Origin of the sequence: Bacteroides sp. ET489 (genome assembly GCF_030518095.1) — a bacterium.
GTDB lineage: Bacteria > Bacteroidota > Bacteroidia > Bacteroidales > Bacteroidaceae > Bacteroides > Bacteroides ndongoniae.
Genome location: NZ_JAULLJ010000001.1, coordinates 288,358 through 346,028, shown reverse-complemented (window position 1 = coordinate 346,028; position 57,671 = coordinate 288,358). Strand labels below are relative to the sequence as shown.

At 51.4% G+C, this 57,671-nt stretch carries 47 protein-coding genes (2 of these 47 only partly in view); 37 read left to right on the top strand and 10 right to left on the bottom strand.

Features of this window, described 5'->3' with window-relative positions:
- Positions 1 to 999, bottom strand: partial view of a BamA/TamA family outer membrane protein gene (locus Q3C19_RS01455; protein ID WP_302726699.1) — the 5' portion only. It extends 207 nt beyond the left edge of the window; the window shows 999 of its 1,206 coding nt (coding positions 1-999); it begins with the start codon at positions 997 to 999; its stop codon lies beyond the left edge, outside the window.
- 56 nt (positions 1,000 to 1,055) lie between these two features.
- Here Q3C19_RS01455 and Q3C19_RS01450 point away from each other — a divergent pair, with 56 nt between their 5' ends.
- The 33 genes from Q3C19_RS01450 to Q3C19_RS01290 all read left to right on the top strand — a co-directional run bounded on the left by Q3C19_RS01450 (position 1,056) and on the right by Q3C19_RS01290 (position 44,193).
- Entirely contained in the window at positions 1,056 to 1,193 is a 138-nt protein-coding gene (locus tag Q3C19_RS01450) for a hypothetical protein (RefSeq protein WP_302726697.1), read from the top strand.
- Between the two features lie 151 nt (positions 1,194 to 1,344).
- Positions 1,345 to 2,751, top strand: coding sequence for a C1 family peptidase (locus Q3C19_RS01445; protein ID WP_302726695.1), 1,407 nt, complete (start codon positions 1,345 to 1,347; stop codon positions 2,749 to 2,751).
- 585 nt (positions 2,752 to 3,336) lie between these two features.
- Positions 3,337 to 3,639 (top strand): hypothetical protein, encoded by a 303-nt coding sequence (locus Q3C19_RS01440; protein ID WP_302726693.1) that lies wholly within the window; start codon positions 3,337 to 3,339, stop codon positions 3,637 to 3,639.
- A 353-nt stretch (positions 3,640 to 3,992) separates the two neighbouring features.
- Positions 3,993 to 5,078 carry an efflux RND transporter periplasmic adaptor subunit gene (locus tag Q3C19_RS01435; protein WP_302726691.1) on the top strand — a complete coding sequence of 362 codons (1,086 nt, stop codon included), beginning with the start codon at positions 3,993 to 3,995 and terminating at the stop codon, positions 5,076 to 5,078.
- Positions 5,079 to 5,102: 24 nt separating this feature from the next.
- On the top strand, positions 5,103 to 8,201 hold the full coding sequence (locus tag Q3C19_RS01430; RefSeq protein WP_302726689.1) for an efflux RND transporter permease subunit: 3,099 nt from the start codon (positions 5,103 to 5,105) through the stop codon (positions 8,199 to 8,201).
- A 33-nt stretch (positions 8,202 to 8,234) separates the two neighbouring features.
- Positions 8,235 to 9,719, top strand: coding sequence for a TolC family protein (locus Q3C19_RS01425; protein WP_302726687.1), 1,485 nt, complete (start codon positions 8,235 to 8,237; stop codon positions 9,717 to 9,719).
- Between the two features lie 200 nt (positions 9,720 to 9,919).
- On the top strand, positions 9,920 to 13,141 hold the full coding sequence (locus tag Q3C19_RS01420) for an efflux RND transporter permease subunit (protein WP_302726685.1): 3,222 nt from the start codon (positions 9,920 to 9,922) through the stop codon (positions 13,139 to 13,141).
- A 198-nt stretch (positions 13,142 to 13,339) separates the two neighbouring features.
- A complete protein-coding gene (locus Q3C19_RS01415) occupies positions 13,340 to 14,689 on the top strand; it encodes a Na(+)-translocating NADH-quinone reductase subunit A (RefSeq protein ID WP_302726683.1) in 1,350 nt (449 codons plus the stop codon).
- 39 nt (positions 14,690 to 14,728) lie between these two features.
- On the top strand, positions 14,729 to 15,898 hold the full coding sequence (locus tag Q3C19_RS01410) for an NADH:ubiquinone reductase (Na(+)-transporting) subunit B (protein ID WP_302726681.1): 1,170 nt from the start codon (positions 14,729 to 14,731) through the stop codon (positions 15,896 to 15,898).
- A gap of 15 nt (positions 15,899 to 15,913) precedes the next feature.
- Positions 15,914 to 16,603 carry a Na(+)-translocating NADH-quinone reductase subunit C gene (locus Q3C19_RS01405; RefSeq protein ID WP_302726679.1) on the top strand — a complete coding sequence of 230 codons (690 nt, stop codon included), beginning with the start codon at positions 15,914 to 15,916 and terminating at the stop codon, positions 16,601 to 16,603.
- A gap of 4 nt (positions 16,604 to 16,607) precedes the next feature.
- Positions 16,608 to 17,243, top strand: a complete 636-nt coding sequence (locus Q3C19_RS01400) for an NADH:ubiquinone reductase (Na(+)-transporting) subunit D (RefSeq protein ID WP_071149868.1) — start codon at positions 16,608 to 16,610, stop codon at positions 17,241 to 17,243.
- Positions 17,244 to 17,333: 90 nt separating this feature from the next.
- Positions 17,334 to 17,960, top strand: coding sequence for an NADH:ubiquinone reductase (Na(+)-transporting) subunit E (nqrE, locus tag Q3C19_RS01395; protein WP_071149867.1), 627 nt, complete (start codon positions 17,334 to 17,336; stop codon positions 17,958 to 17,960).
- A gap of 19 nt (positions 17,961 to 17,979) precedes the next feature.
- Positions 17,980 to 19,248 carry an NADH:ubiquinone reductase (Na(+)-transporting) subunit F gene (gene nqrF, locus Q3C19_RS01390; protein WP_302726676.1) on the top strand — a complete coding sequence of 423 codons (1,269 nt, stop codon included), beginning with the start codon at positions 17,980 to 17,982 and terminating at the stop codon, positions 19,246 to 19,248.
- A 164-nt stretch (positions 19,249 to 19,412) separates the two neighbouring features.
- Positions 19,413 to 21,998, top strand: a complete 2,586-nt coding sequence (locus Q3C19_RS01385) for a DUF5686 and carboxypeptidase-like regulatory domain-containing protein (RefSeq protein WP_071150741.1) — start codon at positions 19,413 to 19,415, stop codon at positions 21,996 to 21,998.
- Between the two features lie 20 nt (positions 21,999 to 22,018).
- A complete protein-coding gene (locus Q3C19_RS01380) occupies positions 22,019 to 23,293 on the top strand; it encodes a replication-associated recombination protein A (protein WP_022163798.1) in 1,275 nt (424 codons plus the stop codon).
- A 42-nt stretch (positions 23,294 to 23,335) separates the two neighbouring features.
- Entirely contained in the window at positions 23,336 to 24,292 is a 957-nt protein-coding gene (locus Q3C19_RS01375) for a D-2-hydroxyacid dehydrogenase (RefSeq protein ID WP_302726674.1), read from the top strand.
- A 10-nt stretch (positions 24,293 to 24,302) separates the two neighbouring features.
- A complete protein-coding gene (locus tag Q3C19_RS01370) occupies positions 24,303 to 24,902 on the top strand; it encodes a YigZ family protein (RefSeq protein ID WP_302726672.1) in 600 nt (199 codons plus the stop codon).
- A 38-nt stretch (positions 24,903 to 24,940) separates the two neighbouring features.
- On the top strand, positions 24,941 to 26,059 hold the full coding sequence (locus Q3C19_RS01365) for an HpaII family restriction endonuclease (protein ID WP_302726670.1): 1,119 nt from the start codon (positions 24,941 to 24,943) through the stop codon (positions 26,057 to 26,059).
- 244 nt (positions 26,060 to 26,303) lie between these two features.
- Complete coding sequence (locus tag Q3C19_RS01360; protein WP_302726668.1) at positions 26,304 to 26,870, top strand: nitroreductase; 567 nt, start codon at positions 26,304 to 26,306, stop codon at positions 26,868 to 26,870.
- 340 nt (positions 26,871 to 27,210) lie between these two features.
- The gene (glmS, locus tag Q3C19_RS01355; protein WP_277121442.1) at positions 27,211 to 29,055 is read left to right on the top strand and encodes a glutamine--fructose-6-phosphate transaminase (isomerizing); all 1,845 of its coding nucleotides are present in this window, start codon (positions 27,211 to 27,213) and stop codon (positions 29,053 to 29,055) included.
- A 21-nt stretch (positions 29,056 to 29,076) separates the two neighbouring features.
- On the top strand, positions 29,077 to 30,960 hold the full coding sequence (locus Q3C19_RS01350) for an amidophosphoribosyltransferase (protein ID WP_071149861.1): 1,884 nt from the start codon (positions 29,077 to 29,079) through the stop codon (positions 30,958 to 30,960).
- A 4-nt stretch (positions 30,961 to 30,964) separates the two neighbouring features.
- Positions 30,965 to 31,174 carry a hypothetical protein gene (locus tag Q3C19_RS01345; protein ID WP_071149860.1) on the top strand — a complete coding sequence of 70 codons (210 nt, stop codon included), beginning with the start codon at positions 30,965 to 30,967 and terminating at the stop codon, positions 31,172 to 31,174.
- Positions 31,171 to 32,481 carry a glutamine-hydrolyzing carbamoyl-phosphate synthase small subunit gene (gene carA / locus Q3C19_RS01340; RefSeq protein WP_302726665.1) on the top strand — a complete coding sequence of 437 codons (1,311 nt, stop codon included), beginning with the start codon at positions 31,171 to 31,173 and terminating at the stop codon, positions 32,479 to 32,481. The genes Q3C19_RS01345 and carA overlap by 4 nt, the downstream gene beginning before the upstream one ends.
- A gap of 173 nt (positions 32,482 to 32,654) precedes the next feature.
- On the top strand, positions 32,655 to 35,885 hold the full coding sequence (gene carB, locus Q3C19_RS01335) for a carbamoyl-phosphate synthase (glutamine-hydrolyzing) large subunit (protein ID WP_302726663.1): 3,231 nt from the start codon (positions 32,655 to 32,657) through the stop codon (positions 35,883 to 35,885).
- A 215-nt stretch (positions 35,886 to 36,100) separates the two neighbouring features.
- Positions 36,101 to 36,616 (top strand): RNA polymerase sigma factor, encoded by a 516-nt coding sequence (locus Q3C19_RS01330; protein WP_071149857.1) that lies wholly within the window; start codon positions 36,101 to 36,103, stop codon positions 36,614 to 36,616.
- Positions 36,603 to 37,130, top strand: a complete 528-nt coding sequence (locus Q3C19_RS01325) for a hypothetical protein (protein WP_022162281.1) — start codon at positions 36,603 to 36,605, stop codon at positions 37,128 to 37,130. Before Q3C19_RS01330 ends, Q3C19_RS01325 begins: the two co-directional genes overlap by 14 nt.
- 15 nt (positions 37,131 to 37,145) lie before the next feature.
- The gene (locus tag Q3C19_RS01320) at positions 37,146 to 37,784 is read left to right on the top strand and encodes a DUF4252 domain-containing protein (protein ID WP_071149856.1); all 639 of its coding nucleotides are present in this window, start codon (positions 37,146 to 37,148) and stop codon (positions 37,782 to 37,784) included.
- Positions 37,785 to 37,905: 121 nt separating this feature from the next.
- Positions 37,906 to 39,165 carry a TolC family protein gene (locus Q3C19_RS01315; RefSeq protein ID WP_302726657.1) on the top strand — a complete coding sequence of 420 codons (1,260 nt, stop codon included), beginning with the start codon at positions 37,906 to 37,908 and terminating at the stop codon, positions 39,163 to 39,165.
- Between the two features lie 74 nt (positions 39,166 to 39,239).
- Positions 39,240 to 40,130 carry an HlyD family secretion protein gene (locus Q3C19_RS01310; protein ID WP_302726655.1) on the top strand — a complete coding sequence of 297 codons (891 nt, stop codon included), beginning with the start codon at positions 39,240 to 39,242 and terminating at the stop codon, positions 40,128 to 40,130.
- A gap of 16 nt (positions 40,131 to 40,146) precedes the next feature.
- Entirely contained in the window at positions 40,147 to 41,607 is a 1,461-nt protein-coding gene (locus Q3C19_RS01305) for an ATP-binding cassette domain-containing protein (RefSeq protein ID WP_302726743.1), read from the top strand.
- 47 nt (positions 41,608 to 41,654) lie between these two features.
- The gene (locus tag Q3C19_RS01300; protein WP_302726653.1) at positions 41,655 to 42,758 is read left to right on the top strand and encodes an ABC transporter permease; all 1,104 of its coding nucleotides are present in this window, start codon (positions 41,655 to 41,657) and stop codon (positions 42,756 to 42,758) included.
- 5 nt (positions 42,759 to 42,763) lie between these two features.
- Positions 42,764 to 43,879 (top strand): ABC transporter permease, encoded by a 1,116-nt coding sequence (locus Q3C19_RS01295; protein WP_302726651.1) that lies wholly within the window; start codon positions 42,764 to 42,766, stop codon positions 43,877 to 43,879.
- 71 nt (positions 43,880 to 43,950) lie between these two features.
- Positions 43,951 to 44,193: a hypothetical protein gene (locus tag Q3C19_RS01290; RefSeq protein ID WP_022162273.1), complete on the top strand. Its 243-nt coding sequence runs from the start codon at positions 43,951 to 43,953 to the stop codon at positions 44,191 to 44,193.
- Between the two features lie 22 nt (positions 44,194 to 44,215).
- On the opposite strand, the gene nudC is transcribed toward Q3C19_RS01290, so the two are convergent.
- The 5 genes from nudC to Q3C19_RS01265 all read right to left on the bottom strand — a co-directional run bounded on the left by nudC (position 44,216) and on the right by Q3C19_RS01265 (position 50,316).
- On the bottom strand, positions 44,216 to 45,019 hold the full coding sequence (gene nudC, locus Q3C19_RS01285; protein ID WP_277121433.1) for an NAD(+) diphosphatase: 804 nt from the start codon (positions 45,017 to 45,019) through the stop codon (positions 44,216 to 44,218).
- Positions 45,020 to 45,041: 22 nt separating this feature from the next.
- Entirely contained in the window at positions 45,042 to 46,898 is a 1,857-nt protein-coding gene (locus Q3C19_RS01280) for a TonB-dependent receptor (RefSeq protein ID WP_302726741.1), read from the bottom strand.
- Between the two features lie 23 nt (positions 46,899 to 46,921).
- Positions 46,922 to 47,341, bottom strand: a complete 420-nt coding sequence (locus tag Q3C19_RS01275) for a DUF1893 domain-containing protein (protein ID WP_071149850.1) — start codon at positions 47,339 to 47,341, stop codon at positions 46,922 to 46,924.
- Between the two features lie 11 nt (positions 47,342 to 47,352).
- Positions 47,353 to 48,741, bottom strand: coding sequence for an aldo/keto reductase (locus Q3C19_RS01270; protein WP_302726646.1), 1,389 nt, complete (start codon positions 48,739 to 48,741; stop codon positions 47,353 to 47,355).
- A 90-nt stretch (positions 48,742 to 48,831) separates the two neighbouring features.
- Complete coding sequence (locus tag Q3C19_RS01265) at positions 48,832 to 50,316, bottom strand: 4Fe-4S binding protein (RefSeq protein WP_302726644.1); 1,485 nt, start codon at positions 50,314 to 50,316, stop codon at positions 48,832 to 48,834.
- 269 nt (positions 50,317 to 50,585) lie between these two features.
- Between Q3C19_RS01265 and Q3C19_RS01260 the strand changes: the two genes are divergently transcribed.
- From Q3C19_RS01260 to Q3C19_RS01250, 3 genes are read left to right on the top strand one after another with little or no spacing between them, the layout of a single operon-like run.
- Entirely contained in the window at positions 50,586 to 50,807 is a 222-nt protein-coding gene (locus tag Q3C19_RS01260) for a DUF4492 domain-containing protein (protein WP_022163969.1), read from the top strand.
- Between the two features lie 54 nt (positions 50,808 to 50,861).
- Positions 50,862 to 52,403 carry a cytochrome ubiquinol oxidase subunit I gene (locus tag Q3C19_RS01255; RefSeq protein ID WP_287641869.1) on the top strand — a complete coding sequence of 514 codons (1,542 nt, stop codon included), beginning with the start codon at positions 50,862 to 50,864 and terminating at the stop codon, positions 52,401 to 52,403.
- 46 nt (positions 52,404 to 52,449) lie between these two features.
- Positions 52,450 to 53,595, top strand: coding sequence for a cytochrome d ubiquinol oxidase subunit II (locus tag Q3C19_RS01250; protein WP_302726640.1), 1,146 nt, complete (start codon positions 52,450 to 52,452; stop codon positions 53,593 to 53,595).
- Positions 53,596 to 53,613: 18 nt separating this feature from the next.
- Here Q3C19_RS01250 and cdd read toward each other — a convergent pair whose 3' ends face one another.
- A complete protein-coding gene (cdd, locus tag Q3C19_RS01245; protein WP_022163972.1) occupies positions 53,614 to 54,102 on the bottom strand; it encodes a cytidine deaminase in 489 nt (162 codons plus the stop codon).
- 62 nt (positions 54,103 to 54,164) lie between these two features.
- Entirely contained in the window at positions 54,165 to 54,830 is a 666-nt protein-coding gene (locus Q3C19_RS01240) for a DUF4476 domain-containing protein (protein ID WP_302726638.1), read from the bottom strand.
- Positions 54,831 to 54,976: 146 nt separating this feature from the next.
- Here Q3C19_RS01240 and Q3C19_RS01235 point away from each other — a divergent pair, with 146 nt between their 5' ends.
- Positions 54,977 to 55,900: a glucosaminidase domain-containing protein gene (locus Q3C19_RS01235; RefSeq protein WP_022163974.1), complete on the top strand. Its 924-nt coding sequence runs from the start codon at positions 54,977 to 54,979 to the stop codon at positions 55,898 to 55,900.
- Between the two features lie 47 nt (positions 55,901 to 55,947).
- On the opposite strand, the gene Q3C19_RS01230 is transcribed toward Q3C19_RS01235, so the two are convergent.
- A complete protein-coding gene (locus tag Q3C19_RS01230; RefSeq protein ID WP_071149845.1) occupies positions 55,948 to 56,499 on the bottom strand; it encodes a ParB/RepB/Spo0J family partition protein in 552 nt (183 codons plus the stop codon).
- Positions 56,496 to 57,671 carry the 3' portion of a DUF3440 domain-containing protein gene (locus Q3C19_RS01225; RefSeq protein WP_302726636.1) on the bottom strand. It continues 114 nt past the right edge of the window, so only the last 1,176 of its 1,290 coding nucleotides appear in the window; its start codon lies beyond the right edge, outside the window — the gene reads right to left on this strand; its stop codon occupies positions 56,496 to 56,498. The genes Q3C19_RS01230 and Q3C19_RS01225 overlap by 4 nt, the downstream gene beginning before the upstream one ends.

Below are 57,671 nucleotides of genomic sequence, written 5' to 3'. Positions count from 1 at the left end.
TTTGAACCAGTTGCTTTGGTCGGTGTTGATCATCTGGCGGTATTCGGCCAGTACGACGTGCGATGAATAGTCGCGGTATTGTCCCATGTAGTAGCCGCGCAGGTCGAAAGGAGTACCTGTGAGGGCATATTGCGTAAGGGGCACGTTGCCGAATACGTTTTTGGTCTGTACGGTCCAGGCCAGCACTTTCCGGTTGCCCAGAGGCTTGTACTGGCGGTAGTCTATCTCCAGCCGGTAGAAGTTCTGGTCGCTTCCGATGATTTTCGAGTAGGCCATGCCACGTACGTCCAGATAAAGGCCGGTGTAGGCATTGGCAGGTACGTCGCGGCTGTCGTAGGTCAGCAGGAAGCCGATACCCGAGCTGAGCTGTTTATAGCCCTTGTCGGTTCCGCCGGCTGCCCGGTAGGTAGGCTCGTTGACGAGGTGTTTGGCTGGATCGGTCAGGTGGTCGTAATTGATGTCGATCTGCGGTCCGGCAAAGAAGTTGCTTTCACCCAGACGGAAGAGGAACCACGGATTCACCTGTATGCCGCTGTAACGGTACTGGCTGGTGGTGTCGCTACGCACATAGTCGCGGTTGGTGGTATAGCCTAAGCCGTAGAAATTCTCCTGCGTATTCTTGTACGAGAACTTACCGAAGATGCGGAAACGGTCGCCCTTGAAGAAGAGCTGTGGCTTGGAAAAGAGGTTGATGCCGCCGTTGAACATGAAGGCAAGTGCCATGGGGACTACTGAACGTTGCTGGGTGGTGTCGCTGGGGTTCATGCGGAAAGTCAGCAATGCGCTTCCTCCCAATACGGCTCCAAAGTCGGGGGTATAGCTGGGACCGCCCAGAATGTTGTAGTGTAGGTTACGCCGCGCCACTTTTTGCTTGTGCAGTTCTTTACGGGTCAGTGCGTGGCTGTTTTCGGTCTTTACAGAGTCTGTCTGCACTTCTTGTGCAGGCAAAAGGCTGGTCAGTGCCAGCAGGGCTATCAAGCTCAGGATAAATTTCTTCATATCGTACGAATGAGGGTGCAAAGAAAACTATTTTATTTGAATCAGTTTCCTTATAAATGGACAATTATTCTAAAGACAATACTAAATTTTTCAAAAAAGGTGTTATATTTGTCAGCTTGGGAGGGATTTTGATAAATGAAGAATGGAGAAAAATGAAGAATGAAGAATTAAGAATGAAGAAAAATGAAGAATGAAGAATTAAGAATGAAGAATTAAGAATGAAGAATGAAGAATGAAGAATTTCTTAGGCTATTCACCATTGACCATTAACCATTCACCATTAATCATTGACCATTTACCATTAATCATCATATTTTATAAACAATAAAAACTGTTTCGATCGTTATGAAAAAACATTTGTTATCTGTATTTGTTCTCGCCACGACGGCTTTTCTTTCGGCCAGTGCGCAGGGAGGCGGTGAAGGAGGAATCAGTCCTTCTATGCTCGAACAGATTCGTCAAAGTTATCAGGGGACACCTGCCGACAAGGCACTACGCAATGCCATCGGCAACAACGATATCCGTCGTCTGGCCCTGAACCAGGAGAATATGAAAGGTATGGACACACACTTCTCGGTTCGTGTCAAGTCCAGCGGCATCACCGACCAGAAGTCGTCCGGTCGTTGCTGGCTGTTTACGGGGCTGAACGTGATGCGTGCCAAGACGATGGCACGTTTCGGCTTCCCGTCGTTCGAGTTTTCCGAAGTCTATCCTTTCTTCTGGGATCAGTTAGAGAAGTCGAACCTCTTCCTGCAAGGCGTTATCGACACTGGCAAGCTGCCCATGAGTGACCAGACGGTGGAGTGGCTCTTCAAGCATCCGCTGAGCGACGGCGGTACGTTTACGGGAGTGGCCGACATCGTGTCGAAGTACGGACTGGTGCCTGCCGAGGCCATGCCCGAGACAAACAGCAGTTCGAACACCTCGCGTATGGCATCGCTCATCAGCCTGAAGTTGAAGGAATATGGCCTGCAACTGCGCGACATGATAGCACGTGGCGCCAAGGCCGACGAACTGGAGCGGGAGAAGACCGCCATGCTGGGTACTGTCTACCGCATGCTGGTGCTCAACCTGGGCATGCCGCCTGCCGAGTTCGACTATGTGCGTAAGGATGCTAAGGGCAATCCGGTAGAAACGGAACACCATACGCCGATGACCTTCCTCCAGAAGTATGGCGACACCAAGCTGCTGACCGACTACGTGATGCTGATGAACGATCCTACGCGCGAATACTATAAGACTTACGAGATAGACTACGACCGCCACCGTTACGACGGACACAACTGGACGTACGTCAACCTGCCTATTGAAGACATCAAGCAGATGGCCATCGCTTCGCTGAAGGACAGTACGATGATGTACTTCTCGTGCGACGTGGGTCAGCAACTCAACTCCGAGCGCGGCCTGCTGGACGTGAACAATTACGACTATGCTTCGCTGATGGGAGTTACCTTCGGCATGGACAAGAAGCAGCGCATCGCCACCTTCTCCAGCGGATCGAGCCACGCCATGACCTTGGCCGGTGTCGACCTTGACAAGGACGGCAAGCCCGTGAAGTGGTTGGTGGAGAACAGCTGGGGAGCGTCGAGCGGCTGGCAAGGACACCTCATCATGACCGACCGCTGGTTTGACGAATATATGTTCCGTCTGGTAGTCGAGACGAAGTATGTGCCCGAAAAGGTGATGAAGCTTTTCCGTCAGGAGCCGATCAAGTTGCCTGCCTGGGATCCGATGTTTGCCGAAGAGGAATAAAGTTTCTCTTTTACGTTGTCCGGTATAAATGATAGCCGGCTGCGGGATAGAAGCAGTGCGAAGAGTTGCAGTCTCTTCCGAACTGTCTGCTTGTATCCTGTAGCCGGCTGTTCTTTTTTCTTGGCATGGTATCCGGGGAGTATGGGTGTTGCTTGTTCTCTCTCTTGCTGCTGGATAGGTACTTATGAATGTCAGAAGCGTAGGGCTTAGGAACGAAATGAGGAAACAAAAGTCGTTTTTGTCGTATAAGAAGTTGTTTTTGCCGTATTCCAGTAAAAAGAAATCTGCTACATTTGAGGCTGTCAAAATAGGAGAGTTGTCATTAAAACGCAACGCTCGGGATGGCGGGGTGATATAGCTCAACTTTGACTTCATCGATTTTCAATTTGCAAGCTCAAGTTGCAGTTGACGAGTAACGAGTAGCAAGTTGATGAGTTGACAAGGTGTTTGTAGCGAATTGTTTCAAACGGCTGTTTATCAAATAGTTGAGTTCCAGCCTAGTAGACTTGTTAACTGAAGCCTTGTCAACTAATAAGTTGGGCATTTGCGAAACTTAAATAAATGATAATATCAAACATGAACTGTATGAAGGAGATTTATGGGGTGGTATTATGCCTTTTCCTCTTGGCGTCCTGTAACGGAAAAAGCCAGAAAAGCAGTCTGGCTATCAATGCCATAGACTGGGAAAGCAAGACGGAGGCGGTGACACCGCAGGCTGTGCCGTTGCCTACTTTGTGCAATATTGAGTACATGCAGATGGGAGATTCTTTTATCCTGTTGCAGAATGATAAGATGGAACCTTGCTTTACATTGTGGGATCTTTCGGACAGTAGGTATTATTTCTCTTTCGGGCAGATAGGAAACGGTCCTGACGACGAACGCTTATAATGATAAATTTTGCTCATTCTACATCGTTCGGACTTTGTGCCTTCACCGGCGGAAACGAATTGATTTGGGGTGTGGATGGGGCTTTGAATCGTCTTCAGGGATGGATACATACGTCTGAAATAGTGTATAAAATCGTTCACCGGCATTACAAAATCGTTCGGAAACGTTTCAATGTTGTGCTATTTATAGGCGTAATCTGCTGGATATAAGGGTTGTCAGTTTTTGTCAGTCAGATCTGTTTGCAAAGCTCGAATCCTTTGCATACTTTTGGAAATCCTTAAGTGGAACAGGAAAAGTATACATGTGAAAACAAGATAATAATACCATTGAAAACAAATAACTATAAGAATACGATGAAAATACTTTTTTACACTTGCGTGTTTTGTGGAATGCTTCCTTTCCTGTTGGGAGCGTGTTCGGAAGCCGGTAAGGAAAAAACGGTGGAAGAAGAGGGAGTGAATACCGTGCTGCCGGACAAGAAAACTGAAGTGACGGTGGTGCCTCTGAAACGACAGACCTTTTATCACGAACTGGTGAGCAACGGCAAAATGAAAGCGGCAGAAGAAGCAGCCCTGAATTTCGAAACCGGAGGAGTGGTGGCAAAAATATATGTGAAAAACGGAACACGTGTGAAAAAGGATCAGCCACTGGCCGAACTGGACCCTTTCCTTCTGCAGAATAAGACGGCTCAGGCAACTGACGCGCTGGCAAAAGCCAAACTGGAATTGCAGGACGTACTGATAGGGCAGGGATATGCTGTAGGCGATACGGCCAGTGTGCCCGCCGACGTCATGCGGTTGGCCAAGGTGAAAAGCGGCTACGACCAGGCTCTTTATCAATACGAAATAGCACGCTACGAGGAAGAACATGCTACGCTGCGGGCACCTTTCGACGGGGTGGTGGCCAATCTTTTTGCAAAGCCTTATAACAGGGTGTCGACTGCCGATGCCTTCTGTACGGTGATCGGTTCCAACCGGATGGAAGTAGACTTTACGGTGCTGGAAAATGAATTGCCCCTGATCAAGCAGGGTGATAAGGTGATGGTGTCGCCTTATGCCAATCCCGGAGCCAAATACGAAGGACGCATCTCGGAAATCAATCCCCTGGTAGATGAAAAAGGCATGGTGAACGTGAAAGCAACGGTGGCAAGCCGAGGCGAACTGTTCAGCGGAATGAACGTGCGGGTGAAGGTACGCCGCGAACTGCCCGACCAGTTGGTGATACCGAAGAGTGCGCTGGTGCTGCGCTCGGGCAAGCAGGTGGTGTTTACGCTGAAGAACGATATGGCGATATGGAACTATGTGCAGACACAGCTTGAAAACTCGGACAGCTATACGCTGGTGGGTGAAGAAATCAAAGAAGGCGACTTGGTGATAGCCACCGGCAACGTGAATCTGGCCCATGAAGCGCCCGTCACCGTAGTAGAGGAAACAAAGTAGTAACAGGACAAGACTGAGAGGGTTATGATAAAGTTTTTGATACAGCGGCCCATTGCCGTGCTGATGGCATTCGCGGCATGCTTCATCGTGGGGCTGGTGACTTATTCCACCTTGCCCGTGTCGTTGCTGCCCGACATCGCCATACCCGAAATTACCGTGCAGGTGTCGGTGCCCAACACGTCGGCGCGCGAACTGGAGAATACGGTGGTAAGACCCCTGCGCCAACAGTTGGTGCAAGTCTCGAAACTGAGGGACATGAGCAGCGAGACCCGGGACGGTGCCGGCATCATCCGGCTGAACTTCGACTACGGCACCAATACCGACCTGGCTTTCATCGAGGTGAACGAGAAGATAGACGCCGCCATGAACTATCTGCCGAAGGATACGGACCGCCCCAAGGTGGTGAAGGCAAGCGCGACGGACATCCCTGTTTTCTACCTGAACCTGACGTTGAAGGACGACAGCACCGGAAACATGCAGGCCGACGACCGCTTTCTGGATTTGTGCGAGTTTGCCGAAAACGTAATCAGAAGACGCATCGAACAGCTGCCCGAAGTGGCAATGGTCGACGTGACCGGACTGGTAGAGAAAGAAGTAAGCATTGTCCCCGATCCGGCCAAGCTGGCTGTGCTGGGACTGACGATAGGCGACATCGAGAGTGCCTTGTCGCAGAACAACGTAGAGCCGGGCAGCATGAGCGTGCGCGACGGATATTACGAATACAGCATCAAGTTCTCGACCCTGCTGCGCACGGAGGAAGACGTCAGAAACATCCTGCTGCGTAAGGGCGACCGCATCGTCCGATTGGGCGACTTCTGCCAGGTAGGCATTGTGCCGGTCGATGAGCGTGGACTGTCGGTCAGCAACGGTAAGCGCGCCGTGACGCTGGCTGTCATCAAGCAGGCCGACGAAAATATGGACAAGATGAAGGAAGCGGTGAACGGCGTGATGAATTATTTCCGTTGGGTTTATCCCGAAATCGACTTCAGCATCAGCCGCAACCAGACGGAACTGCTGGACTACACCATCGACAACCTGCAACAGAACCTGTCATTGGGCTTCCTGTTCATCTGCATTGTGGCGGTATTGTTCCTGGGCGACGTGCGTTCGCCGCTCATCATCGGGCTGAGTATGGTGGTGTCGCTGATAGTCTGCTTTCTGGTCTTCTACCTGTTCAACATGTCGCTCAACATCATTTCGCTGTCCGGACTGATACTGGCGCAGGGTATGATGGTGGACAACAGCATCATTGTCACCGAAAACATCTCGCAGTACCGCGAGCGGGGACTTACCCTGCACCGTGCCTGCATCGCCGGAGCCGGTGAAGTCATCACGCCCATGCTGAGTTCGTCGCTGACGACGGTGGCGGTGTTCGTCCCGCTGATATTCATGAGCGGCATCGCAGGTGCCCTGTTCTACGATCAGGCGTTTGCCGTGACGGCAGGTTTGTTTGTGTCCTATTTCACCGGCATTCTGCTGTTGCCCGTTCTCTATTCGCTGGCTTATGGGACAAAGCTGCACCAGAAGTCGTGGCTCAGCCGGGTTCGCATCCCCAATCCGCTGAAGGAGCATACCATGGATCGCTTCTACGATGCCGGTGTCGATTGGGTTTTCCGCCATAAGGCAGTCAGCCTGTTGTTCTGTGCAGTCTCCATCCCCCTTTGCGTGTTCATGTTCCGCTTCATCGACAAAGAGCGGATGCCGGCTGTTGACCAGAACGAGCTGCTGGCGCGCGTGGAGTGGAACGAGAACATCCACGTGGATGAAAACCGCGACAGGGTGGACCGCCTGCTGGAACATTTTGCCGGAAAGACGGTGGAACGCACCGCAGCCATCGGCCAGCAGGACTACCTGCTGGAACGCGACCGCCCCCTTTCGTCGTCGGAAGCGGAACTGTACTTCAAGACAGAGAAGCCCGAAGAAATCGCTCCGTTGCAGAAAGCGGTCTATGCCTATGTGGCCGAGCACTATCCGTATGCGGTCATTTCGTTTTCGCCTCCCGAGACGGTGTTCGAGAAACTGTTTGTCACCGGTGAGGCCGATGTCGTGGCCGAACTGTATGCCCGGAACAAGGAACGGACTCCCGAAGCAGAAAAGTTGCGCGAGTTGGAAAAGCAGCTGGCAAAGACTACCGGCAACCCTCCTGTGGGCATCGCATTCGAAAACCAGCTGAACATCAGCATCCTGCAAGAACGTCTGCTGCTCTACAACGTAGCTTACGACGAACTGTACCGGACCCTGAAAACAGCTTTCAAGGAGAACAGCGTGGCCATGCTCCACTCTTATCAGCAGTATTTGCCCGTCAGCATCGTGGGCGAGGAGCAGACGGTCAACGAGATTCTGCAGAACACCCTGATACAGACACGCCCCGACGGACTGGGGCAGGTAGAGTACGTCCCCCTTTCGATGCTGGTGAAAGTGACGGCAGGCGAAGACCTGAAGACCATCACCGCCGGAAAGAGCGGGGAATACATTCCCTTCCGCTTCTACGACGTGGAAGATGCGCCCGAGCTGATGGCCGGGGTGGACAAGGTGACCGAGGCTTCGGACGAGTGGGACACCGTGTTCAGCGGAAGTTTCTTCTCGAACCAGAAGATGCTGGACGAGCTGGTCGTTATCCTGTTCGTTTCCATCCTGCTGATGTATTTCATCCTGGCGGCACAGTTCGAAAGTTTCCTGCAACCGCTCATTGTGCTGTTCGAGATTCCGGTCGATGTCGCCTTCTCGCTGGTGCTGCTGTGGGTATGCGGGCATACGCTGAACCTGATGTCGGCCATCGGACTGATAGTGACCTGCGGTATCATTATCAACGACTCCATCCTGAAGCTGGATGCCATCAACGAGCTGCGCAAGGGCGGGATGCCGCTGCTGGAGGCCATACACGAGGCAGGCCGCAGGCGTTTGCGTCCCATTGTGATGACTTCGCTGACCACCATATTTGCCATGGTGCCCTTGCTGTTCTCGTTCGACATGGGCTCGGAACTGCAGAAGCCGCTTTCCATCGCCATGATCGGGGCCATGCTGATAGGCACGCTGGTCAGTCTGTTTATTATCCCGCTGATATATTGGTACATATATAGAAAAAGTGAACGAAAGGTAAAGAGTGAGGCAACACCGTGCTGACTCTGTATTGAGGACATAAATTCAAACAAACAGATGAAAAAACTTATTTTTCTGATAGGATGGGGGCTTGGCATCTGCCTGCCAGCCGTGCAGACCGAAGCCCAGCAACTGGTGGTATTGGATCTGGAGAAAACCATCAGACTGGCCAACGACAGTTCGCTGGAAGCTTTCCGCACGCAGAACATGTATCTGGCAGGCTACTGGGAATACCGTACGTACAAGGCCAACCGCCTGCCCAGTCTGACGCTGAACATGACGCCCGCACAGTATAACCGCGACATTACACGCCGGTACGACTCGGAACAGGACTTGGACATCTATCGCAGCCAGCAGTCGTTTTACGCGTATGGCAACCTGGCCATCCGGCAGAATCTGGACCTGACGGGCGGTACCTTCTACATCGACACGGAGCTGGGCTTCATGCGCAGCTTCGGGGCCAACCCATATACACAGTTTACCAGCGTGCCTATCCGGTTGGGATACTCGCAGAGCTTAGTGGGATACAATGCCTTCCGCTGGGAACGCAAGATAGAGCCTCTGAAGTACGAGAAGGTGAAGAAAGAATACATTTACAACGCCGAACAGGTGTCCGAGCTGGCCACCACCTACTTCTTCGACCTGGCCATGGCACAGGCAGAATACGACTTGGCCAATGACAACGTGGCTTCGACAGATACGCTGTACAGCATCGGCATGCAGCGCCTGAAGATAGCGTCCATCAGCCGTGCCGACCTGCTGACCTTGAAGCTCGACGTGGTGAACGCCCGCAACACGTTGCAGAATGCGGCCAGTTCACTGAAGCGTGCCATGTTTGCGCTGGCTTCGTTCCTCAATATGGAGAAGAACACCCAGATACGGCTGGAGCTGCCCGGTACGCCGCGTTCGCTGGTTGTGCCGGTGGATGAGGCTCTGGCCGCCGCCCGCACCAACAATCCGGATTTCCTGGAACTGAAGCAGAACATACTGGAGGCCGAGCAGAATGTGGACCGCACCAAGAAGGAGTCGCGCTTCAACGCCAGCATCAATGCCAGCATCGGTTTCAACCAGGTGGCCGAACAGTTTGGCGAGGCATACCGGCGGCCTATGCAGCAGGAGATGGTGTCGGTCAGCGTCAGCATCCCGTTAGTGGACTGGGGCGTGAGAAAAGGCAAATACAACATGGCTCGCAACAACCTGAATGTGGTAAGGACTTCGGCCCGTCAGAGCGAGGCAAGCATCGAGGAAGAAGTGGTGATGACGGTCAGCGACTTCAACATACAGCAAAGCCTGGTAAGCAGTGCGGAAGAGGCACTCGACCTGGCCATACTGGCTTACGAAGAGACGCGTCAGCGGTTCATCATCGGCAAGGCAGACATCAACAGCCTTACCCTGTCGCTGAACCGTCAGCAGGAGGCGCAACGCAACTACATATCGGCCTTAAAGAATTACTGGCTGAACTACTACAAGATACGTAAACTGACGTTGCACGACTTCATGTCGGGCTTCTCGCTGTCGGAAAAGTTCGATTATGACAATTGACAGCCGTAGAACAGGCGTCCGCCTTCCGCACCGCGGGAGGTGAATGCGACTCAGGCAAAAGCCGGGGAGTTTCCGTTGGAAAGCCGAGGGGGTTTCAGGAAAAAGCCGACGGATTTTGCGTGAAAAGCCGGCGGGAATTGCGTGAAAAGCCGCCGGGAATTGTAGATAGTAAAGCCGAAACTTAAATTAATAAGTCACTAATGAGACATTCTTCTTTTACAGTCATCGTTTCCTTTATCTGCCTTGCGCTGGTGGGGCTGGCATTAGTGCCGTTGCTGCCTGTCAAGCTGAATCCGTCGCGTGCCTTGCCGGGCTTCAGTGTCGGCTTCAACATGCCGGGAGCTTCGTCGCGGGTGGTCGAGATGGAAGTGACAAGTAAGTTGGAAGCCATGCTGGCACGCATCCGGGGAGTCAGGAACCTGAATTCGACTTCGGGAAACGGATGGGGAAGAATTGATGTCGATTTGGACAAGCATGCCGACATCGACGTGGTACGCTTCGAAGCCTCTACCGTGGTGAGGCAGGCCTGGTCGGGACTGCCGGATGGTGTAAGCTATCCGTACATCCAGATGCGGATGCCCGAAGACGATGCCAACCGTCCGTTTATTTCGTTCACGCTGAATGCGCCTTCTTCCCCCATCTGGATTCAGCAATACGCCGAGGAACACATCAAACCCCGTCTGGCCGCCTTGCCGGGCGTGTACAAGGTGGACGTAAGCGGAGCCACCCCGATGGAGTGGAGGCTGGAGTACGACAGCGAAAAGCTGCGTACGCTGGGAATCAGCCCTTACGATATTCAGGCTGCCATCCAGCAGGCGTACCGGAAAGAGTTCTTAGGCACGCACAACGTGGACAACGGACGTGGCGGAAAACAGTGGATCAGACTGGCGCTGGTCCCGGAAAAGACCGATTTCGGTTTCGACCCGACCACCATTACGGTGACGGCCTCCAACGGAAGACTGTTCCGGCTGGACCAGCTGGTCAGCGTCGTCCACACCGAAGAAGAGCCTCAAAGCTATTACCGCATCAACGGACTGAACTCCATCTACTTGTCCGTCACAGCCGAGGAAACGGCCAACCAGCTGGAACTGAGCAAACTGGTGGAACAGGAAATGGAAAGCATACAGCAGGTATTGCCCGCCGGATATGAAGTGCATATCGGATACGATGCTACCGAATACATACATGCGGAGATGAACAAGATCTATCTGCGGACCGGTCTGACGGTGCTTATCCTGTTTGTCTTCGTATGGCTCATCACACGGAAAGGTAAATATCTGTTGCTGATTGTCAGCAGTCTGTTTATCAACATAGCGGTGGCCATCATCTTCTATTACTTGTTCGGACTGGAGATGCAGCTTTATTCGTTGGCCGGTATCACCATTTCGCTGAATCTGGTGATAGACAGTACCATTGTGATGACCGACCACATTCTGCACCGCCGCAATCTGAAGGCGTTCATGTCGGTGCTGGCAGCCACGCTGACGACGATGGGAGCCCTGGTCATTGTCTTCTTCTTAGACGAACGTATCCGGTTGAATCTGCAAGACTTTGCGGCAGTGGTCATTATCAATCTGGCCGTTTCGCTGTTCGTGGCACTGTTCTTCGTACCGGCCATGATCGAAAAGACGGGGCTGACCTATCAGCCGTCAACGAAGAAACGCCGGTTGCTGTTTCTGCAACGCTGGCGTCAGCGGATGGCAGACAAATGGCACCGGACGTTCAGCGCAAAGCGGTGTGCGGTCTGGTTCTCTCATTACTACATCCGTCAGATCAGGTTTCTGCAACGCTGGCGCTGGGCGGTAGCCGTAGTGCTGGTGCTGGCATTCGGGTTGCCGGTCTTCCTGTTGCCCGAAAAGCTGGAGGGCGAAGGTACGTGGCCTGACTTGTATAACAAGACGTTAGGCTCTACCACATACAAGGAATCGGTGAAACCCATCGTGGACAAAGTCTTGGGAGGCAGTTGGCGGCTGTTTGTGGAGAAGGTGTACGAAGGCAGTTACTTTACCCGCAACGAGGAAGTGGTGCTGACCGCCAATGCCAATCTGCCCAACGGCAGCACGCTGGAGCAGATGAACACGCTGGTGAAGCGGATGGAAACCTATCTGACGCAGTTCAGCGAAATCAGGCAGTTCCAGACCAATGTCTACAATGCCCGCCGGGCCAGCATCAACATTTATTTCAAGAAGGAAGCAGAGAAAAGCGGTTTCCCCTATACGCTGAAAGCGGGCATCATCTCGAAAGCGCTGGAGCTGGGTGGAGGCAGTTGGAGCGTTTACGGTCTGCAGGATCAGGGCTTCAGCAACGACGTGCGCGAAAGTGCCGGTTCGTACCGCATCCGCATGTACGGATACAATTACGACGAGCTGTACAAATGGGCCGAAGCGCTGAAAGACACCTTGCTGACCCACCGGCGTATAAAGGAAGTCACCATCAACTCGGAGTTTTCGTGGTGGAAGGACGATTACCAGGAGTTCTATTTCGATTTGGACAAGCAGCGCATGGCAGAGGAAGGAGTCAATGCAAGCATGCTGTTCAATGCCGTGGAACCTATTTTCAGTAAAAACATATCGGTGGGTACGGTTCCTACCGAGAATGGTTCGGAACGGTTGAATCTGTCCTCCAGGCAGTCGGGCGAGTACGACAGTTGGGCCATGCAGTACTATCCTTACGGCTATTCGGACGACAAGCAGTATAAGCTGTCCGACCTGTCTGTGGTGGAGAAAGGGCAGATGCCCCAGAACATCGCGAAGGAGAACCAGCAGTACCGCCTGTGTCTGCAATACGAATATATCGGTTCGTACGAAATGGGTAACCGGGTGCAGGAACGCGACTTGGAAGCCATCAAGAAGCTGCTCCCGATGGGGTATACGGCCGAGTCGGAGCGCCAGACATGGGGGTGGGGCGGAGGCATCAACAAGCAGTATTTGCTTCTGCTCATCGTGATATCCATCATTTTCTGTACGACCAGCATCCTGTTTAACTCGCTGAAGCAACCGTTGGCCATTATATTCATCATACCGGTTTCGTACATCGGCGTTTTCCTGACGTTCTATTGGTTCCAGCTGAACTTCGATCAGGGAGGGTTTGCCTCATTTGTATTGTTGTGTGGCATTACGGTCAATGCGAGTATCTACATTCTGAACGAATACAATGGCATTTGCCGGCGCTTCCCGCACATGTCCCGATATTATGCTTATGTGAAGGCTTGGAATGCGAAGATTGTTCCGATTTTCCTGACTGTGATATCTACCGTGTTAGGATTTATTCCATTCATGGCAGGTACCGAAAAGGAAGGTTTCTGGTTTCCGTTGGCAGCAGGTACGATCGGCGGACTGGTGATGTCGGTCATCGGTATTTTTTTCTTCCTTCCGTTGCTTTGCCTGAAGAAGGATAAGTCCCCGAAGACAGTGAGAAAATGATAGTCGTGTGGGGCACGCAGACAAGGGGTGGCAGGCGTGTCCAGCCCTTGTTTTGTACGTGAAACAGTAACTTCGTGCTCGTTAACGGAATGTATTACGGAAATTTCTCTTTAATTCCTTTAACTTTTACTCTTTATTCACATTCTTTTTTGTTACTTTTGCCGCAAATTTAATGAAACCATTATTTTAGATAAACGCATGGCAAATGTAATTAAGTTACGCAAAGGCCTTGACATCAACCTGAAAGGCAAAGCCGCGGAAGAGCTTGTTACCGTAAAAGAGCCGGGATTCTATTCATTGGTTCCCGATGATTTTACCGGTATCACTCCGAAAGTGGTGGTCAAAGAACAGGAATATGTGATGGCCGGAGGACCCTTGTTTATTGACAAGAATCATCCCGAATTAAATTTTGTTTCGCCCGTGAGTGGCGTAGTGACAAGCGTGGAGCGCGGTGCACGCCGTAAGGTGTTGAACATCGTAGTAGAAGCTGCTACAGAACAGGATTACGAGGAGTTCGGCAAGATGGATCCGTCGAAGATGAACGCAGAGGAGGTAAAAGCTGCTCTCTTGAAAGCCGGTATGTTTGCTTTCATCCGTCAGCGTCCTTACGATGTGATCGCCGATCCGACAGTTGCTCCGAAAGCAATCTTTGTATCGGCATTCGACAGCAATCCGCTGGCTCCCAATTTCGAGTTTGCCCTGAAAGGCGAGGAGAAGAACTTCCAGACAGGACTCGACGCTTTGGCTAAGATGGCCAAGACTTACCTGAGCATCAGCGTGAAGCAGAAGAGTGCAGCTCTGACAGGTGCAAAGAATGTAACCATCACGGCTTTCGACGGTCCGCATCCTGCCGGCAACGTCGGCGTACAGATCAATCACATCTCTCCGATTGCAAAGGGCGAGACGGTGTGGACAATCGCTGCCGAGGCTGTTATCTTCATCGGCCGTCTGATGAACACGGGTCGGGTCGATCTGACACGCACGGTAGCCGTAACGGGTAGCGAAGTGCTGAAACCTGCTTATTGCAAACTGAAAGTGGGTGCGTTGCTGACCAATGTGCTCAAAGGCAATGTGACTACCGACAAAGACTTGCGTTATATCAGCGGTAATGTGCTGACGGGTAAGAAGATTGCTGCCAACGGCTATCTGGGCGCTTTCGATACTCAGGTGACCGTTATCCCCGAAGGTGACGAAACACACGAAATGCTCGGATGGATTATGCCGCGTTTCAATCAGTTCAGCGTAAGCCACTCTTACTTCAGCTGGCTGATGGGTAAGAAAGAATATGTGATTGACGCCCGTGTGAAGGGAGGCGAACGTCACATGATCATGTCGAACGAATACGACCGCGTGTTCCCGATGGACATTTATCCGGAATACCTGGTGAAAGCCATCATTGCCGGTGACATTGACCGCATGGAGGCTTTGGGTATTTACGAAGTGGCTCCCGAAGATTTTGCCCTTTGCGAATTTGTATGTTCGTCCAAGGTCGAAGTTCAGCGCATCGTGCGTGCGGGTCTTGACATGCTCCGTGCCGAAATGGCGTAATTCACGAATCAGAAACATTTATAAAATAGCAGAATATTAATGAAAGCGTTAAAAAATTATCTCGATAAGATAAAGCCGAACTTTGAAGAGGGCGGCAAATTCCACGCGTTTCGTTCGGTGTTCGACGGCTTTGAGACATTCCTGTTTGTGCCTAACACCACTTCGAAATCGGGAACGCATATTCATGACTCCATCGACAGCAAGCGTATCATGTCCATGGTGGTCATCGCGTTGATACCGGCACTTCTGTTCGGTATGTACAACGTAGGTTATCAGCATTTCCATGCTACCGGTGCAACCGGCAGTTTCATCGAAATGTTCGGTTACGGTTTTCTGGCCGTATTGCCGAAAATCATCGTTTCGTATGTAGTAGGTCTGGGTATCGAATTTGTGGTTGCCCAGTGGAAGAAGGAAGAAATTCAGGAAGGTTTCCTGGTTTCGGGTATCCTGATTCCGATGATTGTGCCGGTTGATTGTCCGTTGTGGATACTGGCTGTCGCTACGGCTTTCTCCGTTATTTTTGCCAAGGAAGTATTTGGCGGTACAGGTATGAACGTCTTCAATGTAGCTCTGATTACCCGTGCATTCCTTTTCTTCGCTTATCCTACCAAGATGTCGGGTGATGCTGTTTGGGTTTCAGGCGATTCTATCTGTGGCCTTGGACAGCAGGTGGATGGCCTGACAGTGGCTACTCCGCTGGGTGTGGCTTCTACGACAGGCGCTTATCCCGAATTCTCGTGGGACATGGTGACCGGTCTTATCCCCGGTTCTATCGGTGAGACCAGTGTCATAGCCATTGCTTTGGGTGCCATCCTGTTGCTGTGGACCGGCATTGCCAGCTGGAAGACTATGTTCTCCGTATTCGTAGGTGGTGCGTTTATGGCATGGGTATTCAATACCGTTGGTCCTGACACCCCGATGGCACAGATGCCCTGGTACGAACACCTCGTGCTCGGTGGTTTCTGCTTCGGTGCCGTGTTTATGGCTACCGACCCTGTTACTTCAGCACGTACCGAGACCGGAAAATACATTTTCGGATTCCTGATCGGTGCAATGGCTATCATTATCCGTGTGCTCAACCCCGGTTATCCCGAAGGTATGATGCTGGCCATCCTGCTGATGAACATCTTTGCTCCGCTGATCGACTACTGTGTAGTGCAGAGCAACATCAACAACCGTGCCAAACGTGCAACTAAGTCTAACCGCTAAAAATACCGAAAGAAAATGAATACCAATAGCAATAGTTATACTATCATTTATGCTTCGGTAATGGTGATTATCGTTGCATTCCTGCTGGCATTCGTAAGCTCTTCGCTGAAAGAGACTCAGAACAAGAATGTAGAGCTCGATACGAAGAAGCAGATTCTTGCTGCCCTCAACGTGAAGGAGGTGAAGGATGCCGAAGCCGAATATAATAAATATGTAAAGAGCGACATGCTGGTGAACGAAGACGGTTCGCTGACCGAATACACCGGCAAGTTTGTGACTGCTTTCGAGAAAGAAGCTAAAGAAAACAACCGCCTGCACGTGTTTGTAGCCGAGGTTGATGGTGAAACCAAGTATGTATTCCCCGTTTACGGTGCCGGTTTGTGGGGTGCCATCTGGGGATATGTGGCTTTGAACGGCGACAAGGATACCGTTTATGGCGTTTACTTCTCGCATGCCAGCGAAACTCCGGGTCTGGGTGCCGAAATTGCCGGTGCACACTTCCAGGGCGAATTCCGGGGAAAGAAAACGCTGGAAAACGGCGAGATTGCCTTGGGCGTTGTAAAGAACGGTAAGGTAGAAAAGCCCGATTATCAGGTTGACGGAATCTCGGGAGGTACGATTACTTCGGTGGGTGTAGATGCCATGCTGAAGAATTGTCTGAGCAGTTACAAGAGTTTTTTAACCAATAATAATGAGGAGGAATAAGAATATGGGACAGTTGTTTTCGAAAAAGAATAAAGAAGTATTCTCAACTCCGATCGGAATGAACAATCCTGTCACCGTGCAGGTATTGGGTATCTGTTCCGCATTGGCTGTAACTGCCAAGCTGGAACCGGCCATCGTGATGGGTCTTTCCGTAACCGTGATCACTGCTTTTTCCAATGTGGTGATTTCATTGATCCGTAAGACCATTCCCAATCGTATCCGTATCATCGTTCAGCTGGTAGTAGTTGCCGCTTTGGTAACTATCGTGAGCGAGATTCTGAAAGCATTTGCTTATGATGTAAGTGTTCAGCTTTCGGTATATGTAGGTCTGATTATTACCAACTGTATCCTGATGGGACGTCTGGAGGCATTTGCCATGCAGAACGGTCCGTGGGAATCTTTCCTCGACGGTATCGGAAACGGTTTGGGATATGCCAAGATTCTTGTGATTGTAGCTTTCTTCCGCGAGCTGCTCGGATCGGGTACGCTGTTCGGATTCAATATCCTGAATTACGAACCCCTTCAGAAGATCGGTTACGTGAACAACGGTTTGATGCTGATGCCGCCTATGGCACTGATCATCCTTGCCTGCATTATCTGGTACCAGCGTTCGCGTCATAAAGAGTTGCAAGATAAATAATATATAATGAAGAATGAAGAATGAAAAATGAAGAATCCGTTATGGGAAATTCTTAATACTTAATTCTGAATTCTCAATTCAAGATAAATTATGGAACATTTATTAAGTTTATTCGTCCGCTCCATTTTCGTGGACAACATGATATTCGCGTTCTTCCTGGGTATGTGTTCGTACCTGGCTGTATCAAAGAACGTGAAGACTGCCGTCGGACTGGGTATTGCGGTAACCTTCGTGTTGGTGGTTACGCTGCCGGTCAACTATCTGTTGCAGACTAAAGTGCTGGGTCCGAACGCTCTCATCGAGGGTGTGGATTTGAGCTTCCTTAGTTTTATTCTTTTCATTGCCGTGATTGCAGCTATCGTACAGCTGGTAGAAATGATTGTAGAGCGTTTCAGCCCTTCATTGTATGCCTCGTTGGGTATCTTCCTGCCGCTGATTGCCGTTAACTGTGCCATCATGGGTGCCTCTCTGTTCATGCAGCAGCGTATTACGCTGGGCGAAAGCGATCCGAAGTACATCGGTGACGTTTGGGATTCTATCTCTTACGCTCTTGGTTCGGGTCTGGGCTGGTTGCTGGCTATCGTAGGTCTGGCTGCCATTCGCGAAAAGATGGCTTATTCGGACGTTCCTGCCCCGCTGAAAGGTCTGGGTATTACGTTTATCACAGTAGGCCTCATGGCAATGGCATTTATGTGTTTCTCTGGTTTGAACATCTAATAAAGAAAGGAATAAGACAATGGATATGAATATGATATTAGCAAGCATTGGAGTATTCCTGGTGGTTGTTCTGTTGCTTGTGATAATTCTGCTGGTTGCCAAGAACTTCCTGGTGCCTTCAGGAAATGTGAAACTTACCATGAATGGCGACAAGGTGCTTGAGGTCGCTTCTGGTGGCACACTGCTGAATACATTGGCAGTCAATGGCGTTTACCTTTCTTCTGCCTGTGGTGGAAAAGGATCGTGCGGACAATGTAAATGTCAGGTTGTAGAAGGTGGCGGTGAAATTCTGCCTTCTGAAGTTCCTCACTTCAGCCGTAAACAACAGAAAGACCACTGGCGTCTGGGTTGTCAGGTCAAGGTGAAGGGTGACATGTCAATCAAGGTTCCCGAAAGCGTATTGGGAGTAAAAGAGTACGAATGTACCGTTATCTCCAACAAAAACGTGGCTACCTTTATCAAGGAATTCAAAGTGCAGCTTCCTGCCGGTGCCCATATGGACTTCCTGCCGGGTTCGTATGCACAGATTAAGATTCCTGCATTCACGATGGATTATGACAAGGATATCGATAAAGGCCTTATCGGCGACGAGTATTTGCCGGCATGGCAGAAGTTTGGCCTCTTCCCGTTGAAGTGTGTCAACCCTGAGCCTACCGTACGTGCTTACTCTATGGCCAACTATCCGGCCGAGGGTGATGTGTTCATGCTGACAGTACGTATCGCTACTCCTCCGTTCAAGCCCGACCGCAGTGGCTTTATGGATGTTAATCCGGGTATTGCTTCTTCTTACATCTTTACCCTGAAACCGGGTGACAAGGTGACGATGAGTGGTCCTTACGGAGACTTCCATCCGCACTTCGATTCGAAGAAGGAGATGATCTGGGTAGGTGGTGGTGCCGGTATGGCTCCGCTGCGTGCACAAATCATGCACATGACCAAGACGTTGAATACGCGTGACCGCGAAATGCACTACTTCTACGGTGCACGTGCCTTGAACGAAGTATTCTACCTGGACGACTTCCTCGGACTGGAAAAAGAATTCCCCAACTTCCACTTCCATCTGGCACTCGACCGTCCCGATCCTGCTGCCGATGCTGCAGGCGTGAAGTATACTCCGGGCTTCGTTCATACGGTTATGTACGACACATATCTGAAGAATCACGAGGCTCCCGAAGATATTGAATACTACATGTGTGGTCCTGGCCCGATGTCGAAGGCTGTGGTCAACATGCTTGACGGTCTGGGTGTTGAGTCATCCAGCATTATGTACGATAACTTCGGCGGATAATTAACCTGCCTGAAACTGGATAAATGCGGAGCGGCAACTGGATTTCGAAACAGTTGTCGCTCCGTCGTTTTTATATAGATAAACATTCGTCTTGTTTCTTTAGGATTATAAATGTTTTGGGTTTGGCGGTAATTTCGTAACTTTGCGGTCTGATTATGGAATGTATGAAGCATATATATACCGTTTTATTCTTCTGTCTGGTGTCTTTATTCATATCTTTTGACGCTTCTGCCCAGATAAAAGGTGTGGTTACGGATTCCTTGACCAATGAGCCTCTGATGTATATTACCGTTCAGTACGAGGGAAAAGGAGTGGGCGCCATAACGAATGCCGAGGGTGAATATCAAGTCGAGACACGTAAGGGCTGGGATGAGCTGATGTTTTCAGCTATTGGATATATTACAAAGCGGGTGAAGCTGACTCCGGATACCAAGGTCCTTAATGTGCAATTGGCACCGGCTGATGTGATGCTGTCCGAAGTCGTAGTAAAGCCCAAAAAGGAAAAATATTCGCGTAAGAATAATCCTGCCGTGGATTTCATGCGAAAAGTAATTGCCAATAAGAAGGCTTTGAAGCTGGAAGAAAATGACTATTACCAGTACCAGAAGTACGAGAAGATGAAGATGTCTATCAACGATGTCACTCCGGAGAAGATGGAAAAAGGCATCTATAAGAAATTCTCTTTCTTCAAAGACCAGGTAGAAGTCTCGCCCAAGACCAACAAGATGATCCTTCCCATTTCGATCAAGGAAACGGCTTCCCGAACCATTTACCGGAAGAGTCCGAAAAGCGAGAAGACCATCATTGAAGGAATGAATTCAACCGGTATCGAAGAGTTCTTTAATACCGGCGATATGCTGGGTACTATCTTGAATGATGTCTTTTCGGACATTAATATCTACGATGATGATATCCGTCTGTTGCAACGCCGTTTTGTGAGCCCCATCGGTCGGGGAGCCATTACTTTCTACAAATATTATCTGATGGATACCTTGATGGTGGACAAACAGGAGTGTGTGCACCTGACTTTTGTGCCTCAGAATCCGCAAGACTTTGGCTTTACCGGACATTTGTATGTGGTGAAAGACTCTACGTATGCAGTGAAACGCTGTACTATGAATCTGCCCAAACGAACGGGGGTGAACTTTGTGGATAATATGGATATCGTTCAGGAATATGAGCAGCTGCCCGACGGTAACTGGGTGCTGACCGACGATGATATGACGGTGGAACTGGTTTTTGTGAAAGGTATACAGGGACTGGAAGTGCAACGTACCACCAAATATACGGATTATAAATTCGATGAAATAGAACCGCGGCTTTTCCGTTTGAAAGGAAATGTTATCAAGGAAGCCAATATGCTGGCCAAGAGTGATGAATATTGGGCCAAGGTTCGGCAGGTTCCTCTCACCAAGAAAGAGAGCAACATGGACATATTCATGAACCGGATTGAGCAGATACCAGGTTTCAAATACGTCATCTTCGGTGCCAAGGCGCTGATCGAGAATTTCGTGGAAACAGGTAGCAAAGAGCATCCGAGCAAAGTGGATATTGGTCCTATCAATACAATGATTACCAGTAACTATGTCAACGGCACCCGTTTCCGTCTGAGTGCTATGACTACCGGAAACCTGCATCCACACTGGAGTTTCAGCGGTTATGGAGCCTATGGTACGAAAGACAAGAAATGGTTTTATTCCGGTCAGGCGGCCTATTCTTTCAACAAGCGCGAATATGTGCTGTGGGAGTTCCCCAAACATTATCTGGCCTTTAAGTATACTTACGACGTCATGTCGCCTATGGACAAGTATCTGATGACCGATAAGGATAATATGTTTGTCGGATGGAAGTGGACCACTGTCGACCAGATGTCCTATATACGCGATGCTACGCTGACTTATGAGCTTGAAACCAATAGCGGATTCTCCGTAATGGCTATGGCACGCCACCGCAACGATCAGCCTGCCGGCGTGTTGCAGTACTGGAAGAACAATGGCAAGGTGGCCGGGCAGTGGGATGCCACGAATACACTGGTGCACGACATGACTACCACCGAACTGGGAGTTACGTTGCGCTATGCTCCCGGCGAGACGTTTGTCAATACCAAGCAGCGCCGTGTACCGGTGTCGCTCGATGCTCCGGTATTCACACTGTCGCATACGGCCGGCTTTAAAGGAGTGCTGGGTGGAGAATACAACTTCAACCTGACAGAACTCAGTTTGCGTAAGCGTATATGGTTTGGCTCGTGGGGCAAGCTGGATGTTACGGCCCGTGCCGGTGCACAATGGAACACGGTTCCGTTCCCCTTGCTGAATCTGCCTATGGCCAATCTTTCGTACATTACCCAGAATAATGAGTCATTTAACCTCATTGACAATATGGAGTTCTTGAACGACCGCTATGCGTCGTTGGCACTGAGCTATGACATGAACGGAAAACTTTTCAACCGTATTCCGCTTATCAAGCGCCTGAAGTGGCGTGAGCGTTTCCGCATCCGGGGCTTGTGGGGAACACTGACAGACAAGAACAATCCGTACAAGAGCAACAATCCCGACCTGTTCCTGTTTCCGATGCGCAACGGATTGCCAACCAGTTACGTGATGGGCAAGACGCCTTATGTCGAAGCAAGTGTGGGAATATATAACATCTTCAAGCTGATACATATCGAATATGTCCGGCGTCTGACCTATACCAATATGCCGGGGGTACAGAAAGATGGCATACGTTTTATGATATTGACGATATTCTAAAGAAAAGAAAGGAAGTACACGTGCAACCATTAGCAGAAAGGCTCAGGCCTAAGACATTAGATGAATACATCGGCCAAAAACATTTAGTTGGCCAGGGAGCTGTATTACGCAAGATGATCGATGCCGGGCGCATTTCTTCCTTCATATTGTGGGGCCCTCCCGGAGTAGGAAAAACAACTTTGGCACAAATCATAGCCAATAAGCTGGAGACTCCTTTCTACACATTGAGCGCTGTTACGAGCGGTGTGAAAGACGTGCGTGACGTGATAGACCGTGCCAAAAGCAACCGTTTCTTCTCGCAGGCCAGTCCTATTCTTTTCATCGACGAAATTCATCGTTTCAGCAAGTCGCAGCAGGATTCGTTGTTGGGAGCCGTCGAGCAGGGAGTTGTTACGCTGATTGGAGCTACTACCGAGAATCCTTCTTTCGAGGTTATCCGTCCGTTGTTGTCGCGCTGCCAGCTCTATGTGCTGAAGTCGCTTGAAAAGGACGACCTGCTTGAACTGCTGAACCGCGCCATTACTACCGACGTGGTATTGCGCGAACGTACCATCGAACTTCGCGAGACAACAGCCATGTTGCGCTACAGTGGTGGCGATGCCCGTAAGTTGCTCAATATTCTCGATCTGGTTGTTTCGTCCGAGTCGGATGATCCGGTTGTCATTACCGACCAGCTGGTGACCGACCGTTTGCAGCAGAATCCGCTTGCTTACGACAAGGATGGCGAAATGCACTACGACATCATATCCGCTTTCATCAAGTCTATTCGTGGCAGCGATCCCGATGCGGCTATCTACTGGTTGGCCCGTATGGTCGAGGGTGGGGAGGACCCGGCGTTTATAGCCCGCCGGTTGGTCATTTCGGCTTCCGAAGACATCGGCCTGGCCAATCCTAACGCCATGCTTTTGGCCAATGCCTGTTTCGATGCGGTGATGAAGGTCGGATGGCCCGAAGGACGTATCCCTTTGGCCGAGACAACGATTTATCTGGCTACCAGCCCCAAGAGCAATTCGGCTTATAACGCCATCAACGATGCACTGGAACTTGTCCGGCAGACGGGTAACCTGCCTGTCCCCCTGCACTTGCGCAATGCTCCTACCAAGCTGATGAAACAGTTGGGCTATGGCGACAACTATAAGTACGCACACGACTATCCGGGACATTTTGTCCGCCAGCAGTTTATGCCCGACGACCTGAAGGAACATCGCATCTGGCAGCCGCAGGACAATGCAGCGGAGCAGAAACACAGTGACCGTATGCAAGCTTTGTGGGGCGAGCGTTTTAAGAAGAAATGAAAGAGTGAATGATAATAATAACAGAATAAAATTGTAGAATCTATGAAAATTGTAGCATTAGACGGCTATGCCGCCAATCCGGGAGACCTTTCCTGGGATGAACTGAAGGCTTTGGGCGAATGTGTCATTTACGACCGTACTGCTCCTGAAGAAGTACTTGAACGTGCCGCCGATGCCGAGGTGGTGCTGACCAATAAGGTTGTCATTACAGCCGAAATGATGGCTGCATTGCCACAATTGAAATATATCGGAGTGATGGCTACCGGATATAACATCGTTGATATCGATGCAGCCCGCGAACGCGGCATTATCGTTACCAATATACCTTCGTATAGCACTGATTCGGTAGCGCAGATGGTTTTTGCCCATATCCTGAACATCGCCCAGCAGGTGCAACACCATTCCGAGGCGGTGCATCAGGGACGCTGGACTGCCAGCAAGGACTTCTGCTTCTGGGATACACCGCTTATCGAACTGCGTGGCAAGAAGCTGGGTATCGTAGGACTGGGCAATACGGGATATACGACGGCACGTATTGCCATCGGTTTTGGCATGGAAGTGTATGCATATACTTCCAAGTCCTCTTTCCAGCTTCCGCCCGAAATCAAGAAAATGGAGCTGGACCAGCTGTTCAGCGAGTGCGACATCATCAGCCTTCACTGCCTGCTGACCGACAAGACACGCGAGCTGGTCAATGCAGCGCGTTTAAAACTGATGAAACCTACAGCCATCCTTATCAATACCGGACGTGGACAGCTGGTCAACGAGCAGGATCTGGCCGATGCGCTTAACAACGGACAGATCTATGCAGCCGGACTGGATGTGCTTTCGCAGGAACCTCCTAAGGCCGACAATCCGTTGCTGACAGCCCGCAACTGCTACATCACTCCCCACATAGCCTGGGCAAGTGCTGCGGCTCGCGAACGGCTGATGGGAATCTTGCTCGACAACCTGAAAGGGTATATGGAAGGCAAGGTTATCAATAATGTTGCAAAGTGAAACAGTACCGATGAGTGAAGATACCTATAAGACCATTGTTGCTCCTTCCGAAGGTATATACACCGAGAAGCGCAGTAAGTTCATAGCCATGGCTTTTCCTGTGCGTACGGTAGACGAAATCAAGGTGCATCTCGAAGCTTGTCAGAAGAAGTATTACGATGCCCGCCACGTGTGCTATGCCTACATGTTGGGGCACGAGCGGAAAGACTTCCGGGCCAACGACAACGGAGAACCTTCGGGCACGGCAGGAAAGCCGATACTGGGGCAGATCAACTCCAACGAACTGACGGACATCCTGATTGTGGTAGTACGTTATTTCGGTGGCATCAAGCTGGGGACCAGCGGGCTGATACAAGCCTACAAGGCAGCAGCGGCCGAAGCCATTGCGGCTGCGGAGTTTATCGAGCGAACAGTGGACGACGTGGTGTCTTTTCTATTCGAATATCCTTTTATGAACGATGTGATGCGTGTTGTCAAGGAGATGAATCCCGAAATCGTGCAACAGGCTTATGACATGGATTGCAGTATGACGCTTCGCATCCGTCGTTCGCTGATGCCTGCCCTCAAGGCGCGGCTCGAAAAAGTAGAAACCCTCCGTTATCCGGAGTAAATGATAGATTATTTATTTCATTTATATTATAAAGTAGTATGTCTTTCAACGCAACCAAACGAGAACTGGGCGAGATTTATACCTTTTTCCGCTTATTGGCTGATGGCGTAGTCGCTATGGGCACTCCGCATGCTGTGGCCGATGAGGGCGAACGCTGGCCTGTGGCCATGATACAACGTGAAGAGCACGATGGCACCCGCCGTTATTATGTAGGCGAAGACATCCGGACGGTCTCCGGAAGTCTGGAAAAGAACGGAATTTTTCTGCCTCGTCCCGACAGTGAGCGTCACTTCCCGCGCGAAGACTTTGCAACTGCTGCCACACTTGTGCTGGATCTGTTGAAGTTGCCGGGCGAAGAAGTGGAAGTCGATGACAGCCTGGAGGCTTTTCTTGATGCGGTCTGCATCTACGACCTCGAAGCCCGCACCGACGACCGTACCGATTTTTCTATCGCATTCTGGCATGCCGATGCGCCTCTTATGGGGTTTGCCGTCCGTTGCCGTCTCAGTCCGATGAATCCTTTGCTTGACGGAGGACGTACAGCCAATCTGAAGTTCGAACAGACGGGGATAAAGTTTGCCGTACCTACGGTGAACAAGATCAATGCCCTGCCTGAAGCTCCTAACGAGGTGGCCGACCGCATGCTGATGATAGAGCGTCTGGGCGGTGTACTGAAGTATGCCGATGTAGCCGATCGGGTGTTCCGTTGCAATCTGTTGATGATCGATCTTCACTTTCCGCGCATGCTGGCCGAGATGGTCCGGCTGATGCATCTGGAAGGCATTACCCGCGTCAGCGAACTGACCGAACGTATTCGCGAAATCAACCCGCTGAAGATAAAGGACGAACTGATTCAGAAACATCATTTCTATGAGTACAAGATGAAACAGTTCCTCATGGCCTTGGCTTTGGGCATGCGTCCGGCCAAAATCTATAATGGTACCGACTCGGCTGTCGAAGGCATGCTGCTGGCCGATGGCAAGGGGGAGGTAATCTGTTATCACCGTTCCCGCTATCAGGTGTTTGCCGATTTCCTTTTTCAGAATACCCGTTTCGAGAAGGGCTCGCTTGACAAAGACAAATACGGATTCCTGGAAAGGGAGAATGGCAGCTATTATTTCAAATTGAATGCCAAGATAGGGCTGGTGAAACGCTGACGTCTGTCTTTGGGGACTGGACAGTTTGAGAAATATCAAACGATATAATAAAACATATTATTATTTCAACTTTCACAAGCTCAAGTTGCAGTTGACGAGCAACAAGTTAACGAGTTGACAAGGTGTTTGTAGCGAGCCGTTTCAAGCGGCACTTTATCAAACGGGGCATTCCAGCCTAGTAGACTTGTTGACTGAAGCCTTGTCAACTAATAAGTTGAGCACTTGCGAAACTTAAATTATTATTATGAACGAAGTATTACAGAACATCAAGGCACGTCACAGTACACGTGTCTACACCGAAAAGCAAGTTTCTGTCGAGGACTTGTCTTTGATATTGGAGGCTGCGACTCATGCTCCCAGTGGTATGAATTTTCAGGACTGGCATTTTACAGCCATCCAGAATGCCGATCTGTTGCGCCAGCTCAACGACAAAGTAAAGGAAGCCTTTGCTGCAAGTGATAATCCGCAGTGGCAGGAGCGTGGCCACAGCGATTCGTATTGCTGCTACTATCATGCTCCTACGCTGGTGATTGTGTCGGGCAAAGCAGACAGCTCGTTGACTCCTTTCGATTGTGCCTGTGCACTAGAGAACATTTTTCTGGCCGCTACCTCCCTCGGCATTGACTCTTGCTGGATCAATCAGCCCGGACAGACGTGCGACCATCCGGCCATGCGCACGTTTCTTACCGAGGAACTCGGCATCCCGTCCGACTATCGCGTATTCGGTTGTGCAGCTTTGGGATATGCTCCCGCAGGTACACCTGTCAAGGAACGTAAACTCAAGGAATATACAGTGACGATGATCCGATGAAAGCACATTGATTTTTCCCTAACTGGAGAATTATTTTTTCCCAGTTGGGGAAAAATCTTTTTCTAACTGGGCAATTTTTCCTGACTTTGTCTATTTGAATTTCTTCAGGTAGTTCTGCCTTGCAATGATTGGCATATTGGACCCGATAGGTTCCTTTATAGGGAATTATGGTATAATGATTGAGGCTGTCCCCCCTAAAAATTCAGCTTGATAGGAGTAGATATTTGAGAAGGAAAGGGAATTTATTATGTATTTTTGATAAAGAAACTGCAATAAAATTGACTTTATGTTCGTGAAAAAGCATATCTTTGCACTGCAAATATTAAAACTGTAAACTATTATGTGTGGAATCGTAGGCTATATAGGTCACAGAAAAGCCTACCCCATTCTTATCAAAGGGTTGAAGCGGTTGGAGTACCGCGGGTATGATAGTGCTGGGGTAGCATTGATCAGTGACAATTGTCAGTTGAATGTATACAAGACGAAAGGGAAAGTGGCAGACCTTGAAACTTTCGTCAGTCAAAAAGATATTTCCGGTACTATCGGTATTGCCCATACTCGTTGGGCCACTCACGGGGAACCTTGTTCCGCCAATGCTCATCCTCATTATTCCTCTTCCGGGCGCTTCGCCCTTATTCATAACGGTATTATTGAAAATTATGCAGTGCTGAAGGAAAAACTTCAGGCAAAAGGCTATCAGTTCAACAGTAGTACGGACACGGAAGTGCTGGTTCAGCTGATAGAGTATATACAGTCGGCCGACCACATCGACCTGCTCACTGCCGTACAGCTTGCCTTGAGAGAGGTGATAGGGGCATACGCCATCGCCGTGATGGACCGTGACAATCCCGACGAAATCGTCGCAGCCCGCAAGAGCAGTCCGCTGGTAGTCGGGATTGGCGAAGGCGAATTTTTCCTGGCTTCCGATGCTACTCCTATCGTTGAGTATACCGACAAGGTGGTGTATCTGGAGGACGAGGAGATTGCGGTGATCCGTCGCGACAGTCCGCTGAAGGTAGTCAATCTGAATAATGTAGAATGTCCGCACAAGGTACAGACGGTATCCATGAACTTAGGACAGCTGGAGAAAGGCGGTTATCCGCACTTCATGCTGAAAGAGATTTTCGAGCAGCCGGCCTGCATCAACGATTGTATGCGGGGCCGTGTCAACGTAGAAGGAAACAATGTGGTACTGTCTGCCGTTATAGACTATAAGGAACGTCTGCTGGCGGCCAAACGCTTCATTATCGTGGCGTGCGGTACGTCGTGGCATGCCGGGCTGATAGGCAAGCAACTGATAGAAACGTTTTGCCGTATTCCGGTTGAGGTGGAATATGCTTCTGAATTCCGCTATCGCGACCCGGTAATCGGTCCGGACGATGTGGTGATAGCCATTTCGCAGAGTGGTGAGACTGCCGATACGCTGGCTGCCGTAGAGCTGGCCAAGAGCCGGGGAGCTTTCATATACGGCATCTGCAATGCCGTCGGTTCGAGCATTCCTCGGGCTACCGATACGGGGTCGTACATACACGTTGGTCCCGAAATCGGTGTGGCTTCTACCAAGGCCTTTACGGGGCAGGTGACGGTGCTTGCCATGCTGGCACTGACGTTGGGACGCGAGAAGGGGACGATAGACGAAGCCAAGTACGTGTCCGTAGTGCAAGAGCTGCAGCACATTCCGGAGAAGATGGAAGAGGTGCTGAAGCTGAACGACCGCATAGCCGAACTGTCCAAGATATTCACCTATGCGCATAACTTCATCTACCTGGGCCGCGGATATGCCTATCCGGTGGCACTGGAGGGTGCGCTGAAGCTGAAAGAAATATCCTACATACATGCCGAGGGTTATCCGGCTGCCGAGATGAAGCACGGTCCTATTGCCTTGATCGATGCCGAAATGCCGGTCGTTGTGGTGGCCACGCAGAACGGACTTTACGAAAAGGTACTGAGCAACATACAGGAGATAAAGGCACGCAAGGGCAGGGTAGTGGCACTCGTGACCAAGGGAGACAACATTATTAGCCGCGTGGCCGACACGGTGATCGAACTGCCTGCCGTCATGGAATGCCTCGACCCGCTGATAACGACTGTCCCCTTGCAGCTGCTGGCCTATCACATTGCTGTGTGCAAGGGCATGGATGTGGATCAGCCGAGAAACCTGGCAAAGTCGGTTACAGTAGAATAATAGAATAATCCGGATAATGATATGGAACAATTGAAACATGAATGCGGTGTGGCGATGATACGCCTTCTAAAGCCGCTCGATTATTACCAGAAGAAGTATGGCACGTGGATGTACGGGCTCAACAAGCTCTATCTGCTTATGGAAAAGCAGCACAACCGCGGACAGGAAGGAGCCGGATTGGCCTGTGTCAAGCTGGCTGCCAATCCCGGCGAGGAATACATGTTCCGCGAGCGTGCATTGGGGTCGGGTGCCATTACCGAAATCTTCTCGACGGTGCAGAGCCACTTCAAGGATCTGACTCCCGAACAGCTGGCCGATGCCGGTTATGCCGAGAAGTGCCTGCCGTTTGCCGGCGAAGTCTACATGGGGCATTTGCGCTATTCCACTACCGGCAAGTCGGGACTGACCTATGTGCACCCCTTCCTGCGCCGCAACAACTGGCGGGCCAAGAATCTGGCTCTTTGCGGTAACTTCAATCTGACCAACGTTGACGAAATATTTGCCCGCATCACGGCCATGGGCCAACACCCCCGCAAGTATGCCGATACGTATATCATGCTCGAACAGGTAGGCCATCGTCTGGACCGCGAGGTAGAACGTCTGTTCAACATGGCCGAAGCCGAAGGACTGACCGGCATGGATATTACGCACTATATCGAAGAGCATGTCGACCTGGCCAATGTCCTGCGTACTTCGAGCAAGGACTGGGATGGCGGCTACGTGATGTGCGGTCTGACAGGCAGCGGCGAGAGCTTTGCCGTGCGCGACCCTTGGGGCATCCGTACCGCCTTCTGGTATCAGGATGACGAGATAGCCGTGCTGGCCAGCGAGCGTCCCGTGATACAGACCGTACTCAATGTCCCGGCCGACAGCATTCGCGAACTTCAGCCCGGACAGGCCATTTTCATCAGCAAGGCAGGCCGCTTGCGCACAGTGCAGATCAACAAGCCGCGCGGACTGAAGCCCTGTTCCTTCGAACGCATCTACTTCAGCCGTGGCAGCGATATGGATATTTATCGCGAGCGGAAACTGCTGGGTGAGAAGTTAGTGCCCAGCATTCTGAAAGCTGTCAATTACGACATCGACCATACCGTCTTCTCCTTCATCCCAAATACGGCCGAGGTAGCCTTCTACGGAATGCTTCAGGGACTGGACGAGTATCTGAACGAGGAGAAGGTGAAACAAATAGCCGCCTTGGGCCACAACCCCAGTCACGACGAACTGGAACGCATCCTTTCGCGCCGCATCCGTAGTGAGAAGGTGGCCATCAAGGACATCAAGCTGCGCACGTTCATCGCCGAAGGCAACACGCGCAACGACTTGGCGGCTCACGTTTACGACATCACCTACGGCAGTCTGGAGCCGGGCGTGGACAATCTCGTCATCATCGACGACTCCATCGTTCGCGGTACTACCTTGCGTCAGAGCATTATCGGCATTCTGGACCGTCTCAATCCGAAGAAGATTGTCATCGTCAGCTCTTCGCCACAGGTGCGCTATCCCGACTATTATGGCATCGACATGGCCCGCATGAGCGAGTTCATCGCCTTCCGTGCTGCCATCGAGCTGTTGCGCGACCGCGACATGAAGGACGTCATTGCCGCTGCCTACCGCAAGGCCAAGGCGCAGGCCGACCTGCCCAAGGAGCAGATGGTGAACTACGTGAAGGACATTTACGCCCCCTTCACCGACGACGAGATAGCGGCCAAGATGGTGGAACTGCTCAAGCCTGATAGCGTCCGTGCCAAGGTGCAGATTGTCTACCAGCCCCTCGAAGGGCTGCACGAGGCCTGCCCCAACCATCCGGGCGACTGGTACTTCAGCGGCGACTATCCCACGCCCGGCGGCGTGAAGCTGCTCAACAGGGCCTTCATCGACTACATCGAACAAGTCTATCAATTCTAAGTATATGGAAGAACAGAAGCAGAAGGACAAAGAATACATCGACGGTTCCTCGCTGGCCATCGGCCTGTCATTAGGTACGGCCTTCGGCATCATTTTCGACAACCTGGCCCTCTGGTTGCCCATGGGCGTAGCCATGGCCTTTGCCCTGAGTGTGATGAAGAAGAGGAAGAACAAAGACAACAACAGTAACAATAACGATACGAACAGACAATGAGAAACGTAACCCTTATCCTCGACGACGGTACCCGCTTCCGCGGTCAGTCGTTCGGTTATGAAAAGCCGGTAGCAGGCGAGGTGGTGTTCAATACGGCCATGACGGGATATCCCGAGAGCCTGACGGACCCCTCGTATGCCGGCCAGTTGATGACTCTGACCTACCCGCTGGTGGGCAACTACGGCGTGCCGCCCTTCACCATCGAAGGCAACGGACTGGCCACCTTCATGGAGAGCGAGAAGATACACGCCGAGGCCATCATCGTGAGCGACTATTCCGAAAACTACAGCCACTGGAACGCCGTGGAGAGCCTGGCCGACTGGCTGAAGCGCGAACACGTGCCCGGCATCACGGGCATCGACACCCGCGAACTGACCAAGGTGTTGCGCGAGCATGGGGTGATGATGGGGCGCATCGTATTCGATGATAATGAAGAATTAAGAATGAAGAATGAAGAATCAACCTTCGGTGGAAATGAAGAATTAAGAATTAAGAATGAAGAATCAGGCTGCGCTGCGGTGTCGCATGGCAATTCTTCATTCGGAGGCGAAGCCGACATTCTTCATTCTTCATTCTCCGTTCTTCATTCTTCATTTAATTATAGTGAGGTGAACTATGTAGACCGCGTTTCCTGCAAGGACATTATCGTTTACGCCGGCGACAAGAGTTATTCGCTGGCCACCGTCTTGTCTAAAGAAGAGCTGAACACCTCCATCGCGCAGCTCGATTCTTCATTCTTCATTCCTCATTCTTCATTGAGAAAGAAGGTCGTCCTTGTCGATTGCGGCGTAAAGACCAACATCCTGCGCTGTTTGCTGAAGCGTGGGGTCGAAGTAATCCGTGTGCCTTGGGACTACGACTTCAACCTGCTGCAGTTCGACGGCCTCTTCATCTCCAACGGTCCGGGCGACCCCGATACGTGCGACGCTGCCGTGCAGAACATCCGCAAGGCTATGGCCAATGAAAAGCTCCCCATCTTCGGCATCTGCATGGGCAACCAGCTCCTCTCGAAGGCAGGCGGAGCCAAGATATACAAGCTGAAGTACGGACACCGCAGCCACAACCAGCCCGTGCGCATGGTGGGCACCGAACGTTGCTTCATCACCAGTCAGAATCATGGTTACGCGGTGGACAACAACACGCTGGGCGCCGACTGGGAACCGCTGTTCGTCAATATGAACGACGGATCGAACGAGGGCATCCGCCACAAGCGCAACCCCTGGTTCTCAGCACAGTTCCACCCCGAAGCTGCCTCTGGTCCTACAGATACGGAGTTCCTTTTCGACGAGTTCGTGAAGCTGCTCTGAATGTAGAAAAAACGCGCCGCCTTTTGTGGCAAAACTCACCGCGTTTTGTGACAAAATGCGCCGCATTTAATGAGCAAATGCGCCGCATTTAGTGAGCAAACGCGTCGCCTTTGGCGGACAACCTTCTGAGGTATAAAAACATTAACGACCATTTAGCAACGAAAAAACAAGATATGAAAGAGAACAACATACGAAAAGTCCTGCTGCTCGGAAGCGGCGCGCTGAAGATCGGCGAGGCCGGCGAGTTCGACTACTCCGGTTCGCAGGCACTTAAGGCCCTCAAGGAAGAGGGCATCCAGACCGTCCTCATCAACCCCAACATTGCCACCGTGCAGACTTCGGAGGGTGTGGCCGATCAGATTTACTTCCTGCCCGTCACCCCTTACTTCGTCGAGAAGGTGATTGAAAAGGAGCGCCCCGACGGCATCATGCTGGCCTTCGGCGGACAGACGGCGCTGAACTGCGGCGTGGCACTCTATAAGGAAGGCGTGCTGGAGAAGTACAACGTGCAGGTGCTGGGCACCCCCGTACAGGCCATCATCGACACCGAAGACCGCGAACTCTTCGTGCAGAAACTGAACGAAATCGACGTGAAGACCATCAAGAGCGAGGCCGTCGAGAACGCCGAAGACGCCCGTCGCGCCGCCCGCGAGCTGGGCTATCCGGTCATCGTCCGTGCCGCCTATGCCTTGGGCGGACTGGGTTCGGGCTTCTGCGACAACGAGGAGGAACTGAACGTGCTGGTCGAGAAGGCCTTCTCCTTCTCGCCCCAGGTACTTGTCGAGAAGAGCCTGCGCGGCTGGAAGGAAGTGGAGTACGAGGTAGTGCGCGACCGCTTCGACAACTGTATCACCGTCTGCAACATGGAGAACTTCGACCCGCTGGGCATCCACACGGGCGAAAGTATCGTTATCGCTCCCAGCCAGACACTGTCGAACACCGACTACCACAAGCTGCGCGAGCTGGCCATCCGCATCATCCGCCACATCGGCATCGTGGGCGAGTGTAACGTGCAGTATGCCTACGACCCGCAATCCGAGGACTACCGCGTCATCGAGGTCAATGCCCGTCTTAGCCGCTCGTCGGCTCTGGCGTCGAAAGCTACCGGCTATCCGCTGGCATTTGTGGCCGCCAAGCTGGGCTTGGGCTACGGACTGTTCGACCTGAAGAACTCCGTGACCAAGACCACTTCGGCCTTCTTCGAGCCTGCGCTGGACTACGTGGTGTGCAAGATACCGCGCTGGGACCTCGGCAAGTTCCACGGCGTAGACAAGGAACTGGGTTCGTCGATGAAGTCCGTGGGCGAGGTCATGGCCATCGGCCGCACCTTCGAGGAAGCCATTCAGAAAGGTCTGCGTATGATAGGCCAAGGCATGCACGGCTTTGTAGAGAACAAGGAACTCGTCATTCCCGACATAGACAAGGCACTGCGCGAGCCGACCGATAAACGTATTTTCGTCATCTCGAAAGCCTTCCGTGCCGGCTACACCGTAGACCAGATACACGAGCTGACCAAGATAGACCGCTGGTTCCTGGAGAAGCTGATGAACATCATGCGCACCTCGAAGGAACTGCACGAGTGGGCAGGCAACCACAAGCTGCTTGCCGACCTGCCCGACGACCTGTTGCGTAGGGCCAAGCGTCAGGGCTTCTCCGACTTTCAGGTGGCCCGCGCCATCGGCATGGAAGGCGAGATGGAAGACGCCATCGTCACCCTGCGCCGCCACCGCAAGGAGCGCGGCATCGTCCCCGTGGTGAAGCAGATAGACACACTGGCTGCCGAATATCCTGCACAGACCAACTATTTGTACCTGACCTATAGCGGTGTGGCCAACGATGTTCACTATTTGGGCGACCACCGCAGTATCGTGGTACTGGGTTCGGGTGCCTATCGCATCGGCTCCAGCGTGGAGTTTGACTGGTGCGGGGTGCAGGCCTTGAATACCATCCGTAAGGAGGGTTACCGTTCTGTGATGATCAACTACAACCCCGAGACCGTGTCTACCGACTACGACATGTGCGACCGCCTCTACTTCGACGAGCTCACCTTCGAGCGCGTCATGGATATCCTCGACCTGGAGAATCCGCACGGCGTCATCGTCTCTACCGGCGGACAGATACCGAACAACCTGGCTTTGCGCCTCGATGCACAGCACGTCCGCATCCTCGGCACTTCGGCCCAAAGCATCGACAATGCCGAAGACCGCGACAAGTTCTCGGCCATGCTCGACCGCATCGGCGTAGACCAGCCCGAATGGAGCGCGCTGACTTCGATGGAAGACATCAACGCTTTCATCCAGAAGGTAGGTTTCCCCGTGCTTGTACGTCCGTCGTATGTGCTCAGTGGTGCTGCCATGAACGTCTGCTCCAATCAGGAAGAGTTGGAACGCTTCCTGCAGCTGGCCGCCAATGTATCGAAAAAACATCCTGTGGTAGTGAGTCAGTTCATCGAACACGCCAAGGAAGTCGAGATGGATGCCGTGGCACAGAACGGCGAAATCATCGCCTACGCCATCTCCGAGCACATCGAGTTTGCCGGTGTGCACTCGGGCGACGCCACCATTCAGTTCCCGCCGCAGAAGCTCTATGTGGAGACCGTGCGCCGCATCAAGCGCATCAGCCGCCAGATTGCCAAGGAGCTGAACATTTCCGGTCCTTTCAACATCCAGTTCCTGGCACGCGACAACGATATCAAGGTCATCGAATGTAACCTCCGTGCTTCCCGCTCGTTCCCCTTTGTCAGCAAGGTGCTGAAGCTGAACTTCATCGAGCTGGCTACGAAGGTCATGCTGGGCATCCCCGTGCAGAAGCCGGACAAGAACCTCTTCGACCTGGACTACGTGGGCATCAAGGCTTCGCAGTTCTCCTTCAACCGCCTTCAGAAGGCCGACCCCGTACTGGGCGTCGACATGGCCTCTACGGGTGAGGTGGGCTGCATCGGCGACGATACCTCGTGTGCCGTGCTCAAGGCCATGCTGTCTGTGGGTTACCGCATCCCGCAGAAGAACATCCTGCTGTCCACCGGCTCCACGGAGCAGAAGGTAGACATGCTGCCTGCTGCCCGACAGTTGCAGCGTAAGGGTTACAAGCTCTTCGCTACGGGTGGTACGTCGAAGTTCCTCACCGAGAACGGCATTGAAAACACCCGCGTCTACTGGCCCAGCGAGAACGGTCAGCCTCAGGCTTTGGACATGCTCCACAAGAAGGAAATCGATATGGTGGTCAACATCCCCAAAAACCTGACGGCGGGCGAGCTGAGCAACGGTTACAAGATACGCCGTGCCGCTATCGACCTCAACATTCCGCTCATCACCAACGCCCGTCTGGCCGGTGCCTTCATCAATGCTTTCTGCACGATGTCGGTCGATGACTTGGGCATTAAGTCGTGGGCTGAGTACAAGTAAGGCAGCTTATCGCTTTTATAATATAGGGAGTCCCCGGCGTTGTTTTTTGACAGATGCCGGGGATTTCTGTTTACTTGGGCTTCGCCGGTTGGCGGTTATTGGCTATATTTGAGCTTTCAGAGAAAAAAGCAAAAAAAGTTCTTGTCCTTTGTAACAAGCGATCGCTCTTTTCCGTCTGACGGGTATAAGACTGATGATAGAATAGGAGAAAGTGCATGGATGCCGAGAGTTTTAAAAGAATGTTTTTACCTTGTCACGCTAAACTGTATGGGGTGGCCTACAGGCTGTTGGAGAATGCTTCCGATGCCGAAGATGTGCTGCAGGAGGCCTACCTGAAACTGTGGAGCAAGCGGGAAGAACTGACGGTTATCAGCAATCCGGAAGCCTTTGCCGTCACGATGGTGAAGAATATGTGCTTCGACTTGCTTCGTTCGGGCCAGTATCTTTCCGACAGGCAAAACCTGCCACTGACCGAGGAAGTGCAGCGCGTCGGCCTCTCTTCTGACGGTTGGGAAACGAAAGAGGATGCCAGAGTGGTGAAAACGCTGATAGCACGTCTGCCTTTGCAACAGCGGCTGGTGATTACCTTGCGCGATGTGAAAGGATGTTCTTACGAAGAGGTGGAGCGGCTGACGGGGCTGAACTCGGTTAATGTGCGTGTATTACTGTCGAGGGCGAGAAAGAAAATACGTGAGGAATTTACTAAATGGAACAACTATGAAAGTCGATGAAGTGGAAAGATTGCTCGCTGCCTATTACGAAGGGGCAACGGACGAGCACGAAGAAAAAAGGTTGAAGGAGGCTTTGCTGTCACAGGATCTGCCGGAACATCTGGAACCGGATGGACGACTGCTGGCAGCGTTGGAAGCAGAAAACATGGAGGAAATACCTGTGCCGGCCGGACTGGAAGAAAGACTTTCGTGCCTGATAGACCGGAAAGATGAAGAGGCTCCACACTTCCTGCGCCGTAACCGTGTGCGGAGAAACTGGCGTTGGGTGGCCGGTATAGCAGCCACATTCCTGTTGCTGACAGTGATCGGGTGGGGAGTGTCGACGATGGACAAGCAGACTGTTCCGCCTACACCGCTGGACACGTTCAGCGATCCGCAGGAAGCCTATCAGGTGTTGCAGGCCACACTCTCGGAAATGTCGAGCAACTGGAGGGCAGGGTTGGAACAGATGCAGGAAGTGCAGTTGCAGATGAACGTGGTACAGAAAGAAGTGAAACAAGAATTATCCAAATAAAAACCGTAGATTGTTATGAGAACCGTCAGATTACTTTTAGTCAGCCTATTGCTGGCATTCCCCCTGCTGAGCCAGGCCCAACAGGAGTTGTTCAAGAAATACAGCGACATGAAGAACGTGTCGTCTGTCTACATTTCCAAAGCCATGCTGGAGATGAACCCCAGCCTGTTTACAAAGGACATCTACATTGGCAAGGCGGCTTCGCAGCTGAACTCGGTGCAGATCATCTCGACGATGGACAAAATGATCAAAGCGGATTTGCTGAAAGACATCCGTGAGATGGTTAAATCCTCGCGCTACGAGCTGCTGATGAAGCAGAAGGGAACGGTATCATCTTCCGAATTCTACGTCAGCCGCAAGGGCGACAAGGTAAAGGAACTGGTAATGATAACCAACGGCGCCGCCACACTGAAGTTCGTCTATCTGGAAGGAGAGATGACGACGAAAGACGTACAGAGCCTGTTGCTTTATCAGAACGCGAGCGGATATGTATCTCCAGCCCGTGTGTACCAGCGGGGGGAACTGGAAAGCATGGGCATACACATGCCCGATATGGATTGGGACAACCTGCAGAAAACTTTCAAGTCGGATGAATGGAAGAAGTTTGTGAAGGACATAAAGGAACTGAGTGATAGCTCAAAGTTGCAGGAGTAGAAGCATTGTATAGTTAGCAATTTGCATAATCAGGACAGATATACTGGGAAAAAGATAGTATATCTGTCCTGTTTTTTTTTATCTTTGCAAAGTAACAACAACGATCTAATTTGCTTTGCTTATGAAGAGATATGGCTTATCCGTCTTGTTTTTGTTTGCACTGTTTCTTCCTGTGCTGCATGCCCAGCTTACGTTGTACGAATGCAGGCAGCAGGCACGCGACAATTATCCCCTTATCCGCCGGTATGGTTTGATTGAAAAAGCTGCGCAATACAGCGTGGCCAATGCGGCAAAAGCCTATTTGCCGCAGGTCAGCCTCTCGGCCAAGGCTTCCTATCAGAGCGATGTGACCCGTTTACCTTTCGAACTGCCGGGCATCGATGTAGACTTTATGCCGAAAGATCAGTATCAGGTGATGATACAGGTACAGCAGTCCGTTTGGGATGGAGGCGAGACAAAGTGGCGCAAACAGCAGGTTCGTGCCGGTGCGGAGGTAGACAGGGAAAAACTGAATGTAGATATGTATGCCTTGGACGAACGGGTAAACCAGCTTTTCTTCGGTATCTTGTTGCTCGATGAGCAGTTGGAGCAAAACCGCTTGTTGCTCGACGATCTGGATCGTACCCACCGTACGGTAAGCATTTGTATCGACAATGGGACTGCAAACCGCAGCGACTTGGACGAAGTGGCCGTGGAGCAGCTTTCGATCCGCCAGCAACAGGTGTCTTTGGAAGCTTCCAGGCGGGCGTATGCCGATATGTTGTTACTCTATCTGGGGCGTAAGCCTGAAGAAGAAATCAAGCTGCAGAAACCGCTTGCCGAGGAACCGTCGGACTGGCAGAACCGTCGGCCTGAATTGCGTTGGTACGATGCACAGTCGGCTTTGTTGGGAGTGCAGGATGCGTCGCTGGCGGCAGGGTTCATGCCACGTCTGGGAGTTTTCATGCAAGGAGCTTATGGCAATCCGGGACTGAATATGTTGCAGGACAAATTCAAGTCTTACTTTGTGGCAGGAGTCAGTCTGTCCTGGAATCTGGGAAGGCTGTATACCTTGAAGAACGACCGCCGACTGATCGAAAACAATCGCCTGATGCTGGAGACAGGCAGGCAGACGTTTCTGTTCAATACCAGCCTGGAAGTGACCCGTCAGGAAGCAGACGTGAACGCTTTACGCCGTCAGATGGCGGATGATGACGAGATTATCCGTTTGCGTACCCGCATCCGACAAGCATCGGAAGCCAAACTGCAGAACGGTGCATATACCGTAAACGATCTGTTGCGTGACATTACAGAAGAAAATCTGGCGCGTCGGCAAAAGGCCCTGCATGAAGTACAGCTGTTGATGAAGCTATACGACTGGAAGCATGCAGTGGGAGAGTGATGATCCTACGCTCCCGGAGCCATAACGGATTCTTTTTTGATAAAACAATAAAAGCGATTAAAATACAGGTATCTATGAAAACATTTGCGACAATATTCTTGCTTATTGCCTGTGTGTCCTGCTCGGACGGAACCGGTCATTACGATGCTACAGGTACTTTCGAAACAACCGAGGTCGTTGTGTCGTCCGAGACATCGGGCAAACTTCTGCGTATGGACGTAGAAGAAGGGATGAGGCTGAAAGCCGGTCAGACAGTCGGGATTGTAGACACAGTGCAGCTTTACCTGAAGAAACTGCAGTTGGAGGCCAATGCCCGTTCTGTACAGGGACAGCGTCCCGACATACGGAAGCAGATTGCAGCCACACAGGAACAGATACGCCAGGCCGAGCGCGAACGTGACCGTGTGAAACGTTTGTTCGAAGCCGATGCCGCTAACCGCAAGCAACTGGACGATGCCGAGTCTTTGCTTCAGGTGCTCCGCAAACAGTTGGATGCTCAGAATTCGACGCTGCAGAATAGCGACCGGAGTCTGACGTGGCAGTCTTCATCGGTAGATATCCAGGTGGCACAAATGAACGATCAGTTGGCCAAGTGCCACATTACGGTTCCCATGCAGGGAACTGTCTTGGCGCAATATGCGGAAGCGGGCGAGTTTGTAGCTCCCGGTACTCCGCTGTTCCGTTTGGGCGATATGGAGCAGATGTATCTTCGTGCCTATATTACCAGCGACCAGCTGGCCGATGTCCGTTTGGGGCAGAAAGTGAAGGTGGTGGCCGATTATGGAGGCGAACAGCAGCATGAGTATGAGGGAAAGGTGACGTGGATTTCGGATACGTCGGAATTTACTCCTAAAAATATTCTGACCAAAGACGAACGTGCCAATCTGGTCTATGCCATAAAAGTTTCTGTCCGCAACGACGGTATGTTGAAGATTGGCATGTATGGAGGTATTGTGTTCGACTGATACGGAGGCTTTGAGTATGGATGAAGTGGTTGTTGCAGATAACCTGCGGAAAAGTTACGGGCGGGTGACGGCACTCGACGGTGTATCCTTGCGTGTGCGGAAGGGTGAGATATTTGGACTTATCGGCCCTGATGGGGCAGGTAAGACTACCTTGTTCCGCATCCTGACTACCTTGTTGCTGGCTGATAGCGGTAGGGCTACGGTAGCCGGCTTCGATGTAGAACGGCAATACAAGGAGATACGGCGGAGAGTAGGGTACATGCCGGGACGCTTTTCGCTTTATCAGGACCTGACAGTAGAAGAGAACTTGCAGTTTTTTGCGACGGTGTTTGGCACTACAATTCGCGAGAACTACGAATTGGTGCGCGATATTTACAGTCAGATAGAGCCTTTCCGTACGCGTAGGGCCGGAGCCTTGTCGGGTGGCATGAAGCAGAAGCTGGCGTTAAGTTGTGCCCTGATTCACAAGCCGGAAGTCCTGTTTCTTGACGAACCTACCACGGGGGTAGATCCCGTCTCACGTCGCGAGTTGTGGGACATGCTCCGACGTCTGCGCGAGCAGGGCATTACCATTGTTGTTTCTACCCCTATCGTCGACGAGGCACGGCAGTGCGACCGCATTGCTTTTATCAGCGAAGGACAGGTGCGGGGCATCGATACTCCAGACATTATTCTGGAGCGTTTTGCCGATATACTTTGTCCGGCAGGGCTGTCGCACAGTGAGAAAAACAACAAGGGTACTCCTGTGATTGAAGTAGAAAATCTGACCAAACAGTTCGGTTCGTTTGTTGCTGTCGACCATATATCCTTTGAGGTACGCCGCGGCGAGATATTTGGTTTTCTGGGAGCAAACGGAGCGGGCAAGACGACAGCCATGCGCATGCTGACGGGCTTGAGCCGTCCGTCGGCAGGAAGGGCTACGGTGGCCGGCTTCGATGTAGGGCGACAACCGGAAGAAGTGAAGCGGCATATCGGATATATGAGCCAGAAGTTTTCGCTTTACGAGGATTTGAAGGTGTGGGAAAACATCCGTTTGTTTGCCGGCATCTATGGAGTGAAAGAGGATGACATAAAGCGGCGGACCGATGAAGTACTGCAACGGATCGGGCTGGAAAAAGAACGGAACAGCCTGGTTAGCAGTTTGCCGTTGGGTTGGAAGCAGAAACTGGCTTTTTCGGTAGCAGTGTTTCACAATCCGGAAATTGTTTTTCTGGATGAACCGACAGGTGGGGTAGACCCTGCTACCCGCCGTCAGTTCTGGGAATTGATTTATCAGGCTGCCGACAGGGGTATTACAGTGTTTGTCACGACTCATTTCATGGACGAGGCCGAGTACTGCGACCGCATTTCCATCATGGTAGACGGCAAGATACGTGCCCTTGACTCGCCCGACGGGCTGAAACGCACTTTCCATGCAGCTACGATGGACGAAGTATTCCGTCAACTGGCCCGTGCAGCGGGGAGGGCGGCTTGTTGAGGCCGGTGTCTGATTTCTGGTATCAAAAAAAACGATGATTGACGATTATGAAACAGTTTCTCATATTTGCAGGCAAGGAGTTCCGGCACATTTTCCGCGACCGGCGGACGATGCTCATCCTGCTTGTCATGCCTGTGGTGCAGATTATTCTTTTCGGTTTTGCCATCACTACCGAAGTACAGAATGTACGGATGGCGGTGCTTGACCCATCGGATGATGTGCTGACACGGCGCATTATCGAACAACTGGATGCTTCGGAATACTTTACTTTGTCCGCCCGCTTCCAGACTCCGCAGGAGATGGACGAAGCTTTTCGCCGCTCGCAGGTAGACATGGCTGTTGTGTTCACTCCTGATTTTTCCGACCGGCTTTATACGGGTGAGTCGGCCGTGCAGCTTGTTTGCGATGCCACCGATCCTAATACGGCAACCATGCAGACCAGCTATGCTACAGGTATTATTGCCGCCGCCACGCGACAACTGTTGCCGGCTGGTGTTTCTGTCCCAGCCATCCAACCCGAAGTGAAGTTACTTTATAATCCTCAGATGAAGAGCGTCTACAACTTTGTGCCTGGCGTCATGGGACTCATTCTGATGCTGATTTGCGCCATGATGACTTCCATATCGATTGTACGCGAGAAAGAGACGGGCACGATGGAAGTGTTGTTAGTATCACCTGTACGGCCATTCTTTCTGATTCTGTCGAAGGCAGTTCCTTATTTTGTCTTGTCGTTTGTCAATCTTGCTACCATCCTGTTGCTATCGGTTTATGTGCTTCATGTACCTGTAGCGGGCAGTTTGTTGTGGCTTGTGGCAGTGTCGTTGCTTTTCATTTTTGTGTCGCTTTCGTTAGGCCTGCTCATTTCTACGGTGACGCATACTCAGGTGGCAGCCATGTTGGCTTCGGGGTTGATGCTGATGATGCCTACAATGCTGTTATCCGGTATGATTTTCCCGGTCGAGAGTATGCCGTGGGTACTTCAGGGCATTTCGGCTCTCATTCCGGCACGCTGGTATATACAGGCTGTGCGAAAACTGATGATACAAGGGGTAGATGTAGTTAATGTGCTTTCCGAAGTTGCAATATTGTCGGGGATGGCTGTTCTGCTGATAACAGTCAGTTTGAAGAAGTTTAAAAACAGATTGGAGTAACCGCTATGATAAAATATCTGATAGAAAAAGAGTTTAAACAGCTTTTCCGGAATCCGTTCATTCCGAAACTGATTCTGTTGTTTCCCTGCATGATTATGATTCTGATGCCTTGGGCAGCCAGTCTGGAGATAAAGAACATACGGCTGGATATTGTGGATGGTGATCATAGCGCATTGTCGAGGAGGCTGGTAGAGAAAGTGATGGCTTCTACTTACTTTCATGTCAAGGCCTGTCCGGATACGTACGACGAAGGGTTGCGACATGTCGAGGAAGGTATGGCGGATATTGTATTGGAAATTCCATGTGATTTTGAGAAAGATTGGATGACAGGTCGTAGTCCCCGCCTGCTGATTGCAGCCAATGCGGTGAACGGTACAAAAGGAGGTATGGGGAGTTCTTATCTGTCTTCTATTGTTTCCGATTATGCCCGTGATTTGGCAGAAGGAGGAGAGCGGTCTGCTTCTTCCGTTGTCCGTTTGCCTCAAGTAGAAGTACAGACACTGAATCTTTTCAATCCCAGGCTCAATTACAAGCTTTTTATGGTACCGGCATTGATGGTAATGCTGCTGACGCTGATATGCGGGGCACTGCCGGCGCTGAATGTGGTCGGTGAGAAAGAAGCGGGTACTATCGAACAAATCAACGTGACGCCGGTTGGGAAATTTACTTTCATCATTGCCAAACTGATTCCTTACTGGCTGATAGGGCTTTTGGTACTTTCCATCTGCTTCTTGTTGGCCTGGGCATTGTATGGCATTTTGCCTGTAGGACATTTCCTCACCATCTATTTCTTCTCAATTATCTTTTTGCTGTTGATATCCGGATTCGGTCTGGTGGTTTCCAATTATTCTTCTACGCTCCAGCAGGCCATGTTTGTCATGTTTTTCTTTATTCTGATTCTGGTACTGATGAGCGGTTTGTTTACTCCTATTCACAGCATGCCCCGTTGGGCGCAAACCATTACTTACATCAATCCTTTGCGATACTTTGTCGAAGTAATGCGTACGGTATACCTTCGTGGAGGAGGAATCCTTGATTTGCTTCCGCAATTAGGCGCGTTGATCCTGTTTGCTGTAGGCTTCAACTTGTGGGCGGTCGTGAGTTACAGGAAGAACAGTTGACGTAGAAGCATAAAAGAAAAAAGTATGCGATAACCGATCTTTTTGTTACTTTTGCCGGAAAATAGAAAACTATGTCAGAAGAATCGAAAAATACTTATGATGAGTCTTCGGTGAAGGCTTTACTGGAATGGGCTCAAACTGTAAAACTGCCTAAAGAGTTGGAACTGAGCGATGCGGAATATGTTTTTGATACATCCATGTATTTGCAGTCGAATATCAGCGATATAAAAGCACACTATCCCGATCCGTTCTACAATGCGGCCATCGACCGTCTGAATAAACTGAAAGCAAAAGTAGAAGCCGATAATCTGTAAGGCTTGCGACCGGTTGTATCTCTCATTTTAAGTGCCGGTCTTTTCCTTCCCGCCAGGCTTCTATCAGTCTGCGGGCAATGCTCAGTTTTCGGGGAAGTTCCGGCAGATTGTCCCGATGATAAAAAGCACCGGCGCTGAGTTCGTCTTTCTGCAATTTTATTTCTCCGCTTTCGTAGTCGGCAAAGAAACCCACCATCAGTCCGCTGGGATAGGGCCAAGGCTGGCTGTCGAAATAGGTAATGTTGCGGATGGTCAGGCCGGTTTCTTCCATCACTTCGCGGCGGACGCATTGCTCCAGTGTTTCGCCAGCCTCAAGAAATCCTGCTACGAGCCCGTAGAAGGTGCCACGGAAGTTGTGAGCGTGTACCAGCAGAATCTCTTCACCCCGACGTACCAGTACGATGATGGCTGTGGCAATGGGAGGATACATTTCGTTGCCGCATCGGGGACATTTCTTCATGATGTCTGTCTGTTGTTCAGTGGCTGTGCCACATACGGGGCAGTAGCGGCTGTGTGCATCCCAATAAAGTATCTGGTAAGCTTTTCCGGCAGCCTTGTATTCTTCTAACGGAAGATAGTCGAACGAAGCCCGCAGGCCGGTCATGATCCATTGGTCTGTCTCTGCGATGGGATGATTGATGGAAAAGGTGTAGACCTGTGTACCGTTAGGCAGTGTCACCCGGTGCACATGCTGTTCTTCGGAAGGCGCAACGGGCAATTGGTTGCCGGTAGGCACAGTGCATGTGCCATCAGCTTGTTTCTGCATCAGCAGGTTGTCCTTGAAGAAGACAAACCATTGTGCTGCCTTATCATTCGTATCTTTCATTGCTTTTTTCTTTTTTTTAGGGTCAGAAGTTCACGTTTATGCCTCCCATGAAAGTTGCTTTCGGCATGGGGTATCCGGCGTTGATTTCGTAACGTTGTGCCAGCAGGTTCTCTCCTTTCACGAAAAGGCTTGCAAAGTTACACAGTCGATAGCTTGCATTCAAGTCCCAGAGCACAAAACTTTCCTGTTTTTCCTGTCCTTTCGTAACCGAAGTATAAAGTCCTTTGATGTATTGCATGCCGCTTGTCAGTGTCCATCGGCCTTGCCGGTAGCTGATACCTGCGTACAGTTTGTGCTCCGGAGCGGCCAGTACGGGGTTCTCCATGTGCAGCCAGCTGTAGTTGGCATTGGCTTGCCAGCGGGCATTGAAGCGGTAGGCTATGTTAGTTTCTACTCCCCAGTTTTCTATTTTTCCCGAGTTCATGTTTTTGCGCTGCGAAGGATCTACCATGATGATGTTTTTACCATTGATGTAATACAGGTTGAGGCCATAGTTCAGGCGGTTGTCGCACAGGCGCTGGGTGTACGACAGTTCGTAGTTCACGAGGCTTTCCGGCTTCAGGTCAGGATTCTTGGAGAACATGAACATTTCGCGGATCGTCGGGTTACGGAATCCTTTGCTTACCATAGCCTTCATTTCGGCTTGCTGGGGCAGGTGGAAGGCCAGACCACCCTGCGGGATCCATTCGGTACCCGTGTGCGAGTGGTAGTCGATACGCAGGCCGGCATCGAGCGACAGCCAGGTGCTGATGTTCTGTCGGAAATCGACGTAGCCCGCAAACTCATCCAGTTGTTTGTCTACCTGAGATTGTCTTTCGCCTGTTGCCAGTACCTGATACCACGATTCTCCGCCAAAGTGCTGGTAGTCGAATCCGGCTGTGATGCGGTTGCCTTCGAACAGGGTTGCACTTTGGTACAGCGAGATTCCCATCATGCGGTCTTTGGAGTTGAAGTGGAAAGTCTGTGGCTCTTCGTCCGGATGGTAACCGTCGTTTATCTTGTGGCGTCCCCAGTTGTAGAAGAAACTCAAGGCACCCGAGGTACGGTCGTAATGGTTTTCGAGGGCGGCCGATGCCATGCCGCGTGTGATGCGCGAGTCGTTGTCGATGTAAGGAGCTGCAATTGTACCGGGGTTGGAGGCATTGAAGTGAGTAGCGTTCAGGTCGCCCCACACTTTCCAGTGGTTGCTGAGGTCGTAGCCCAGTTTGACGTAGCCGCCATATTGCTCAAATTCCATGTCGGGACGGTGCCCGTCACTTCGGTTATACGAGCCGGTAGCGACGCTTCTGAACCGTCCGTGCTTCACGCGGTTGGATACCTCGGTCTGTAGTGTGTTGTACGAGCCATAGCCAAGTTGCAGATCGGTCTTTGTTCCTTCTTCCTGCATTTGTCGGGTGACGATGTTGATAACGCCTCCCATGGCATTCGAACCGTAGAGTACCGATGCCGGTCCACGCAGCACTTCGACCCGTTCGGTCATCATCGTCTGGTAGGCATCGGCTATGGGGTGTCCCATCAGGCCCATGTATTGCGGATGTCCGTCGATAAGCACTAGCAGACCGGCTGTAGGGCTTCCTCCCACACCTCGCAGGCTCATGCCTCCGGCAGCACCGGTCGATACTCCGTAGCCCATAATGCCTCGGCTGGTGGTAAAGAAGCCGGGAACCTGTTCGGTCAGTGTTGGCAACACCGAAGGCTGGTAATTGCTTTCCAGTTGCTTCCGGTCTACCACCGAGATGGTCATGGGCAGGTGGCGTATATCGGTTTCGTTACGGGTGCCTGTCACAACGACTTCGTCGGTTGTCAGCGTGCGGGCAATGCGGGTACTGTCTTCTTGTCCACGGACAGGAAGAACGGTCAGGAACAGGAAGGCACACATGCCTTCCAGCAGGTTCAGTTTCTTCATGCGTTTTTTCTCTGATTGGAGATAAATTTTTCTATAACTGGGAAAATTTCTTTGGCCGATTGGAGGTCACGGCTGGCTTGCTCCAGCGGACACCATCCGGTACGGTCGCGGTTGATGATGTGGTCTACCACTTCGTCGCAGCTTACCTTGGCGCCGGCTTCTTGTAACAACCGGAGGGCTGGCTCACTGATGGTGCGGGTATAGACTTCGGCTACGCCGCCCAGCACCATGAGCGAGGCGGCAGCTTTTCCGATTACCTTGTCGGCAATGGAAGCGCCTTGGAGAAAATCCGGCTCTGTCACCAACAGGTCATACAGATCGGCTACACCCCGTTGTGTGAACGTACGGATGCAGTCACCATGAGCTATCACGCAGGAGTATCCTCCTGCGTGAAGCATTTCTATCAGTTCTTTCATTCTTGTTCTTGTTACAGCGTTTCTTGTTTCAGTTGTTCCACATATCGGTCAATGCGGTGCAACTCTTTGGGGATGTCAATGCTCTGCGGGCAGTGCGAGTTGCATTGTTCACATCCGATGCAATGACTGGCCTGGCGCAGACGTGGCACACTTCGGTCGTAACCTACCAGGAAAGCGCGGCGTGCTTCGCGATAGTTGGCATGTTCCTGCGAGGTGGGCAGGTTGCCTTCGTTCACACATTTGTTGTAGTGAAGCAGTACGGCAGGAATGTCGATGCCGTAGGGGCAGGGCATGCAGTACTTGCAATCGTTGCAAGGGATGGTAGGGTACTGTTTCATCAGGTCGGCTGTCTGCTGCAGAAATTCGAAATCGTCGTCAGTCAGTGGTACGAGTGGTGAGTAGGTCCGCAGGTTGTCTTGCAGATGTTCCATGTAGGTCATGCCGCTCAATACAGTAAGAACACCGGGGAACGTGCCTGCAAAGCGGAAGGCCCACGATGCTACACTTGCTTCAGGCCCACGTTGCTTGATGCGTGCCACCAGATGCTCGGGCAGTTTCGAGAGGCGGCCACCCAGCAGCGGTTCCATGATGATGGCGGGAATATGGCGTTTCTCCAGTTCGGCGTACAGGTAGTCGGCATTTACGTTGTTGCCCGAGGCGTATTGCCAGTCTACGTAATTGAGTTGTATCTGTACGAAGTCCCAATGCACCTGGTCGTGCATGGCCAGCACTTCGTCGAACACTTCTTTGGTTCCGTGGAACGAGAATCCCAGATTGCGGATACGTCCCGCTTCACGTTCCTTCATCAGGAAGTCTATCATGCCGTTTTCGATGTAGCGGGCACGGAAGGTCTCGATGCCACCGTTACCGATGGAGTGCAGCAGATAGTAGTCAATGTAGTCTACCTGTAGTTCCGAAAACGAGCGGTTGTACATGGCGATGGAGTTCTCGCGTGTATAGTTGGAGAAGTTGGACAGCTTGGTGGCCACGAAGAACTTCTCGCGTGGATGGCGTTTCAGGGCGATGCCGGTCGACTTCTCCGACCATCCCTGTACGTATACGGGCGACGTGTCGTAGTAGTTCACACCGTGTGCCATGGCGTAATCTATCAGTTCGTTTACGGCATCCTGGTCGATGACGTTACCTCCTTTTTCAGGAGCGGGCAGAGTAGGCCAGCGCATACATCCGTATCCCAGTAAGGAGACTTTTTCTTTTGTTTTCGGATTTTCGCGCAGGGTCATTTTGTCGGTCGGAACTTCTCCCTGTGCCTGTAGCGAGGCCGAGTTCGAATCCTTCGGTCCGCATCCCGTCAGCGCTACGGTTGCAGTAGCTGTACTGATGCCTACAATTTTCAGAAATTCGCGGCGGGAAATGTCTTTATGATGATTTTGATCGTTCATTGTTGCAAAGTGTTTAGTAATAAAGTGTAAAGAAGTTATAGAAGTCGGGCAGGTGTTTTGTGCTTATTGCTTGCTGCCCGTTCCTCTTTATTAAATAATCCGGTGGCGTTCATGTCCTTCCACATAGATGGCTGTGAACGGACGTGCCGGACAAAGGTTCTCGCAGGCGCCGCAGCCGATACAGCGTTCGGTGTCGATAGCGGGGAACTTGCGCGAGTCCGGATTGTTGGCATCCGAAGGTACCATTGTTATGGCGCCTGTCGGACAGTGGCGGGCACAATTGCCGCATTCTACACCGTCGGTTTTCACCACACAGTTTCGTTTGATCCATACGGCATGGCCTATCTGGATAGCCGACTTATCGGCTACCGTGATCGGTTTGATGGCTCCCGTAGGGCAGACGTCCGAACACTTGGTACACTCGGGACGGCAGTAGCCGCGTTCGTACGAAGAGAAAGGTTGCATCAGTGTCATCAGATCTGTTGAAGGACGCAGTACTTCGTTGGGGCATACCGATACGCAAAGCTGGCAGGCGGTGCAATGTTGTGCGAAGTGTCGTGCTCCCTGAGCTCCCGGTGGCAGGATGGGTGTCTTGCGGTTGGGGATCTTTTTGTCTTCGATGGTAGCCAGCCCGCCATCTACTTTCATTTCCTGAGCTTTCAGTACGGCTGCCGAGGCTGCCAGTGCCGACGATGCCAGGAAGGCACGGCGTGAGCTGTCTTTTTCGGTTTTCGGTTCTGCTTTCGCAACTCCGGCTTTGACCGGATGTCTGTAGCTCACTGCCTGGTGTTTGCATTTGTCCAGACAATCCATGCAGGCCACGCAACGGCTGTAGTCTATTTGGTGATTCTTGATGTCGATACACGAAGCTTTGCAATTGCGTGCGCAAAGGTTGCAGTTGATGCACTTATCCGTGTCGATAACCGGCTTCAAATAAGCATATCTGGACAAGAAGCCGAGTATGGTACCTACCGGGCAAATGGTGTTGCAATAGGTTCGTCCGCCTCTCCATGCCAGTACGATGAGGATGACCAGGGTAACGGCTGCAATGACGAAAGTCGGGACGCTCTTCAGCCACACGGTGGTATCGTAGAACGCATAACTGTCGGCACGTTCGGCCAGGTAGGCCAGCAGATTGTTTCCCCACTGGTAGAGGGGAGCAAACAGGTTGTTGGCAATACGTCCGTATGCACTGTAAGGAGCCAATAGGGCGACAAACGAGTGCACACCTGCCACCAGTGCGACGGCGAATACTCCCAATACACCGTATCGCAGCCACGACAGGGCGGGCGAGTAGCGGTAACGGTTCTTCTTGGTCTTTTTGGAAAACCAGGCCACTATGTCCTGAAATACTCCCAGCGGACAAATGACCGAACAGTAGACACGTCCCAGCAACAGCGTGAGGATCACCAGCGCCAGCACTACTCCCACGTTGAGAGCCAGCAGGGCAGGCAGAAACTGAATTTTAGCCATCCAGCCGAACCACGTATGCAACGTTCCCGTAAAGTCGAGGAACAGCAACGTAATGAGTGCGAAGAACAGGACAGCAAGTGTTAGTCTGATTTTACGTAACATAAATAGTAGTTATTAGAAATTTGTGTGTATCTTAATTAAAATAGTTTTATAACCGTGCAAATATAGCAATTCTGACTTTACGGTTGATTATCCTTTTTACGCTTTTTGCAACATCTTGCAACAGCAGATTGGGGGATAATGTACAGTTCCTTTTTCCCGGATTGCTTATTTGGGTATTTGGGGCTCTATTTTTTCTCTGTTTTTTGTTGGGAGGAAGCGCAGATAGTTTTATATTTGCCCCGATGCTAATCCTTAAAAATCTGCTTGCTATGAAGCAATCACTGACAAACGTATGGAGATTTTATCGCGACGGTTTTCGTGGTATGACCTTGGGACGTACGCTGTGGCTTATTATCCTGATAAAGCTGTTCGTTATTTTCTTTGTACTCCGTCTGTTTTTCTTCCCCGATTTTCTTAATAGCCGGGCATCCGATGAAGCCGGACAGAGCGATTATGTAGGCCGTGAACTCATTCAGCGGGCAGTAAAGTGAGGATAGCTTTTTTATGGCTGAATTTTATGTGTAATTTAACCCGATCTTTTATCTATGTTCGAGAGTATTGACACTTCCCTGATCGACTGGTCAAGAGCACAATTTGCCTTGACAGCTATCTATCACTGGATTTTTGTTCCGCTGACTTTGGGATTGGCGGTGATTATGGGCATTATGGAGACGATATATTATCGTACCCGTAATGAGTTCTGGAAGCAGGCTGCCCAGTTCTGGATGCGACTTTTTGGCATCAATTTTGCCATAGGTGTGGCCACCGGGCTGATACTGGAGTTTGAGTTCGGTACCAATTGGAGTAACTATAGCTGGTTTGTGGGCGATATTTTCGGAGCGCCGTTGGCCATCGAGGGAATACTGGCTTTCTTTATGGAAGCTACTTTCATTGCAGTCATGTTTTTCGGCTGGGGGAAGGTGAGTCGCCGTTTTCATCTTACTTCTACCTGGCTCACCGGACTGGGGGCAACGATTTCTGCCTGGTGGATTCTGGTTGCCAATGCCTGGATGCAGAATCCTGTCGGTATGGTGTTCAACCCCGATACGGCACGCAACGAAATGGTCGACTTCTGGGCTGTGGCCACATCGCCGATGGCCGTTAATAAGTTTTTTCATAGCATACTTTCGGGCTGGGTATTGGGTGCCGTTTTTGTAGTGGGTGTCAGTTGCTGGTACCTGTTGCGGCGCCGTCACAAGGAGTTTGCGCTGGCCAGTATCAGGGTAGGGGCCTGGGTAGGTTTGTTTGCCGCACTGATGTCGGCCTGGACGGGTGATGGTTCCGGGTATCAGGTAGCCCAGAAACAGCCTATGAAGCTGGCAGCCATGGAAGGCTATTACGAAGGACAGCAAGGAGCCGGACTGGTGGCTTTCGGCATTCTGAATCCGGACAAACAGACACCGGCTGACGGGGTAGAACCTTTTCTGATGCGTATCGAATTGCCCAAGATGCTATCGCTCCTGGCCGAACGCGATCCGAATGCTTTTGTGCCGGGCATCAATAATTTGTTGGAAGGAGGCTACCGGCTGAAAGATGGCAGTCAGGCTTTGTCGGCTGAGGAGAAGATGGCGCGTGGCCGGAAGGCAATAGCTGCTTTTGCCGCTTATCGCACGGCTAAGGCCGACGGCAATGAAGAAGCTGCGGCTGAAGCAGCCGTAGTGTTGCAGGACAATGTAGCTTATTTTGGTTACGGGTATATAAAGGATGTCAACGAGCTGGTGCCTAATGTGCCGCTTACGTTCTACATGTTCCGGGTCATGGTGATGCTGGGCGGATATTTCATCCTGTTTTTTGCAGTGCTTCTGTTTTTGGTCTACCGGAAGAATCTGGCAGAGATGCGCTGGATGCATTGGATTGCCCTGTTCACTATTCCGTTGGGTTATCTGGCCGGACAGGCCGGTTGGGTAGTGGCCGAATGCGGCCGTCAGCCCTGGGCCATACAGGACATGCTGCCTACTTCGGCTGCCATTTCGAGGCTCGACGTGGGTTCGGTGCAGACAACTTTCTTCATCTTCTTAGTCCTCTTCACGGTATTGCTGATAGCCGAGATAGGCATCATGCTCCGAGCCATTCGCAAGGGATTCTAAACACTGTCGTTTTATCGTAAAATCAAAAAAAGAATATTCTGTATTTATGGATACTTATGCTTTTCTTCAGCAATATTGGTGGGCAATAGTTTCGCTACTGGGTGCTTTTCTTGTATTCCTGTTGTTTGTGCAGGGTGGTAACTCATTGCTGTTCTGTCTGGGCAAGACGGAAGAACACCGCAAAATGATGATCAATTCGACGGGACGTAAGTGGGAGTTTACGTTTACTACACTGGTTACTTTCGGTGGTGCGTTTTTCGCTTCTTTCCCATTGTTCTATAGCACCAGTTTCGGCGGTGCCTACTGGCTTTGGATGATTATTCTGTTCAGTTTCGTATTGCAGGCTGTCAGTTACGAATTTCAGTCGCAGGCGGGCAATCTTCTGGGTAAGAACACCTATCGTGTGTTTCTGGTCATCAACGGAGTAGTGGGGCCTGTGCTGTTGGGCGGTGCGGTAGCGACGTTTTTTACCGGTTCTGCATTCATTATCGACAAGAATAATATGGGTGATACGCTGATGCCCGTCATCAGTCGCTGGGCCAACGGCTGGCATGGGCTGGACGCACTGGCAAATCCGTGGAACGTGGTAATGGGACTGGCTGTCTTTTTCCTGGCGCGGGTGCTGGGTGCTCTCTACTTTATCAACAACATAGCCGATACGGAGCTTGTTGCGCGTTGTCGCCGTTCGTTGTGGGGAAACTCCGTGCTGTTCCTGATTTTCTTTCTGGCGTTTCTGGTACGTACGCTGGTAGCCGACGGCTTTGCCGTACAGCCCGAAAACGGCTGGATTTGCATGGAGCCATACAAATATCTGCACAACTTTCTGGCTATGCCCTGGGTACTTGTTATGTTCCTGTTAGGAGTTGCAGGGGTGCTGGGTGGTATTGTCCGTACCTTATGGAAACCCGGTTATGACAAAGGAATCTGGTTGTCTGGTGCGGGAACGATACTTGCGGTCTTTGCTCTTTTACTGACGGCGGGCTATAACCATACGGCTTATTATCCTTCCGTGGCCGACCTGCAAAGTTCGCTGACGCTGGCCAACAGTTGCTCCAGCCGTTTTACGCTCGAAGTGATGGCTTATGTTTCCATCCTGGTACCTTTTGTGCTGGCCTACATCTTCTATGCCTGGCGTCGTATCGACAGCCATAAGATTGATGCAGACGAAATGAAAGACGGGCATACTTATTGATGCCCGTCCTATGCTATATCATTTGACTTCCATGTTCGATGCGTCGAACGAAAGCGGAAGCAGATCGCCAACGCGTTTTATCTCGTAAATGCCTTTCCGTCCATACAGCAGGATGCGCATAGGGCGCTGGTGACGTGTCTCGGTTTCGAGCATCACCTGACGGCAGGCACCGCAGGGAGGAATCGGATCGTCAAGAAATTCGCCTTGTTCGTTGCGGGCGGCGATGGCCAGTGTGGTCACGGCTTGTTCGGGATAGCGTGAGTTGGCGTAGAACAGGGTCGTACGTTCGGCACAGAGTCCCGACGGATAGGCTGCGTTTTCCTGGTTGCTGCCACATACGACAGTACCGTCGGCCAGGCGTGCGGCAGCTCCTACCGAGAAGTGCGAGTAGGGCGAATAGCTGCGGTGGGTAGCCTCGCAGGCGTTGTCTATCAGTTCGCGGTCGGCGTTGTCCAGTTCGTCGTAAGCATATACCTGGACATCGATGCGGATATTCAGTTGTTTCATGGTGCAAGGTTTATTATAAGTGAATGATTATCGGGGTTAAGCCTTTTCCCTGCTTGCCGGATTTATATTCCCAGCAGCTTCATCGCTTTTTCTTGTTCGAAAAGCGAAAGGGATTTGGTTACGGTTTCGTAATTCTCTTTGTCGACGATGCGAGGCGCGAATATTCTCAGCACTTCCATCTTGTCGTCATCGAAGACATACAGTGACATCATGCGGGCGCATTGCTGGCAGGTGAAGTATTTGTTGTCGGCGCCGGCACGTATCAGTTTCATCTGTTCGTCTTTAAAAAGACGTGCCTTCACTTTGTTGTAGAAGTCGGTGAACTGTTTGTCGCTGATGGGACGTATCACGGGACGCGGCTTATGTCCCGGAACAACAACTACCGGTGGTTCCTGCGGGGCAGTGACGGGCGGCTCGGGCATGACTGGCTGGCGTTCCGATGCCTTGAAAGAATCCATATAGACCAGGCGTCCCTCTTCGAAGCGTACGATGATGACGGTGGCTTCACTATCCAGCGGGTTCAACATTTTCCGGTACTCCCATTCCTCCAGTCCGTAGTCCAGGCGGCGGTATTCGGGTTCTCCCAGTATTTTTGTGGTTTCTTCGGGTGACATGCCCTGTTTGATTTGGCCCAGAACATTGGAGTTGGAATAGAACATGCTTGAGCAGGAAGTCTGCAAGAGCAGATACATGGCTGCTACTCCTATAAGATAGCGTTTACATTTCATTTTCGTTTTCGGATAAGGTTTTTAACTCGGTTTCAAATGTAGCCAATTTAACTTATTTATGCCTCATCGGGTAGCTAATAAATAGTAAAAGGATTGTTTTTTTCGATTCTTTTGCAGATTTTTGCGCCGAAATCAAAGGTAAAGAAATGAAATATACGTTCCGACTGTGGGCTTTTGTAGCCTTATTAATTCTGTTTCTGCCTGCCTCGGCGCAGCGCCGGAACTCTCGTTACAACGACTATATCAAGCAATATTCCGAACTGGCCATCGACCAGATGAACCGTTATAAGATTCCGGCCAGTATCACTCTGGCACAAGGATTGCTGGAGAGCGGAGCGGGGCAGAGTGTGCTGGCCCGTAAAAGCAACAACCATTTTGGCATCAAGTGTCACAATACCTGGCGCGGTCGCAAAGTCTATCACGACGATGATGCCCGTGGCGAATGTTTCAGGGCTTATCGCAAGGTAGAGGACTCGTACGAGGATCACTCGAAATTCCTGAGGCAGGGTGCCCGCTATGCTTTCCTCTTCAAACTGAAGATTACCGACTACAAGGGCTGGGCAAAGGGGTTGAAGAAAGCGGGATATGCCACTGATCCGTCGTATGCCAACCGTCTGATTACCATTATCGAGGATTACGAGCTCTATAAGTACGACACCAAGGGCATGAGCAAGCGCGAGGCGCGTCGCTGGGAAAAGGAGCTGAAGAAGAAACCCTGGCTGGCCAATCCGCATCAGGTATATCTGGCCAACGGTCTGGCTTACGTCGTGGCACGCGACGGCGATACGTTCCGTCTGCTGGGCGGTGAGTTCGACATCAGCTGGAAGAAGCTGGTCGATTACAACGACCTGCATAAGGAGTACACCATCGAGGCGGGCGACATCATCTACCTGAAGAAGAAAAACAAGAAGGCGCAGAAACCTTATACGGTCCACATCGTGCGCGACGGCGAGTCCATGCACTCCATTGCCCAGAAGTACGGCATCCGGCTGAAGAACCTCTATAAGATGAACCGTAAGGATGTCGAAGAGTACGTTCCCGAGGTAGGCGACCGCCTGCGCTTGCGCTGACAATTGCCTTGCGGCTGTTGCGGGATAGTGGCGCAGGAAGACGCTGGCTACAGTTCGTCTTCCAGCGGCATGTATGCGCAGTCGATGTTGTCCTGTTCGGGGATGCTGAAGTCTTTGTCGGCAAACAGGTCGGCCAGTCCCGAAATCTGTTTCAGGCGAAGCAGTTCGTCGCGGTCCATCCCGATGTGTTTCATAATCCACTGGTCGGACATGCCGGCTTTGTCCAGTTCGGCCACGATGTGACACATCAGTTCGATGTTGTGTGTGCCCCGGGCACGGTTGTGCCGGATGGTGGAAGCCATGCGGTTCGACAGGTCTTTGTCTATCACCACTACGGGCAACAGGCCTTTTTCGCGTTCGAATATCCGCCGCGAGGTTTTCATCACCTGGTAGCGGTGGTAGCCGTCCACCAGAATGTAGGTATCGGTTTCGCGGTCGTAATAGCAGACACAGGGCATGGTGAAACCGTCTTCCCAGATGGACAGTTCCAGCAGCCGCATTTCGGGCGGAGCTACTACGTTGGGATTGTAGTCGTTGGCCTGTACTTTCTCGATAGGTACGGCCTGTACGTTGTATACCGGGCTTGGACTTTCGTTCATAGGTGCATATTTTTAAATTGTTCCATAATCTTGTTGCGTTTGCGCACTTCTTCCTTGGTCAGCGAGAAGCCCATGTACTTGCAGGCATGGTCGTTCTTCAGAATGCAGATGCACATGCGTTTGTAGGTGGGTATTTCGCGGAACTCGGGGATGTCGATGTCGTCCAGATATTCCATCCGGACGGGTTTTTTGGTGGTCTTGTAATTGGTAGTCTCCATTACTTCGAAGTTCACTCCGGCTTCCTTGAGGCGCTGGATGGTTGTTTCGCTGAGGCATCCGCCCCGTGTGCGCCAGAATTCTATGCTGACGGTCAGTTTCCGCTGATAATTGCGCCGGGTCGGTTCGGGCAGGGTAGAGAGCAGGAATTGCATGAATTCTTTCCACGTGTATCCTTGCGGCAGGCGTATACTTTGCCATCCCATGACGTGCGTACCTCCGTAGATGCCTGTGAAGTTCACCCCGTTGACGCGGCCTATCATCTTTCCCCACATGTCGGGGTCGATGGTCTTGTACAGGGAGAGGCTTTCCATCGCCTCGCACAGGAAGGGGCTGGCTACCCGTTGCCGTTCCAGATTGACGCCTGCTTTGTAGTAGAGGTCGTAAAGGCGATTGTAGTCGAAGCGGAACTTACCGTTGGCTGTCCATACGTCGGTGGTTTTCCAGTCGTACAGGGGATAGGCGTTGTAGACGTCGTTGCCGATGCGCGATGTCCAGCGATAGTTGTGGTACATGTGTATTTTGCGGTTCAGGTGGATGCTGCGCCAGCGGTTCAGGCTTTCCTGTGTGCGGATGCCTATCAGGAAGCAGGAGCGTACGGCGTCTTTCCGAGCGTGCAGCCACTTGGCAAAGTGCATCTGAAATTCGTAGTCCCACATCTTTTCGTAGTAGAAGGGGAAGTCGCTTCGAGTGTAGCAGTCGGCGGGCATGGGGCGCACCCAGATGTCTTTCATCCGTTCGTCCCACGGCCGCCAGAAGCTCTGGTACATGGATGTGCAGGTGGGCACGCGGAAGGGCACACAGATGCGGTACACTTCCAGAATGTCGCGGTTGGCCTCCAGGATGCGGTTCACGAAGTCGATGGTATGGGTGTACTGTATTTCGTAGTCCATGTGGAATACGCAGATTTTCCGGTTCAGGCGGTTCCGCCGCACGTAGTCGATGCAGAGGTTCAG

What these genes read in the sequence shown, in the direction of transcription:
- Q3C19_RS01450 (WP_302726697.1), top strand. Translation starts at nt 1,056, where the DNA reads ATGGACAATTATTCTAAAGACAATACTAAATTTTTCAAAAAAGGTGTT.
- Q3C19_RS01445 (WP_302726695.1), top strand. Translation starts at nt 1,345, where the DNA reads ATGAAAAAACATTTGTTATCTGTATTTGTTCTCGCCACGACGGCTTTT.
- Q3C19_RS01440 (WP_302726693.1), top strand. Translation starts at nt 3,337, where the DNA reads ATGAAGGAGATTTATGGGGTGGTATTATGCCTTTTCCTCTTGGCGTCC.
- Q3C19_RS01435 (WP_302726691.1), top strand. Translation starts at nt 3,993, where the DNA reads ATGAAAATACTTTTTTACACTTGCGTGTTTTGTGGAATGCTTCCTTTC.
- Q3C19_RS01430 (WP_302726689.1), top strand. Translation starts at nt 5,103, where the DNA reads ATGATAAAGTTTTTGATACAGCGGCCCATTGCCGTGCTGATGGCATTC.
- Q3C19_RS01425 (WP_302726687.1), top strand. Translation starts at nt 8,235, where the DNA reads ATGAAAAAACTTATTTTTCTGATAGGATGGGGGCTTGGCATCTGCCTG.
- Q3C19_RS01420 (WP_302726685.1), top strand. Translation starts at nt 9,920, where the DNA reads ATGAGACATTCTTCTTTTACAGTCATCGTTTCCTTTATCTGCCTTGCG.
- Q3C19_RS01415 (WP_302726683.1), top strand. Translation starts at nt 13,340, where the DNA reads ATGGCAAATGTAATTAAGTTACGCAAAGGCCTTGACATCAACCTGAAA.
- Q3C19_RS01410 (WP_302726681.1), top strand. Translation starts at nt 14,729, where the DNA reads ATGAAAGCGTTAAAAAATTATCTCGATAAGATAAAGCCGAACTTTGAA.
- Q3C19_RS01405 (WP_302726679.1), top strand. Translation starts at nt 15,914, where the DNA reads ATGAATACCAATAGCAATAGTTATACTATCATTTATGCTTCGGTAATG.
- Q3C19_RS01400 (WP_071149868.1), top strand. Translation starts at nt 16,608, where the DNA reads ATGGGACAGTTGTTTTCGAAAAAGAATAAAGAAGTATTCTCAACTCCG.
- nqrE (WP_071149867.1), top strand. Translation starts at nt 17,334, where the DNA reads ATGGAACATTTATTAAGTTTATTCGTCCGCTCCATTTTCGTGGACAAC.
- nqrF (WP_302726676.1), top strand. Translation starts at nt 17,980, where the DNA reads ATGGATATGAATATGATATTAGCAAGCATTGGAGTATTCCTGGTGGTT.
- Q3C19_RS01385 (WP_071150741.1), top strand. Translation starts at nt 19,413, where the DNA reads ATGAAGCATATATATACCGTTTTATTCTTCTGTCTGGTGTCTTTATTC.
- Q3C19_RS01375 (WP_302726674.1), top strand. Translation starts at nt 23,336, where the DNA reads ATGAAAATTGTAGCATTAGACGGCTATGCCGCCAATCCGGGAGACCTT.
- Q3C19_RS01370 (WP_302726672.1), top strand. Translation starts at nt 24,303, where the DNA reads ATGAGTGAAGATACCTATAAGACCATTGTTGCTCCTTCCGAAGGTATA.
- Q3C19_RS01365 (WP_302726670.1), top strand. Translation starts at nt 24,941, where the DNA reads ATGTCTTTCAACGCAACCAAACGAGAACTGGGCGAGATTTATACCTTT.
- Q3C19_RS01360 (WP_302726668.1), top strand. Translation starts at nt 26,304, where the DNA reads ATGAACGAAGTATTACAGAACATCAAGGCACGTCACAGTACACGTGTC.
- glmS (WP_277121442.1), top strand. Translation starts at nt 27,211, where the DNA reads ATGTGTGGAATCGTAGGCTATATAGGTCACAGAAAAGCCTACCCCATT.
- Q3C19_RS01350 (WP_071149861.1), top strand. Translation starts at nt 29,077, where the DNA reads ATGGAACAATTGAAACATGAATGCGGTGTGGCGATGATACGCCTTCTA.
- Q3C19_RS01345 (WP_071149860.1), top strand. Translation starts at nt 30,965, where the DNA reads ATGGAAGAACAGAAGCAGAAGGACAAAGAATACATCGACGGTTCCTCG.
- carA (WP_302726665.1), top strand. Translation starts at nt 31,171, where the DNA reads ATGAGAAACGTAACCCTTATCCTCGACGACGGTACCCGCTTCCGCGGT.
- carB (WP_302726663.1), top strand. Translation starts at nt 32,655, where the DNA reads ATGAAAGAGAACAACATACGAAAAGTCCTGCTGCTCGGAAGCGGCGCG.
- Q3C19_RS01330 (WP_071149857.1), top strand. Translation starts at nt 36,101, where the DNA reads ATGGATGCCGAGAGTTTTAAAAGAATGTTTTTACCTTGTCACGCTAAA.
- Q3C19_RS01325 (WP_022162281.1), top strand. Translation starts at nt 36,603, where the DNA reads ATGAAAGTCGATGAAGTGGAAAGATTGCTCGCTGCCTATTACGAAGGG.
- Q3C19_RS01320 (WP_071149856.1), top strand. Translation starts at nt 37,146, where the DNA reads ATGAGAACCGTCAGATTACTTTTAGTCAGCCTATTGCTGGCATTCCCC.
- Q3C19_RS01315 (WP_302726657.1), top strand. Translation starts at nt 37,906, where the DNA reads ATGAAGAGATATGGCTTATCCGTCTTGTTTTTGTTTGCACTGTTTCTT.
- Q3C19_RS01310 (WP_302726655.1), top strand. Translation starts at nt 39,240, where the DNA reads ATGAAAACATTTGCGACAATATTCTTGCTTATTGCCTGTGTGTCCTGC.
- Q3C19_RS01305 (WP_302726743.1), top strand. Translation starts at nt 40,147, where the DNA reads ATGGATGAAGTGGTTGTTGCAGATAACCTGCGGAAAAGTTACGGGCGG.
- Q3C19_RS01300 (WP_302726653.1), top strand. Translation starts at nt 41,655, where the DNA reads ATGAAACAGTTTCTCATATTTGCAGGCAAGGAGTTCCGGCACATTTTC.
- Q3C19_RS01295 (WP_302726651.1), top strand. Translation starts at nt 42,764, where the DNA reads ATGATAAAATATCTGATAGAAAAAGAGTTTAAACAGCTTTTCCGGAAT.
- Q3C19_RS01290 (WP_022162273.1), top strand. Translation starts at nt 43,951, where the DNA reads ATGTCAGAAGAATCGAAAAATACTTATGATGAGTCTTCGGTGAAGGCT.
- nudC (WP_277121433.1), bottom strand. Translation starts at nt 45,019, where the DNA reads ATGAAAGATACGAATGATAAGGCAGCACAATGGTTTGTCTTCTTCAAG.
- Q3C19_RS01280 (WP_302726741.1), bottom strand. Translation starts at nt 46,898, where the DNA reads ATGTGTGCCTTCCTGTTCCTGACCGTTCTTCCTGTCCGTGGACAAGAA.
- Q3C19_RS01275 (WP_071149850.1), bottom strand. Translation starts at nt 47,341, where the DNA reads ATGAAAGAACTGATAGAAATGCTTCACGCAGGAGGATACTCCTGCGTG.
- Q3C19_RS01270 (WP_302726646.1), bottom strand. Translation starts at nt 48,741, where the DNA reads ATGAACGATCAAAATCATCATAAAGACATTTCCCGCCGCGAATTTCTG.
- Q3C19_RS01265 (WP_302726644.1), bottom strand. Translation starts at nt 50,316, where the DNA reads ATGTTACGTAAAATCAGACTAACACTTGCTGTCCTGTTCTTCGCACTC.
- Q3C19_RS01260 (WP_022163969.1), top strand. Translation starts at nt 50,586, where the DNA reads ATGAAGCAATCACTGACAAACGTATGGAGATTTTATCGCGACGGTTTT.
- Q3C19_RS01255 (WP_287641869.1), top strand. Translation starts at nt 50,862, where the DNA reads ATGTTCGAGAGTATTGACACTTCCCTGATCGACTGGTCAAGAGCACAA.
- Q3C19_RS01250 (WP_302726640.1), top strand. Translation starts at nt 52,450, where the DNA reads ATGGATACTTATGCTTTTCTTCAGCAATATTGGTGGGCAATAGTTTCG.
- cdd (WP_022163972.1), bottom strand. Translation starts at nt 54,102, where the DNA reads ATGAAACAACTGAATATCCGCATCGATGTCCAGGTATATGCTTACGAC.
- Q3C19_RS01240 (WP_302726638.1), bottom strand. Translation starts at nt 54,830, where the DNA reads ATGAAATGTAAACGCTATCTTATAGGAGTAGCAGCCATGTATCTGCTC.
- Q3C19_RS01235 (WP_022163974.1), top strand. Translation starts at nt 54,977, where the DNA reads ATGAAATATACGTTCCGACTGTGGGCTTTTGTAGCCTTATTAATTCTG.
- Q3C19_RS01230 (WP_071149845.1), bottom strand. Translation starts at nt 56,499, where the DNA reads ATGAACGAAAGTCCAAGCCCGGTATACAACGTACAGGCCGTACCTATC.